Origin of the sequence: Spirosoma validum (assembly GCF_014699035.1) — a bacterium.
In the GTDB taxonomy this organism is placed as follows: Bacteria; Bacteroidota; Bacteroidia; order Cytophagales; family Spirosomataceae; genus Spirosoma; species Spirosoma validum.
On sequence record NZ_JACXAA010000003.1, the window covers coordinates 115,344 to 173,014 of the forward strand.

A 57,671-nucleotide genomic window follows, 5' to 3' on the forward strand; every position below is an offset into this window, starting at 1 on the left:
AGCCGTAGCGGTAATCCCGAGGATGGCCAGCCGCCCACCAGTCGATAGTGCTGGAATAGCAATAGAGGTCTCAACAGATTCAGTCAATGCCTCTCGCTGGGTGAACCGTAGTACGCCATACGTAACAGCGATCGACACCAGCGACGGCAAGGTATATTGGGCTAACCAGGCCAGCAGGGGCGGCATATGGCTCCCATAAATAACCAGGTTCGCTGGGTTGGAAATAGGTAGGACAAACGAAGCGGCATTGGCAATGAACGCGCAGATAAACAGATAAGGCAGTGGATTTTTAACCTTGGCGGCTTTAACCGCAGCTGCCACGGCCGGGGTAAGCACCACTGCCGTAGCATCGTTGGATAAGAACGTAGTAACCACGACGCCTACCAAATAAATCAGTAGAAAAAGACGACTGGCTGACCCCTCAGCGCGCTTGGTGGCATGAGCCGCCAGCCAGTCGAACAGGCCTTCTTCCCGGGCAGTCTCAGCCAACAGCATCATGCCTGTCAGAAACAGGTACACATCGAGTCCCTTGGCAACACCCGCCAGCCCTTCGGAAAGGGATAAAAACTGAAAAAGCAGCAGTATAATCGCTCCGGAAACGGCCCAAACGACTTCCGGAATATTAAACGGTCGGATGATGACACCCGCAATAGATAAAAACGCAATAATCCAGATGAAAATAGGAGTCATGTAAGCTTGTTTACTCGTCGTTAAGAGAATGGTTTACCGTTTCGATTCGGCTCTAGTTGCGTACCAAAAATCCCGTTTTCGGGCCAGGCGCCAATGGAATCTGCGTCGCTGCCGTTTTTTATTCGTTCGGGTATTTTCTGGCCTGCCCGGGCCAGTTGTAAAGTGTGATGACCGGACCGACGGTAAGACAACAAAATTGAGGGTGGATTCGTATTTGGTTTCGATCTGGCTATGATGGGCGGGTAATCCACGTAACTCTGTCTCTTACCCTGAGTAATGTGTAAATCACTAATATGCGCAAAGAGAAGTAGGCTTTTTTCTGCTTTAATAGATTGATCAATTAATAGACTCATTAGGGTGTAGTTAAGCATGAACGATATTGGTAGACGTAGTATTACAGGCTGATTTAAGTGTAGCGGCAAAGAGCATCCATAACCCAATCGATACAAACGCAAAACTGCCTAGTGTCAGAAAGGTCGACGGATAACCGATTTGCTGAGCCATCCAGCCACCGATAGCGGGACTTAAGGAAGCGCCCAGCCCCTGCACGGTCATGACAGCCCCTTGTCCGATGTTTATCCGCCCCGTTCCATTCAGCAGGTGCGCCACGAGTCCCGGAACCGCCACGCTTTGGAGTCCAGCCCCAATGCCGTCCAGAATTTGTACGGGATACAGGCCGGTATGATCGATAAAGTGCGCAGCAATAAAACCACGTAGCGGCAAAGCCATAAAGGAAATGAGCATAACCAGCCAATAGCCACTTTTTTCAGCCATACGCATGGCCACGATGGAAACGACGATCATGGCCAGTTGGGCAATAATAATCGTCATCGCCACAAATTCAGTTGGATTGCCTACGTTTTTCGCGGCAGCAGCCAGCCCATAGAGAGGTAGCATCGCGCCGTTTCCCAGGTGAAAACAGGCCAGAGCAGCCGCCAGAATAAGCAGGGATTTATTTTTCAGTAGTACCTGAAATCCGTTGGCTTCGTTTTGCTGATTTTCTTTTTCTGCCAGACCGCGAGCAGCATTATCATCAATTTCCCTAGCGGGAATCAACAAGACTGAGATGATGGCTAATACCCCAAACAGGGCCGCCAGCACAAAAACGGCTGGCATACCATACTTCATGCCCAGGTAACCCGATAAAGCGGCACCGACTACGTTGCCGGCATGGTTATAGGCCTGATTATAGCCATTTTGCCGATTAAAGCCGCTTTGGCGCACGATCCCCAACGTAATACCAACTACGGCGGGGCCAATCGCAGAACCCGCAATGGCTGTGGCTATTTGTGATATACTGACGAGCCAGAAATTTTGGGAAATAAGAATGATTCCAGAAGCCAGGGTCGTAAACAAAGCTGCAACAACGACGTACATCCGTTTGCGTTTGGTAGCGTCAATGAGCGCCCCAGCGGGTGCAGTCATCAGCATACCGGCCACCCCGCCGATGGTCATCACGGAACCGATCAGCCCGCTTTTCCAACCATGTGCCAGCAGGAATATACCCAGAAAGGGACCTATGCCCGCCTGCATATCGGCCATAAAAAAATTCAGGGCCTGAAGCGGCCAGACAACGCGGTGTTGATCAGACGTATTGGCTCTAGGTTGATGCATATTGTCGATATTCAAAAAGTAATAACTTACCGGTCTTCAGGCACGGGCACTGCCCCTATGAGGAGACAAGAGAACAGGCTCGTATCAGACCGCGGTAAAGCAAATCTGGTTGGCTGAAGCTTCGATTAGATTAGTATTAATTTACCTTCATTTATGAAGCAGACTGATTCGTTTCTGTAGTCAGAGTACTCATACGAACCAGGTTGCTACATGTCTAAGCTGAAAAATCATGCCATTAACACGCTGTGATTGCCAAATACTTGGCTAGTAGTAATTTGTTGATCGGAGATGACTAATTTACTTTAACTGTTTGTGGGTATTTTTACTCAGTATTGTGGAAGGTGTGGGTTTACCACTTGTCGACATAACAGCCTTTTGGATTAAAAAAAGATTAAAAATATATGGTATAACTACTTAGTTTTGAGAAGTACAGAATATTGCCACCATTGCGTTAGTTAAGATAATCGTCATGGACGAATCATGTTAACCGGATTCGCTCAACACGCTTTCGAGGGAAAGACTCACTGCATCCTCTCAATTGTTTGCAACTCGCCGGTGGTCCCATTCATCAGAAGGATTGGTAGGAAATAAACAGACTTCTTTGCCCTTTTTCATTGCTCAATAATCCCCTGGTCAGGGAGTATATGCCTTCCAGGACTTCCCGACCCGTCTGGGCCAGTGGCACGTTACGGGAAGGAATATGGCTAATTGGTAAACACCTGTGAAACTTGGCTAGTTTTACTAGATATAATGCCTGCACTCAACGATGCTACATCCTGATTCTACCGAGGAAACCAATAGACTGGAGGCCTTAAGAAGTTATGATATCCTGGACACCTTACCCGAGGCAGACTATGATCATATTACGAGCCTGGCTGCTCAAATCTGCCAGACCCCCATTTCGCTAATTACGCTGGTGGATGAAAAAAGGCAATGGTTTAAGTCCAGTCAAGGGCTTGCTATTCAGGAAACACCTCGCCAATTTTCCTTTTGTGCCCACGCCATCTTCAATCCTAACCAGGCCTTACTTATTCCGGATACCCGACAGGATGAACGGTTCGCGAGCAATCCGTTCGTTACGGGGGAACCCCATATCGTTTTTTATGCAGGGATACCGCTGGTCGATACGGATGGATTTCCCTTAGGCTCTTTGTGTGTTATCGATGAAAAGCCCAGGCAATTGAGCGAGTCTCAACTAACGGCCTTGAAAACGCTAACTAACCAGGTGGTGAATTTATTAGCCTTACGAAAAGCCAACAAAGCCTTACAGCAGAGTGAGCAGCGCTATCAGATGTTGACGACTGAACTGGAACAGTTAGTTCAGTCACGTACCCAAGCACTCAAAATCGCGAATGATGAGCTTAATAAAGCCAATGAGTTATTAACACACGCCAATGATAACCTGCAACAATTTGCCGCTGTGGCCTCGCATGACTTACAGGAACCTCTGCGAAAAATTCAGTCATTTGGCAACCTGTTGCAAAGCCAGTATGCCGACCAGTTGGGTGAAGGTCGTACTTATCTGGAGCGAATGCAGTCGGCGGCTAGTCGTATGTCCGTGCTAATCCGGGACTTATTGAATTATTCGAGAATCTCCGCCCTCCATGACCGTCGACAACTAATCTCCCTCTCAGCCGTTATCCAGACTGTACTGATGGATTTAGACGTAGTGATTGCTGAAACGGGGGCTATTGTCCAGGTGGAGCCCTTACCTGAAATCTTAGGAGATTCTATTCAGTTAGGCCAACTCTTTCAGAATCTACTAAGCAATGCCCTGAAATTTAGTCGGGCGGGTACTTCTAAGGAGCCATTCATTCGAGTTCGTGTCCAAACACTCCTAGTCAAAGACTTACCAGCAGCGGTAAAGCCTTCTCTTTCGGCTCCGCTTTATTACCGGATCGATGTGACCGACAACGGCATTGGCTTTGAGCAGAAACATGCCGACCGAATCTTTCAGGTCTTTCAGCGGCTACACGGCAAGAGTGAGTTTTCAGGCACAGGCATTGGTCTGGCCATCTGCCAGAAAGTGGTTGCCAATCACGGGGGCGCGATCACGGCCACTAGTCGACCCGGTAAGGGGGCGACCTTTAGTGTTTATTTACCCAACTAGATAGGCCATCTGGCTAGGTTGTTCACAAGTCATGGCGACTCGTTAGCAAGCAGAGAAATAGAAATTGGCCCCATGAACTAACTGAGTGGGGAAAGCCATCCACATCACACGACGGCTACCTAACTCTTCGTGTTCAATGATCACTACAAGTTGGGTAATGTGTTCACGCAATTCGGGGTTATGAGAGGCAGCATGCGTTCATAACTGGTAAATTAGTCACTAGCTGTGGGGGACAGGCCACAAGATTGGGAAAAAAAGTCGCAGGTGTTTTTGTAATGTATCTATATATAGTTTGTTAAAAATCTGATTATTAGATGCTTAATCGCCTGCGGTTTAATTGGCACAATTTAGGTTCATAGAGAAACTGGACGGGTTCTTATCTTCAGTTGTTCGCTGCTTGTAATGCAGCTCTACCATAGATCGATCATCGTTTCACTCAACGTTACGGAAAACAGAAAAACTTCGAAAGCTCGGTATTGAACCGAGCTTTTATTTTAACATTACGTATTAAGCAGAGAGCCATGGACGAGCATCCTATCATTTTTATTGACGCCGATGACGATGATCACGAGATGTTCAAACAAGCCTTATTGGAATTGGCTCTTCCTCACCCAATTTTAGTTTTCGCCAACGGCCAAACCGCTTTGGACTATTTGACGACGACGACTGACATACCCTTTTTGATTATTTCTGAAATCAGTATGCCGGGTATGAATGGTCTGGAACTTCGCAAACAAATCGATCAAACTCCTGAACTCCGCAAAAAGTGTATCCCGTTCATTTTCATGACCAGTCCGGTGGTGGATCACTTGGTAGAGGAAGCTTATGAATTGACGATTCAAGGTATGTTTGAGAAAAAGGAAACCTTCGCTGCCTGGAAAGCGCAGTTAGCGGCTATCATTGCCTACTGGACCGAGTGTCATCATCCTAAGCGCTTTACCCGTTGAGATCTATTCTGAAAAACAGGACCAGCTACGTTTTGTGAACAGCAGAGTATAAAAGCATGGGTTAATATAGGCGGAACACGGCCTATCCACCTAACTCCGTAAGAAGACGTATAGTGGCCTCAAGACCGCTCCGATAGCCGTTTCCCGCACCAATAAATGACTACATTCTCCAACTTACCGGCTCGTCAATGAGCAGCTTATCAACGAGAGGATACCTCCTTATACAACCTGATGGGCTAAGCCCAAAACTTGATCCCATTCGTTATACGCTTCCAGAGATGACCGAACGTAGCGCAGAAACTGCTGAATCACACTTGGCACGGTAACCGCCCAGTCCGCCTTGGAGTCAATCAGGGTTTGAGCAATTCCAAAATGAGCTACCTACCATTTAGCCGCCTGTAAGATTTTAGGACGTATCGTCGATAAGGTTACATTCGCTTCAATGTCCAGCGGGTCTGGTTCGCACTAAGGCCCGAACCAGACCCGCCACCAAAACAGCTTCATCAATGGTTAGGCACATATTGGTTACCCGGAACTCCAGGGGTCAAAATGAGACGAGGGTCGTACGTCCCAATAAATTTTGGAGGCACCAGCAATGCTGTCCATGGTCCCACCTAACCAGCTTGCCGTTGCCACTATTGATAATAAGCCTGTCGGGTAAAACTAGCATGGTCAACATTTGTCTGGACAAGTCAGGCCCCTTTTTTACTTTTCTGGGTAAAGAGCCGGTGAAAATCCGCACTTTCGGTTTTCATCCACTTATCCCAAAACGTGAAATAGAGACCATAGTTATAACGGAATTGACTGTGGTGCAAACTATGATGCGTGGCTCCGATCAACCATCGGCCCAGCCAATGTCGATCGAAGGCGTGCGGATATATTTCCGTGTTTAAATGATTAATCGCTCCCGATAGGGTCATGATAATCAGAATGAGGCAAATGGCCGTACTGTGAATAGGCAATACGATGATTAAAACCGGAAGTAATATTGCCTGTAATGTACTTTCAAGGGGATGGAATGAAAAGGCTGTCCAGGGTGAAGTTGTCAGGCTATCGTGGTGGATTTTATGCACCCACCGGTAAACACCCGGCCGGTGCATCCAGCGATGGAGCCAGTAGTAATAGGTTTCCTGAATAAACAGGACCAGACCTATGCTCATGGGATACCAAAGTAATCCATAGGCATGAAAGTCCGTATAAATCTTCGTATGGCCAGTCTGATACGCTACCATGACGCCTAGCCCAATGGCCGTAAAAATAATTGAGGTTAGTACCGACCACCCTATTTCCCGCCATTGCTGCCCCGGTTTTCTTAGCCGGTCCTGAATTAATCGACGGGTCGACTGATCCCTGACTGAGCGAGCGAAGAGCCACCCGAATGCCAGCGAGAAGAAAATATATCGACCAAATATGGCTATAAAGAGCAGCAGTGCCGTAAGGCCCATAGTAGCAAGAGAAGTAATCGGAATCATAGTACGTTGAGTAATCAGACCCTGTAACAAGAGTAAACTCCTTAAAGTTAGCCAGGGCGGTATATGAAGTTAGTTAGATGCAGCATAACCCACTAGAAATGCCTTTCTAAATGCACTTGCAGGTTTTCGACCGGCCAGATGTATTCACAAAGAGAGTAGAAAAATGAAGCCAGATCGACTAGTTTATTTTCCTGCTTTTAAGCTGAACGCTACTTAAATAATAGCCGGTTTCTACCTGATATCAAGACAGTTTACACAAAGACAAAAATAGTTGACTATAGGGTCAGTCAACGTTTATCTTCTGATAGTAAGTGTCAAATCTACTTTTAGAAAAATCTCTGAAAGGCCACTGCCTCACTCCCCGAAATTTATTTAAAGCAAGGGGGATATAGCCCCTGTTCTCTTGTTAGTCAAAGCTTACAAACGGGCTTGACGATATACGTTATGGAAACAATGAATGATTTTTTTGAGCACACAGTCCAGGACCTGTACTCAGCCGAAACACAAGCGTTACTAGCAATGCCTAAGATTGTGCAGCGCGTGCAGAATGAGCAGCTTCGGCAAGCGTTGCAAGTACACCAACGGGAATCGGAAAGCCAGGTTATCCGGCTGGAGCAGATTGCCAAACAATTAGGAATCGACCCAGATGGTGAGACATGTCTGGCTATGCAGGGACTGATCGAAGAAGCCCAGGATTTACTGGATCAACTGGAAGATGGTCCTTTAGCCGACGCAGCTATCATTGGTGCTGCTCAGAAAATGGAGCATTATGAAATTGCCAGCTACGGTACAGCTCGCACCCTGGCGCAGCAAACTGGTCTGGGTCAGATCGCGAATCTGCTGGAAACGACACTTCGGGAAGAGAAAGCCGCTGATGCCAAGCTGACTACGATTGCGACCAGTACCGTTAATGAGCAAGCGGCTCTCGTCTAAGAAAACTAGGCCAATTGGCCAATTCACTGAGTCAGGCAAAGGCTCGGCAAACCATTACCCTAAAAAATAGAAAAAACGTTATGAACATCAAATCAATTACATTGAGCCTATTACTGGTTTCGTGCGTGACAGGCGCTTCATTTGCCCAACAGAACAGTGGCACCATGAGTGCAGGAGCCGCCAGTAAGGTTGGTAAAGAAAGTAAGGCGGAATTTGATCGCCAGAATCAAAAAGGAGCCGCGGCCGTAGGAGCCGTTTCAGCTACCCCAGCTAAACTCTCTTCGTCAGACCAGAATCTGATGATGCAGGTTGCCAAGGGCGGTATGATGCAACTGGAAGTTAGTAAAGTTGCTGTGCAAAAGGCTACGAATCCAGAAGTTCGTCAACTGGCTCAGGCCGAAGTGGATGAGCAAACAGGTCTCTCGGCAAAATTAACCGAAATTGCTTCCGCTAAAGGAATCACGTTACCTTCGGCACCTGATGCTGAAACTCAGGCGATGGTGGCCAAACTGCAAGGCATGTCGGGTGCTGCCCTGGATAAAATGTATGTAAGCGAAAGTGGCGTAAAAGGCCATCAGAAACTGGATACCGTTATGTCAACGGTTGAATCGTCGGCTAAAGATCCTAGTTTGTTGGGCGTTGCCAAAGCGGCTCACCCACTAGTGAAAACGCACTTGAAAGTGGCTACACAAATTTTGAATAAGATGTAAGTCGCTAAAGATTCTAATGCAAAAGGGTAACAGCTGACCAGGTTGTTACCCTCTTTGCGTTTTTAGTATGACCGGGACCGTTACCTCTTCAGCAACGTATCAATTTCAACTATCTCTGACAGGGTCAGTTGAGTCTGGAATAAACGTTTCCAGCTTGTTAAACAAACCCTACGATTATGATCTTAAAAATGGATCGGCTTCCTATTGAGTTGCCAACCCCCAAAAATCCTTCTGCCAATGATGCTGCGGCTATTCAGGAACTACTGGGTGGAAAATTCGGTGAGATGTCAACGCTGATGAATTACACCTTTCAGTCGTTCAACTTTCGGGGTCGCAAGAAAATTCGCCCGTTCTACGACGTGATCGCCAGTATCGCCGGTGAAGAGTACGGTCATATCGAGGTAGTCTCCTACGCCATTAATCTATTATTGACGGGGGTAACTAAACGAGGGTTCGACCCGGTTGCTGCTCCATTAGCTGATGCCGTCAATGCCCGCAATACGTATCATTACATTGCCAGTGGCCAGGGTTCGCTGCCTGTCGATTCGATGGGTAATTTCTGGACGGGTCAGAACGTATTCAGCAGTGGTAATCTGAAACTGGATTTGCTGCATAATTTCTTTCTGGAATGTGGCGCTCGGGGCAACAAGATGCGTGCCTATGAAATGGTGTCTGATCCAACCGCTCGCACGATGGTTGGGTATCTGCTGGTACGTGGCGGACTCCACATTGTGGCCTACGCCAAAGCGCTGGAGAAACTGACGGGTGTTGAGGTAACGAAACTGTTACCTATTCCGGACTTAAGCAATAACGCCTTTCCGGAAGCCCGCAAATTCATGGACCAGAAGCTTCATTTGTCGCTCTACACTTTTAGTGAGCATGATTATAAGCAGGCAGGTTTAATCTGGAATGGTCCTCATCCGGATGATGGTCAGGAATGCTACGTGGTAGAAGGCGGAATGCCAGGTTATCCGGTTCCCGATCTGGAAGAAGAACCCCAACTTAATGCGCCAGGCGCTGATGATTTCGACCCGCAGGTATTCGCTGATATGGCGAAGAAAATGGGGATCAAATACGAGTATTAGTAACGTAACGGATCAGCGGGCTTCCCTTTTCTGAATTCATCCATAATGATGATGGGATAAGTTGAGGAAGTAGTTATTACGTTATTAGGATAAACAATTGGGGGTGAGCTAACACAAGTTTAGCTTACCCCCAATTGTTTAGGCGACACTCCCGGATTTGTTACTTTTTATCCGTTTTATCATGCCCTTCCAGCTTGACCAGCTTATTATACAGGCCCAGCAACAGGAATGGAGCCGGCCATTGGCCTACAAATAAGCTCCGGTCACGGTCGCCTTTTGCCTGTAGGTATAAGGAAACGCCTATAGCCCCCAAGGCTGCCCATAAAAATAAATCGGAGGGAAGTTTCGCGGTTTGTTCTTCAATGGCCGTGGCCACAGGTCCTTCTTTGTGTTCTGGATTATCTGACGGATTCATAAAGTTGATTTGATTTTAAAATGAGTTATGCGTATTCACTAAAATGCTTGTTGAGCTACGTATCGCTTTCGCTTTTCTTGCTGGATAGGAGCGCGACGGCAGCTGAGGTAACCAGCACGCCAATCAGAATGGATTGTAATAGCCCTTTACGATTGTATTTCCAGGCCGCTTTCAATCCTTTTTCGGCAAAAATGTTCGGGATATGACCATGTTTAAGATCGTCCAGAATCCCTTCCACCATATTGACGCGGTCGGCGAGTAGTAAAGGTAACCAGTGGCCATATTCTGACTCGCTGGATTTGAACGCAAATCGGCGGATCTGTCCACTCAGTCCGGTTGGCGGAGCAGACGTTCCGAAAACAGCACTCACCGTTGGTCGTTCAATAGACTTGAGTACTTCGATGTCAACGGGTTGCTGCGTGGGTCGCTCCCAGTTAGAATCACTTGGCTCTGGCGCTTTGGTGGCGCGCTCGATCCGGTGCCGGTAAGGATAGGTCGGATCGTTCTTCGGGTCCGCATCAATTCCCCAGCCTGGTATATGCGAATAATCGTTGTTTTCCATGTTCGTTTGTGGTTACCCTTTGGCAGAAGGCGGAATGAGAACGGTTTTGATGCAATTATCGAGTTTATTGGAAAACATGTAGTAGGCGTCCGCAATGTCTTCCAACGGCACCCGATGCGTTATCAGCGCTTTTGGATTTAAAACCCCATTCTGGACATGCTCAATAAGCCGGGGCAGGAGTCGTTTCACGGAAGTCTGATTGGCCCGAATCGTAATGCCTTTATTCACTACGTTGCCAATCGGAACCAGATTATCAGTTGGACCGTACACGCCCACGACGGAAACAATGCCTCCTTTTTTAACAGAGTTAATAGCCCAGTGAAGCGCCGTAGCCGATCCCGCCTGTAGCAAAAGTTTTCGTCCGGTAATGGTCTGCAGAGCGCTGCCGGAAGCTTCGGCTCCGACCGCGTCGATACAAACATCCGCTCCCATCCAGTCGGTAATTTTCTTGATGAACACGACTGGATCATCCATCTCTTTGAAATTGTAAGCCTCGCAGGGAGCATAATTCCGAGCGAATTCCAGACGGTACTCGACCTCATCAAGCACGATAACTCGTCCTGCACCAAACAGCCATGCGCATCGGGCTGCCATAATCCCTACAGGACCAGCGCCAAATACCACGACCGTATCGCCCGGCTGGATACCGCCCATTTCGGCCGCCTGATAGCCCGTAGGCACTACGTCGGTCAGTAAAACCGCATCGTCGGGGTCCATACCCTCAGGAATAACCGTTGGTCCTACATTGGCATACGGTACACGGACGTATTCAGCCTGACCGCCATCGTAACCGCCCGCTGTGTGCGAGTATCCGAAAATGCCGCCTACCGCTGAAGCCTGAGTATTCGATTCGTGGCAGTTTCCAAAAAGGCCCTGCTGACAAAATACACATTTGCCACAGGCCACGTTGAAGGGCACCAGTACGTTATCGCCTACCTTCACTTTTTCTACTTCGGACCCAATGACTTCGACCACGCCAATAAATTCATGGCCAAAGGTCATGCCTACCCGCGTGTCGGGCACATTGCCGTTATATAAGTGCAGGTCAGATCCGCAGATACAGGAGCGGGTAACCCGAACAATGGCATCTTCAGGATGCTTGATTTCCGGGTAGGGTTTATGGTCGATTCGGACCCGACGTGGGCCCCGATAATTCATAGCTAGCATACGTGTCTTTTGATTTTGATTACGTACTGAAAAAAATACTGATCACTTATCAGATGTTACGATCGAATCATCACCAGTTTTGTGGTTCCGGTTTCGGCCAACATGTTTTGAAACGTAACGGGTGGAGTTAGCTTCACTTGACCCCGCTAAAGAGTCACTAGTTAAGAAACAGGGCAGGCCATGACTATATCGTTCGTTGGTCGAATTGAATCAGCGCCGTATCAGCTACGCTTGAGTTTAACTCGTCATACCCGCACAGTGGCATCAATATACTGATCGAAAGTAAGGCAACGGTACTAACGTAGCACATAGCGTGGTAATGGCTGGAGTCTGTTCCGAAGTAGATTGATGTTCAGGTAGTTTATTACAGACTGTGGACCAAACTGACTCTGTTTAAACGATTTACCCGAAAACAAGTACAGCTTCTACCTGGCTGACAGGAATTCGTATTGGCTCGCCACGCATAAAGCCTTTGCTGTAGCTACAGATCAGACATTCCAGATCATTTCGCAGAATGATCATGACAACTTCACCCGTACATACGCTTTTTTGTCCCACAGTATTTGTAATAGGCTGGCTACCATGTAGTGAGGTTACCTGAAATACAGGCTCCCTAAAAACTGAAAACCCCATTTGTTGCAGGCGCGTCTCCACCCATTGACAGACGAGTTGGGCCTGCTCCGGATCAGTAGTGAATGGAACGAAGAAGTTCATAATCGGTGGATATTTTTGGAGTGCTGGATAAAATGAACGTAATCAGGTGCTTATGTTCGGTAAGCTCATCCCTGCTACGTTGACGGATTGACCTATACTAGATAATCCCTATTTTTAACCGTTTAATGCCAGCCAGTCGCTTCCAGAGCCGAAGGAGAAGTGAGGAAAAGGCCCCACGCTTCGTTCGTTGATTTCTATGAACGAATGGACCATTCCCTCATAGGATGAGCCGTCAAAAAATCCTTTTACCTGTTTGGTACGTTAATCCTATTTATGCTAACCATTTTTACTATTTCGCTTCATGCAGTATGATTTTGCCATTGTTGGTGCCGGCTTTGCTGGTAGTGTATTAGCCGAACGCTTAGCCAGTCAGGCCGGAAAAACAGTCCTTCTCATTGACAAGCGGCCCCACATCGGTGGTAACGCCTATGATTGCCTCAACGAAGCAGGGATTCTAATTCACCAATACGGTCCCCATATCTTCCACACAAACTCGCCTGACGTATTCGCTTATCTATCGCAGTTTACCGAGTGGCGGCCTTACGAGCACCGCGTCCTGGCATCCGTCGATGGAAAATTGCTTCCCATTCCGATCAATCTGGATACCGTTAATAACCTATATGGCTATACGTTTACGTCTGAGGAACTGGCAGAGTACTTCAAAACCGTCGGTGAGTCTGTAGATGAGATTCGGACATCGGAGGACGTAGTGGTCAGCCAAGTGGGTCGCGATCTTTACGAAAAATTCTTCCGGGGCTATACCCGCAAGCAGTGGGGCGTCGACCCGTCGGAGCTGGACAAAATGGTGACGTCCCGGATTCCAACCCGCACCAATCAGGATGATCGCTATTTTACGGACGAGTTTCAGTATATGCCGCTTCACGGATATACGAAAATGTTTGAGAAGATGGTGGATCATCCCAATATTCACCAGATGCTGGATACCGACTTCAATCAGGTGAAAGATCAATTATCCTTTACAGAGTTGATTTATACCGGACCGGTCGATGAATATTTTGATTTCTGTTACGGTAAACTACCGTACCGGTCGCTCCGGTTTGATCACCAGACACTGGACGTAAACGATTATCAGCCCGTTTCAGTCGTTAATTATCCGAACGATCACGCCTATACGCGAATCACGGAATACAAGAAATTAACCGGGCAGGAACATCCCAAAACCAGCCTGACATTTGAGTATCCGCAGGACGAAGGTGACCCGTATTATCCGGTTCCACGGCCTGAAAACGCGGCTCTCTATCGGCAGTATAAACAACTGGCGGATGAGCAGGAAGGGGTTCACTTTGTAGGCCGACTGGGTACGTATCGGTATTACAACATGGATCAGGTGGTTGCCCAAGCTCTGACTTTATACAAGAAGTTAGTCGGTGCGGAATCGCTTCAGGAAGTAGCGAAAAGTGAGTAACTAATTGATACTAAAAAATGTTAGCAAGGCTGCGCCAATGGGTGCAGCCTTGTTTGCTTTTAGTTAAAAAATCAGACATGGATCTTCACGTAGGCACCTGTGGCTTTACGGATGCCAAGCCGGAGTATGCTCAGCTCTTCTCCTGCGTTGAGGTGCAGCAAACTTTTTACCAACCGCCCCGGCTGGCTACGCTTGAGCGATGGCGGAAGGAGGTGCCAGCCGATTTTGAATTTGCCCTTAAAGCCTGGCAACTAATCACGCATCCGGCCAAAAGCCCAACGTATAAGCGACTGAAACGGAAACTCTCAGAGCGGGAATACGCTGATGCCGGTTATTTCAGGCCAACCCCCATTGTTGAAGAAGCCTGGCAAGTTACGCTCGCCTGTGCGCAGGCGCTGAAGGCTAAAACCATATTGTTTCAGTGTCCAGCCAGTTTCACCCAGACGCCTGAACATATCGACAATCTGGTTCACTTTTTCTCCAGCATTGAGCGTAACGAACTGATTTGCTGTTGGGAACCCCGTGGTCCCTGGGACAAGCAAGTCATCAAAGACCTCTGTGAAGAGCTTAACCTATGGCACGTCGTTGATCCATTTTCCAATGCAACGATGACGCCTGATCAATGCTATTTTCGCTTACATGGGCGAAGTGGCTGGCGCTACCAATATGAGTCGGCTGAGTTAACCGATTTAGTCGATCTATTGCCAACGGATAAGCCTGCTTATGTGTTCTTTAACAATGTTCACATGCGACAGGATGCATTGGCTTTTAAGCGTATCCTTCAAACAACTATTGATGGCAGAGTCTGAGCGTCAGCTAACAGACTCTGATGTATAGGGTTTACTGATCGTTTCTGCTACGTATTGTTTTGAGCGCCCAGCGATGATACGTTGCATCTGTTGCCAGGTAGACTCCCAGGACTGTTCCTGCAGGAATACATCCAGGTCTGTCCGATTGGCAGATTGAGTCGTTTGAATAAACTGATTCATTTCCTTGGCAATCTCATCCGCAGAGTTGGCAATAAATACCTGTTCCCAGCCGCCATAAGTACGTAGTACATCGCGTATTGGGGTCGACACAACAGGCAATCCTGCAGCCAGGTATTCGGGAGTTTTGGTTGGACTGATATACCGGGTGGCTTCGTTGATGGCAAACGGCATAAGGGCCGCATCCCAATTGCTGAAATAAGCAGGTAGCTCCGTATAGTTTTTCATGCCCAGGTAATGCAGATTAGGCCCTTGTGGCAACGTTGCCGGGTCGATCTTCACAACTGGCCCCAACAGAATAAACTGCCAGTCGGGTAAACGTAACGATAAGTCGCTCAGTAAATCCAGATCGATACGTTCGTCAAGAACACCACTGTAGCCGATACGTGGTCCGGCCAGGTTTCGCTGATCAGCCGGATCGGGTAAGGGTTGTCGCGCTTTGACAAAGTGATCATAATCGATGCAACTAGGAAAAGCATAAACACATTCGTGCCGGGAGCGTTTCGCTTCATACAGGCTATAGCCACCTGTGAACACAATGTCCGCCTTTTTCAATAAACGTTGCTCCTGGTCAATCAGCTGAGGAGAAGCGCCCTTAAACGCCGATAACTCATCCATGCAATCATAAATGGTAACTTTAGGCGTCAGATGGTCACTAAATGCCAGTGCCATGGGTGTATAATACCACAGCGCATAGTTCTGGATGTGTTGTTCAGCCAAAAGTTGGTCGACCAAGACTTGTTGCTGACGGATAGCCTCCTGACCACTCGTAGAATGGACTAGATGGGGGATAACCACTGAAAGCTGCTGACCGATTGACTTTATCTCCAGGTAAGACGTATCGCTCCATTTGGGCTCTTCAATATACCAAACCCGGCATTGACGAGCTGCCCGATTAAGCAGGTGCTGAGGCCGCTGGTAAACAAAGTCCCAACGCAAGTGGGAAAAGCAGATTAGATCATCGAACTCATTAGTAAATAGTAACTGGCCGTCTTTAGCCGCTTTTTTCAACTGAGGTGATGTTTCATTGAACGGGAGTAAATCAGCAGGTACGACTTTACCTGGCAACATTGGAAATAGGTCTTGTCTATCAGCCATAATAATAAGCGTTGAATCTATTTACCAGTCGGTACTAAGGTTACAACAGAAGCGACTGGTTATATAGCCAACACGTTAATCAGGAAGAATAGCTCAGTCAACTAAACGGCAAGTGAGGAAACGGACCTTAAGTAAACGTACCAGAAGTAAAATTCATTCTGGTTAGAAGCGAAGCCCAAACACTGACCTTTTTAACCACGTATCTTTTGGCATAATTACTACGGCAGCCAGGAAATAAGCCTGCATCGTATTGTCGCCCGAAGCCGCTAACCAAATAATCGGGTTGCCCCAACTAAGAATGGTTGTTGAGGGCCTGCAAGCTTATACTACTATCATCACTCTCGCGTCGAGCGTCAATAATTAAATCCGGCCTGGTTTTCGGATCTTTCTGAGGTAAAACTGATGCCAGGACCTTACCCGATCTGTTGTGATGCAGAATACAGGGTAAGTTTAAATTACAAAGGCACTTCTGCGCCAAAAGCAGGAATAAAATAGTACGGCGTATAAGTGTTCCAGAAGGGCTTCGACACCTGGAAAAAATAGCACTGTATCCTGTGGTGAAAACCGAGCGAAAATAGGCTCTACTAATTGACAATAATCGACTGAGTGATCAACAACATAAATTAGTTGCTTATTCATTGATAGTGATTATTGGTCCGTGAATTAATCCGTAAAGAACTTATGAGCTTAATCTTTGACAAAGTTTAGAACCGCTCCGGCGGCCCGGTTTGTCAAAGGTGATCGTTGGATAGTTTGGTAGACTTTACAAACTTATTCACGGGTCAATAACAGAATCGGATATGTTGGTAATTAACATACCGGTGAAGCGCTCTGCGAATCAGTAGTCGCTAGCCTGGAAATTGACACTATCACGGGCTGGGGAACACGCTTTCGGGTAAGGATGCGTAAGCATACGAACTCTTAACTCTTCATCTGGTAAAGCCTCCTTAGAAGTTATTGGGCGATGCACATCGCTTCCAGTATTCCATAATAACCGAAATGGTTTTCTCCAGCTCATCCAGGGTGTTTTGTTTAATAAAAAAGCCCTGGACTGATAAGCTGTAGGCATCGATAACCATTTGCTGATTTACAGCCGTAGAGAAAAACAAATAGGGAATACATTTAACCTGGAGTTGTGCATCAATATGAATTTTGTGTCTTAAGGCAAATCCATCCAGTTTAGGCATATTGATATCGGACAGGATCAGAAACGGCATTTCATCTGTTTTATCTAAGAAATCAAGCGCTTTCTCACTGTCAAGGAAGTATATGATTTTATTCGAATAGGCTAGTTTCTGAAAAACCAGATTTAACATAAACTGATCATCCGTATCATCTTCAATTATAATTACAGGTCCATTTTTATTCATTAGTTAGCTTTGATTAAACAGAAATTTCCTGTCAATGTGGTAGCTTAAGCTGGAAGACAGACCTCCTGAAGTACTTGCCACCAGCCCTCACCAGCTGGTATCAATTCGTTTACCGGTCTACCGTGTGCCAATTGAGCAATCATCTCATCCAGTCCTGTCGGTATAACTCGACCGCTATGAACATTGAAAACGCCTGGTTCATATCGATTTTCCTGGCGGGTTAACAGACAATGCCAGTCGTAAAGGCCAAACAACGCCCAGACCGTAACGGCCCGCACATCTACTCCATCTTGTCTGGCCGCCTGGGCCTGCTGCCAAATTTCACCCAACCAACGTTTTTGTTCATCCACACAATCACCCAGATGGGCTTCCGTCACCACGATCGGGAGACCGTATCGTTCCCAGACCTGCTCTATCAATTTTCCGATACCCAACCGCTTTTCAGGCGCTGCCCGCACCACTTCGGTGTCTACATATCCCTGCCTTCCATTCGTGCTTTGCATCCAGCCTGGGTAGTCCGGGGTTTGTTCATCCAGGTAGCGCTCACTAGTAACGTAGTGATTCACGCCAATTAATGAAGGAGGACATGCGTGCTCAGCGATGGCCCAAAGTTCAGCTTCGGTTGCTCCAGACCGACGCAGGTAATCCCACAAAGCATGGTCGGACGTAACCCGCCCACAGAGTAAGTCCCAGGTCAGCCACCGTCGTTCATTCTCAAAATCCGCCTGATATTGTACGCCCGGTACACTGTGCACATAACTTAAATCGTCGGTCTGAATGAGCCGTGCCTTCGGTTGTACCGTCCTGATTTCAGCCATAGCTGCCATAGTAGCCTGAATCTGACGTAGTAGTAAGCGAACGAATTGCTGGTCTGACCGACCATGCGGATACCAGTGCCCATACAAACCCGCAAAGCGGGCCGTCGTTAGGGGTTCGTTCACGGGGGTATAGTCAACTAGCCAGGGATACCGTTCCGCTACGTGACGGGCATACTGAGCTAATCCAGGCACAAAAGCCGGGCTGTCGAACGTAGCATACCGGGGGCCGCAACCATGATGGACCAGGCCGGCAATCGGGCGAATGCCCAAATCGCGTAATTGCGTTATCCGATCGTCCGCCCATCGCCAGTCGAGTGAATCTGGATGGTCAGGGGCTGTGCGTTCCCACAAAACCGGGTAACGTAGCGTTCGAATTCCTAGTTCTGCGATATGATCAAGATCCTCCGGGCGATCATGGTGCCCACTTCGTTTAACCTGGTCCTGATAGACATCGCCCACCCGGTTTACGGTGCATTCGATGCCACCCCAGAGTTCGATTTTTATTTTTTTTGAAAGCATAATAACATCTCTTCTGTCAACTAAAGCTATCGTTTATTGATAACAGCTATAGTGACGTGTCTGTATCATTGACTACATCCTGTTCAGCCAATCGATTGCTGCTAGTTGCAATCAAATGAGGTAACGGTCACAATTAACGGTACGAAGATTACAGTCAACGTTTAGAGCGTATGTTGCTGACTGAGTTTGGCTTAGAGTACGTATCATAAGCGATTTGTAAAAGAATCCACTTTCGCGCGGAGGCTTTTGTATATCGCTATAAACTGGAGGAGATACATTTTGAGCTTATTATCTTTCAACTCATTGGCAGAACCAGGCGGCTGAGTTTGATCGCTTTTTAACTGATTTCGCTAATCTGTGTGATGGGTTTCTTTAATCAGTCGCTTTAAGAGGGAAATAGCAGACCACAGCCAGCATGACTATCACCATCAGCAGAAAACTCAGAGACACATCCAGTTTAAGGCACCATCCACCCGGCAAGGCTTGAAATAGCTCAATCAGATCGTCCCTATTCTTGACCCATTTAGAATTCTCAGTCCAGGCTCCTTTTAGCAACTACTACCCTGCGCCGGCCAGGCCACTAATTCGTAAAAAGCCCAAGAAAATTAGTCAACTCGTTTATATTCGGAATTTCATAATAACTCCTAGCGCTAACCACTCAACAACTTGTCCGGATCTCTTATTTACCTTTTCGCTAGCAGTCATTTGGCTTTGTGTACACCTGAACTTAGCGGCATCTGTGTCATGCCACTACCTGGGTAGGAAAGAGCTCGATTGTTATTAGCAATTTGTGGGCTTATGAGGATCAAACGAGACAAAAAAATTAATCCAGGTCAAGCGGGCCAGGCGGAAAACAGGTGGGGTCAATAGAACAATTAACGTTACTAAAATGATCAGGAAGTACGTCAGGTCCATATCGAGCAGAACCTCAAGCAAGATAAAGCAACCCACAATCAGCGCTACGTAGTAGGCGTAACTTACATACAGCGCACCCGTGTAATAGCCTGGTTCTTTGAGAAAGCGTTCCCCACAACAGGGGCACTGCTCATTCATTTGATCAAATCGTTTGAGGTTATATGGATTATTAACCGCAAAGAAATTGCCGGTTTGACAGCGGGGACATTTATTCAGAAAAATGCTGTAGAGTTTAGTCCCTTTGCCCATATGTTACGTACCACCTAAATTACCTCTTCGATAGACTAGCCACTGAAACGAGCGCTTCGTCTGATATCACTACTGAATAAAATAGCTTTTTGTTCAGCCTGTGGTTTATGGCTTTGAAGAGGGAATAAGAGTAAGTAGAGCATGGAGACGCTCATCTTTCAGGAACAGACTATGTCGTATGCAGCCGATTGTTGTTGACAGTTATTGATAAACGGCCGGATTATTTGAACCATGCTTGACTACAGCAGACTAACCCTTCAAACGAAATGGAGCTTTGTACTTGATACGCGGAGCATGCCCATCCACAGCCTACTTTTATGGCCTTTATGCGAGTAGCCAGCTACTTTGTTGTAGGCGAAGCCACTAGCCAGGTGCCAATTGATCAATGAATACGGCTGGAAATGTAGTTGAAAACTTATTGAATTTGGTTGACCAGTACCCGTATTCGCCCATTCAGGTGAATTGTGTCGCCTACGAGCTTTACCTCTTCTCCTATCTGTAAAACCCGATAAGATTGTTCCATGCGCACCCGGCTCACCAGAGCATCAAACTCGCTTCCATGTTCATCAAGTAGGTTGGCCGTGAAACCATCCTTGCCCGGCTCAATTTGTTGAACGACGCCTTTTATAGAAAAAGGCTTGGGTCTGGCACATGAATTGACAAAAATAAAGAATACTAGGATTTCTAAGATACGAAAAATAGGAACAGAAGCCGCTTTAATATGCATAAGTAAGTCTATTTTTAAGAAAGACCCCATGTGACGTAATAAAGTTGCTATATGGCAAAATTTCAACCCGGTTCAGATACTATTTAGACGATTTCGTAAGCGACTTCTTGTTGGTGATAGGATGGTGCCCTTTTTGAAAAGCAACGGATTTCAGTTCGCTGTACTGGACCTACTACAGCCACTAAGCCGCTCTTGCATCGGGTTGGATAGGGAAGACGGGTTGGCCGACCGTGCCGGTACGATCGGATGGGCGGATTAAAGCACAATCGATAGCAAATACAGGAGTAATGAAACAAGTAACATCACTGATCCAATTTCGGCAAAGGTTACTACAAATCTGTTTTTTCTCACATGGATTACTTAGACATGTTGGAAGTGCAAGTTTAGTTACGTACAATTTTTTCTTGATAGTGTCTAGAGATCTAAAGGGTGGACAAACCGTTCAGGGACATAAAAAAACGTTCAAAGAAGTGGACAAACCGTTCGATTTAGATTATTTCGACATTTTCTAGTCTCCTACTAATTAATATTGTTTCATAAAATGAGCAAACCGAATTCACTTAGTAAACAAACCCGATGAGAGTCGATGACAGTACGTATCCTATTGGTCTAAATCTTATGAAAAGAAATGGTGTTCATGTCAGCCGGTGGATCTGGTTCGCCTTGCTGATATGCCTGCAATTCCCATCGCTGTTGATGGCTCAGCAATCCGCCCCGGTTTCTGGGAAAGTAGTCAGTGCTAGTGGGGAAGTTGTTCCCGGAGCGAACGTCGTTGTGAAGGGTACAACAACCGGAACCTCCACTAATGCGCAGGGCAATTTTAGTCTGAACGCTCCGTCTGACGGTACGTTGGTTATTTCGTCGCTGGGCTTTGTTTCGCTGGAAATAGCTATCGGCGGTCGCAGCCAGCTAACGGTTAAGTTGGCCGAAGATCGGAAAGCGCTCGAAGAAGTGGTGGTGGTGGGGTACGGTACGCAGCGAAAAAGCGACGTAACGGGCTCTCTTTCGTCGGTGACGGCCAAAGAGATCAAATCCGTTCCGGTAACCGGCGTCGGGCAAGCCTTGCAGGGCCGGGCCGCCGGGGTGCAGGTGACGCAGGCATCCAACGCGCCGGGTGGTGGCGTAACGATCCGGATACGGGGTGGTAATTCCATCAACGCCGGGAATGAGCCGTTGTACGTGATCGACGGTTTTCCGGTTTACAACGAAAGTGGGGCCAACCTAAACCCGAACGACATCGAGTCGATGGAAATCCTGAAAGATGCGTCGGCCACGGCCATTTACGGATCTCGGGGGGCTAATGGGGTCGTGCTGATTACGACCAAACGCGGGAAGTCGGGTCAAAACCGCATCGAATTTGAGACGTATTACGGAATTCAGCAGGTGCGAAAAAAACTGCCGATGCTGAATGCTACGCAATACGCTACGCTGGTGAACGAAGCCAATACAAATGTGGGCCGCGCACCGGTTTTTACGGACGCACAAATCGCCGGTTTTGGCGAGGGAACCAACTGGCAGGATGAAATTTTCCGGGATGCACCCATTCAAAACTACCAGTTAACGGCTTCGGGCGGTTCAGATAAAACCCGGTATGCGGTTTCGGCCAACTACCTGAACCAGCAGGGAGTCATCATCAATTCGAACTATGACCGGGCTTCGTTTCGGTTCAATTTCGATCACAAAATCAACGATAAAGTCAACATCGGAACCAGTCTGAACGTCATCCGGAGCCGCAATAACGCCGTTCCAACGGATGCGGATGGGGGAACGAGCGGAACTGTGGTGTACAGCGCCCTGAATTTCTCGCCCACGCAGCCGGTTTATAACTCAGACGGTACGCTGGTGGTATTCAATACGCCCGGTCGGATTCAGATTGGTAGCCCGGTGGGCCAGGCGTTGGGGACGTATAACCTGACGGTTGGCACGCGGATGATCGGGAGTGTATTCGCCGATTACAAAATCATTCCTGGTCTGACATTCCGGACGAGTTTCGGGGCGGATGTGAATTACTCCAAACGTAGCTTGTATCTATCGCGGAATACCGCAACCGGTACGCAGCTAAGTGGTCAGGCGTCGATCATCAACAACCAATCGTCGACCTGGCTGAATGAAAATACGCTGACCTATAACAAAAGCTTCGCGAACGTGCATAACCTGACGTTCCTGGCGGGGTACACGATGCAGGGCAACCGGTTTGAAAGTGTCGAAGCCCGTTCGCAGGGATTTGCCAACGATATTCTGACGTACGAAAATCTGGGCTCGGCCTCAACGGCACTGGTTCCGGCGTCGTCGGCCAGCAACTGGCAGCTCAACTCGTACATTGGCCGGGCTAATTACGATTACGCCGGTAAATACTTACTGACCGCTACCGTGCGGGCCGATGGTTCGTCCCGGTTCGGAGCTAGCAATAAATGGGCGGTTTTCCCCTCAGCTTCGGTGGCCTGGCGGTTGTCGGAAGAGAGTTTTCTGAAAGGCAACGCCGTTATCAACGACCTGAAGTTGCGGGTTAGCTACGGGTTGAGCGGTAATCAGGAAATCACGCAATATCAATCATTGGCGACATTGGGGACCCAGAATGCCAATTTCAACAATACAGTGGTAATTGGAATCGGGCCATCGCGGGTGGCTAATCCGGATTTGCGCTGGGAAACCACGGCCCAGGCGGATATTGGTATCGATGTGGGGGTGCTGAATAACCGCATCACCCTGACGGCGGATTATTACAACAAGAAAACGACCGATCTGTTGCTCTCGGTGCCGCTGCCCTACGTTTCCGGCTATGCGTCGGCGCTGCAAAATCTGGGTAGTATCCGCAACCAGGGTTTCGAGCTGGGGATCAACTCGACCAACCTGAACGGCGCTTTCAAATGGACGACGGCGTTCAACATTGCCGCTAACCGCAACAAGGTGTTGAATCTGGGCGATCAGACGGAGTTTGCCGCGGGTGATGCCAGTGGACACCTTCAGTTACCAAATTCGGGTCTGGTACGGGTTGGTGAGCAGATTGGTTTGTTCTATGGGTATCAATCGAGCGGTATTTTTCAGAACCAGGGCGAAGTGGATGGCTCGGCGCAGAAAACCGCAAAACCCGGCGACCGCCGGTATGTCGACCAAAACGCCGACGGGGCGATCAATGCCAGCGACCGCGTCATTCTGGGATATGCCCAGCCGAAACTATACGGTGGTATCACCAACACGTTCTCGTACAAGGGCGTTGAACTGAGCGTTTTCATGCAGGGAACGTCTGGCAATAGCATTTTCAACATCAACCGGTTTGAACTGGAATCGCTGACGGGGGTAAGTAACCAATCGGCAGAAACCCTGAATCGCTGGACGCCAACCAACCCGAGCAACGAGATCCCACGCGCCAATGCCGTCGGAAATGCCTACGTACTGTCGAGTCGTCAGATTGAAGATGGTTCGTACCTGCGGGTAAAAAACATCAATCTGTCGTATACGTTACCGGCATCGCTGGTGAGCAAAGTCAAACTCTACAACGTGAAAGTGTACGTCAGCGCCCAAAACTGGGTTACGATCACCAAGTACAGCGGTTTTGATCCCGAAGTGAACCGGTTTGGACAAAGCACGTTGAGCCAGGGTAGTGACTACGGTAGCTATCCGGGTAATAAAATGATTCTGGCCGGACTGAACATCGCACTCTAACCTGCCTTCTTTTAGCTCTTTATGAAAACGAATCGAATCTTATTACTGGCCACGCTGGCGCTTGGGCTGGGGGCCTGTTCGCTGGAAGAAACGCCACCTTCGTCGCTTGCTCCGGTCAATTTTTATACAAATGCCAACGATGCTACGGCGGCTGTCAATGCCGTCTATGACGTCGCCAACCAGGTAGGTGACCAAAGCCGGAATTTTATCATCATGGGTGATTTGCCGTCGGATGACATGGACCCCCTGCTGAACAATGCTGACCGGGTGCAGCTCTGGAGTTTCCAGACTATTGCCACCAATAGTGTGGTCTTGCAAACCTGGCAGGTGATTTACCAGGGCATCAACCGCGCTAATACCGCTATCGACCGGATTCCGGGGATTCCGATGGACGAAACGCTGAAAAAGCGGCTGATCGGTGAAGCGAAATTCCTGCGGGCCTATTATTATTTCTACCTCGTGCGCTGGTATGGCGGGGTGCCGTTGATTTTGACCGAAACCCAGTCATTGAGTGTTGGAAAAGACGTGGCCCGTGCGAGCGCCGATGAAGTGTATACGCAGATTATCAAAGACCTGGCTGATGCCGAAACCTCTCTGCCGGACAAGTTTAGCGGTGCCGATCTGGGCCGGGTGACGGCCGGTGCAGCCAAGTCTATGCTGGCGCGGATTTATCTGACCCGCAAAGATTTCGCCAATGCCCGCGCCAAATCTAAAGAAGTGATCGACAATGCCGCCAAATACGGATACGGCCTGTTCGACAAATACATCGACGTCTTTGCCATTTCGAATAAAAACGGCAAAGAGTCGGTTTTCGAGATTCAGTTTGTGGGTGGAGGCAGTGGTCAGGGCAGCGGCATGGTGACGTATTTTGCGCCGGAAAACTCACCCATCACGGGCCGGGGTTTTGGGTCATTTATTCCGACGATGGATTTGTATAACAGCTTCAAGACTGGTGATAAACGCCGGGAACTGTTTATTAATTCGTACGTCGACGGTGCCGGAAAAACCGTCAATACGTTCCAGCACTTCAACAAATACGTTGATCCGTCGGCCAGAGCATTCGGTGATGCCAACAACAATTTTCCGATCATTCGGTACGCCGATGTATTGATGATGTTTGCCGAAGCTGATAACGAAATCAATGGTGCAACGGCTGCGGCTCTGGATGCCATCAATCCCATTCGTCGCCGGGCTTTTGGTTTTGCGTTAACCGGAGCCTCATCGGCCGATTTCACGACGGCTTTGACCAAAGACGCCTTCAGGCAGGCCATCTGGGACGAACGGCGCTGGGAATTCAACGCTGAAGGTCATCGCTGGTTTGATCTGGTACGTACCGATCGGCTGGTGCCACTTCTGAAAGCAAAGGGCAAAACCAGCATTACCGAAACGCATAAGCTGTACCCCATTCCGCAGCGCGAACGCGATCTGAACCCGACCCTGACGCAGAATCCGGGCTATTAATTACACCGTCATTAACCCTTGCAAAACCGTCAGGACGAGCCATATAGCTAGTTCCTGACGGTTTTTGCCTATAACGGGATTCCTGGCGGGGGGCAGATGATTCCGAGGTGTTTTAGCAACTCCGCCTGGCTTGTTTCGGGAATTGTCAGCAAGGTTCCGTTAGCCTAGCTTGTTGGATTTATCTACAGAAATGTACCGTAGCCGCGGACGTTTATGACTCCGTTGCAGTACACTTATTTCCTGAATAGGAATCAGTCAACTTGTTAAAATCAGATTTAGCTCATCAAACCGATTTGCGTTATGTTAATAATAACCTTTCTCGAGTAATTGACGATCAGTCGCAGGGTTTCTTTTAAGCTTGTTTTGACGAATCAACTTTAGCTTACCCAGCTGAATTAGTTTAAACGATGAAAGTATACACCCCAGCGCTCTAATGAAATAGGCTGTAGTTGAAGGTTTTTCTGAACGATTTTTATGTGTTTATTTTTTATGTGTTTATTGAAAAAAAGGAAAAGCCATATGCAAGTATATCATTGCCTAATCGTATTTATGAACTTTTTTGGCGTTAACAGCCGCAGAATTTCTCGGGCCTCCTTTAATGATCGGTTGTTCTCTTGCTTAAGTAAGGCCAGGGATTCTTTCACGTATACGAAGTATTTTCTCAAATAGGCTTTCTCCAAACTAGCTTCATCTTTCCTGAGATTGTACGTGTCGAAATTAGCGAGCTTGAAATCGATATACATTCGCTCGATATAAACCAGGTGAGGTAACCCTTCTTCGTAAAAGGCAATGATTTTATCCCCCAGTAATTCATTCTCAATCAGCCGAAGATGCCCCGCGCTTTTAAATCCTTCGTACCGGCCATGATTGGGCTCAAAAAGAGTCATTGCGTAGAGTAGTGGGCCATTGAGGGTTAAGAAGTTCTGCAAACTATCATCTGTAATACTATCACGATTAATCAGCGTGCTGCCTAAATCGACGCTCTTGTATTGTAGGGCCAGGTCGGCCGAATCATTCATCATTTCCGTTACGTCGGCGCTGATGTCATGATGAAGTCCGGCTAGAAAACGGCTCTCTATTTCTTTTTCATGCCGATGTTCCGCTAACTCATGAAACCAGATGCTTATCGTGACGGCAAAGACAATAATAAAAATTTCAAGGGCAAGCTCTTTTAGTTTATGCCACCAGGCGGGGGCAGGATCTCTCAAGATTTTGTATATCTTTTTGGTATGCTTGGCAACTTCTAATTCGGCCATTTGCGTATACTGTTAATTGATTGATAGAACATAGCCTTCGACCGGGTGACCAATCGTGTCAGTAGCTCTCCTGGGCTATCAAAACCGTACGGATAAGCCCACACCCACCAGATACTGCCGCTTCTCGTAAAAGCTTTCCCGCTTGCCATCGCCATTGATGTCAGCCGTTACGTTGGCCAGACCGATATTGTATTCTGCGAAAGCCCCTACGTGATGGCCAAACCAATAGCGCACACCCACTGGGGCGAATACGGTTAGTCCATTATACGAGTAGTGTTCGTTTACGATGGGCCCCGAGTTGAGTTGGGTCGTACCGGCAATGAAAATTTTGCCCGCACTCAAGCCCAGATACGGATCAAGTCGCTCAGTCAGGTTGGCAAAGAGGGTGTTGATATGAAAATCACCCCGCAGACCGATAAACGAAGCCGTTGCTTCTCCCGTAAGAACGTTGGCATTTACGGTTAATACATCCTTTTCCTGGATGGCATAGTACTGGGCTCCGACACTCAGACCCCTGGTCAAAAAGTACTGGCCGGCTGCGCCAAAGCCAGCATTTTCCTGACCAGTTATGATCCCGGCGTTCAGCAGAAATTTATTCTGTTGAGCCCGCGAGCTGGCCGATACAACAAGTAAGATACTGAGCAGACTGAGGGTGATGAACTCTTTCTTGATAGACATAATCATGGTATTTTTTGTTGGTTTGCTACTATTGGAAAGAATTGACTTTGTCGGCGTCAATGTTGTTATTGATTCGGGTCTCGCCGACCACTGGCTCGACTACCCCGCTGATGGTGAAGGTGCCCACCGAAGTCCCCGCCATCAGCATTCCACTGAGCCCCACGCTGAGCTTGCTCCCGGCGGCAAGAGGCTGGGTCGTGGTCAGCACGTAGTAGTTGGGGTTGTCCGTCGATAGGCGCCAATGGCTGTTGTCAACCTCGCGCCCACCAACGGCTGTTGCTGAGGCAGGCAGCGAGAGGTCCAGCGCTGTTTGTTTGGTGATGCGCAGGGTGATCGGTGTATTGGCACTGGCTCCGCCGATCTCAACGATGTCGACCACCACCGTTACGGGTTGGTTGTTGAAGACGGTGCTGGGTCTCGCATAAAGAATGGGTACCAGATCGGGAGCGGGCGGGCTAACCGAGAGGGAGTAAACAGGACTGATGATCATACACCCTTCATCATGCTTAACTTGTACGGCGAGGGTAAAGCTACCCGCCTGCGTGGGCGTTCCACTGAGAACGCCCGTTCTGGATAGGCTCAACGACGGGGGTAGGTCGCTGCTCAATACATTGAAACGATACGGGGCTGAACTCCCACTGATCGTAAAGGGCTGGCTAAAGGGTTGACCGGCCAACGCGGTATTCACGCTGGGCAGGGTGATGGCTATTTGCGTATACTGGAACTCAGAAGCCCCCATATCGATGGCCGTTCCAAAGATGCGGGGATTGCCAGCCAGGTCGGTAGTCGTAGTATTGGCTGCATTGTTACCCGCATTAATGGCGGATGAACAGGAATTAAGCCGGGCTTCAGTCGTCGAGACGAACGGGTTGAGACTGGTCAGTAAGTTGTTGCTGCCGGCATAGTTCGTTACCGACGGCTCAAGCAGACTGTTGGTGATGGTGACATCGCTTGCAACATTTTGGATGGTATTACCGGCGCCATTGCCAAACACTACGCCGTTGACGATCGTGTAACTGCTATAGCCACTGTGAACGGCTCCGCCCTGTCCGGCGGAATTAGTCAGGAAAGAGCAGTTGATCAACCTAACGTTCCGGGAATTATTGAAGTAGATGGCCCCGCCATCCTCCCTGGCTGTGTTACTGGTGAACGCACAGTTGATCAGGGTTGGAGCGCTCGCCAGGAAGTTCATGATCCCCCCACCACTGATGGCTGCATTATGGCTGAATAAACAGTTTCTGATGGTTGGATGAGCGCCATGATTCAACATTCCGCCCCCATATTTTTGGAAGTTATTGGTCTGGTCATCATCGGCATTTCCATAACTGATCGTAAACCCATCGAGAATGGCGGATCTATCGATAACCTGGCCGTTATTGATGACGTGGTAGCTGTTGTCAGCATTTACGTCTGGTAAGCCAATGTCGCCACTGAGCAGGGTGGTATAGCGGCCGGGCATCCGCTCCGCCAGCGTTGTGGAAGTGCCCGTTGGCGCGAAGCCGCCGTAGATAGTCACCTTGTTTTTCATCGAGAAGCTGATGGAGCGGTCAGTTGTCGTGGTAGGCTTGTAGGTACCCTGGGCTACCCAAACCTGATGGTCGCCCGGGACATTGATCATGGCCTGCAAATCGCCACTGGCCAGGGCCCAACTGCTTCCATCACCCGTTCCGCCCTGCCGAACGTAGCGAATGGGGGCGGTGGTGAGGGTGTAGACCCCACTCGTCGCTGTACACCCGGCGGTTTCCTGGGCCAGCACGGTGAGGGTATAGGTGCCTGCCTGGGTAAGCGCCCCGCTCAGTACGCCTGCCTCAGAAAGCGTAAAGGAGGCAGGTAGAGTGGTGTCAAGCACACCGAAACGATAGGGGGGCGTACCGCCACTCGCCGTAAACGATAGACTCAAGGGCTGATCTACCACCGCGGTCGTCACACTGGGCAGGGTTATCGTGAGGCCATTTTTGGAGGGAGTCTGTAACTCGTAAGCGCCCATGTCAATGGCGGCTCCAAAGATCCGGGGATTACCAGCCAGGTCGATGGGTGTGGTATTGGCCGCATTACTGCCCCCGTTAACGGCCGGCGAGCAGGGGTTGAGCTCGACATCGATCATCGTCGATAAGCGAAAGGGATTGGTTGTGGTGGTCAGGTTATTGGTGCCACTATAGCCAGTCACGCTTTCGTCAAACAATGTATACGTGGCTGTTACCCCGGTATACGTTTGCAACCCGCGACTGTCAAGCGTTTTCTTGCCTCCGTTTTCGAACAACACGCAGTTGGTCAGGCTGGTAGTACTTTCATCATTCCAGATTGCTCCACCGGATGTTGAGGCCGAGTTGCGCGAAAAGGTAACATTGATGAACATGGGGGCGCTATTGTAGTTCTCAATAGCGCCCCCGATTCCGGCTTTGTTGTCGATAAAAACGCAGTTGATCAACAGGGGACTACTCTTTTCATTTCCCATAGCCCCACCGGCAATTTTAGCCTCGTTGAAGTAGAATACACAGTTCCTTAGCGTTGGACTACTGTAGTTATTTAGCATGCCAGCTCCCCCATAATCTGGCCAGTTGCTATTGGCATACCCATTCGTGATGAGAAATCCGTCCAGGATTGCCGAATTGGTCAACCCGTAGCTGCGGATCACATGGTAACTATTGTCGGTTTTATCCAGTAACCGACCGATATCGCCATCGAGCACGGTCATAAAGTTGTTCGGGTTTCGTTCGCGGAGCGACGAGGGATTGCCCGATGAGGAAAAGCCGCCGTAAATAGCGACTCCTTCTTTCATTTTAAAGCTGATGGAACGGTCGGTCGTGGTGGTAGGCTTATAGTTACCCTGAGCGACCCAGACCTGCTGAGCGCCCGGGTCGTCGATCATGGCTTGTAAATCGCTACTGGCGTCGTCCCAGCTACGACCGTCACCCGTTCCGAATTCCCGCACGTAACGGATCGATTGGGCCTGGGCACCTAAACCCCAGAGCAGGCTGCTCAGGGTAATCAACAGGATGAATAGGATCTTGTCAAGTTGTAGACGATGCATCATAAACGAATGGGTACAGTAGGGTAACCTGGCCAATGACCAGGAAGCCTTTACCACGAAAACAAATCAGGTCTCATAGGGAAAATGCCAGTTCCGGTACTGGGGAAACTCGCCAGGCTTATTGAGTTATTCGTTGTGCCCGGACGGGTATGGCTGACAATATGGTGTTCACACTGTCCGCGGGGATAACTGAAGCCGTTGAGCTTCCAGTTGGGCCGATGTTTGGGCAGGAGGATGCGTTATTGGCTCGCGTGGTGGTACATTGAGCGAAAAGCTTATTGCCTGTTTTACTGGCGAAGTGCATGTATGTACTGCTGGCCTTTACGTAGACACTATCGCCATATTTGTAGGTGACAGCCAGCTCGAACGAAGTGTCCTTTAACATGACAGTCCTGACTTTCTGCGTTGAATCCAGGTACGATAAGGTTATGGGTTTGGCGCTACTCAGTGGCGAGTAGCGTAAGCTGTATTTAAAGGTATAGCGGCAGGAACTGTAATCGGCTGGCGTGGGAGTGGGCGTGGGAGTAGGGTCCGAAGAGGTGGACTGGCTACAGCTGATCGCCGTAATAACCAGCAGCAACAGGAGAATTGTGTTTGTTTTCATCGAATACATACGTAGTTCTTTTATCGGTCATGTTATAATGCAAACCTAGTGTAGGCTTTTTGGCGAAAACATACCTGCTACCAGGTAGAAACGTAACTTTTGTTCCTAAAAAATGAGTGAGTTTCCTCTTGCATATACCTGTTAGCAGGTATATGTTTATGTCTTAATGGGTGTGATCTTTACAGCACGATAGTGGCTTTGTAAAAGCGATCCTGTCGCGGACGTAAACGCATACATCCATCGAAACATACCCGATCTATAGCTTCATTCGCAACGCTCTGCTAGGGGCAACGTTGGTCTGCCTGGTCGGCACGAGCCCGCTTTGGGGACAGCTCAACCGGTTGCCGCGAGTTCACATGCCCAGGCCACTGATCGTGGATAGTCAATTTAGTACGACATCTGTGAACGATAAAGTACTGGTGTACAGGGGAGATATCTCTGGGGTACGTATTTTACAAACAGTTCGACCAACGATTCCCGACGGTTTTTTGCCCAATACCGATCCGAGGCAAGTGCTGGTTGGACCGGCTTACCAGCAGCCCCAGGCCTGGGTCTATCTGCCACTGGTCAATTCTTCCAATCGGAAACGCAACCTAGTTATTGAGCTGGATCACAACCGTTGTGATACGCTGGAAGCTTTTTTACTGACTGGCCGCCAGCAAGAGCAAGAGCCGATTTATCTGGGAAAATTGTTCCGCCGTTTGCCGCTCAGCCAGCGGGCGATTCCAGGTCGGACTTTCGCTTTACCCTTCGCACTGGCCCCCCAGGACAGCGTAGCGCTATTGTTACATAGCCACCGTACGACGGGTGTTCATGAACTTTCGATTGCCATCTCGACCCCAAATCAATATGCCATCCAGCATGAGCAGGATCAGCTTATCCGGCTGTCGGCTCTGTCGAGCGCGTTTTTCTTTGTTTTTACGGTATGCTCGCTGGGGCTGGTTTTTAAGCACTGGCTGTTGGTTTATTTCGGTTTGTATATGTTACCTGTCGCTCTTGGGCAACTCAATTACAATTACTTTTTTGATGATTTCCCCTTTCCGCCCTGGCTGGGTCTGAATGCCAATTCAATTGGTTTATTTATTATCTTCCTGGCCAACTGTCTGCTGCATCCCTTCGGCCTAACCTACCTTAAAAACCTCAACCTGTATGGGAACTGGCAACGATACGTGGTGGGGATTTTGGTGGGTTGTAACCTGCTGCCAATGGGCCTGCTGCTGTTACCACTTACTCCTTTCACCAATGCCGTCGTGACCAATGCCAGCCTCCTGTTAACGACGGTGAATATTGGCTGGCTGTTTTATATATCGATACTGGGTTTTATCCAGAAGCGGGAAAAGTATCTGCTACTAACGGCTATGCTGGTGTTTTTGCCGCTCCTCTACCGGACGTATGGCCAGCCTACGCCGACCTTAAACTATAGCTATTTTCAGCCGTTTTATCTCCTGCTTGTATTTGGGTTTTTAATTGTGGCCCTGTTCCGGCGGGAACTCATCAGTCGTCAAATGACTCAGCAGACCATCCAGCTGGTCCAAACAAAGCTGGAACAGCTACGCAAATCTGAGATCGAACAAATTGGCCGCAATCTTCACGATCAGTTGGGCAATACGCTGGCCTCAGCCCTGGGGTATCTGACCATGCAAACTCCCAGAGTAACCCTTGCCCGGGACATGATCCTGGAGGCTATTAACCAAACCCGGGTCATCAGCCATAATTTAGTCAAGGACGATGAGCGGCCCCTAGCCGAAAAGCTGGACGATCTGGCCGAGCGGTTCAATGATTTTTCCCCGATTCGCTTTACCTACGATGATTTTACGGAGTATAAACTCAATCAGTTGACACCCCTCAAACAGCAGGGTATCTACCTGATCGTTCAAGAGGTGCTTAACAATGTGATTAAGCATTCCCAGGCCCAGGAGGTCACCATTCAGACCTTCTTAAGCGAAGAGATAGTCCGGGTGAGTATCGACGATGACGGCGTTGGCTACTCGGCTAATACCCAGACCCATGGCATTGGTATTGATAATATGTATAAACGGGCGGAACTGGCCAGTTTGAGACTCGTCATTGATGGGGGACCTGGGGGGACCTCGGTAAGTATTGAAACGCCCTTGGCTGGGTAAGGTACAGTCAACATAGAAACACTATCTACTCGCATGAAAATAAGAACTGTTATCATTGACGACCACGCCTTGTTTAATGACGGGCTGGCGCTGATTTTGAAGGAATCGGAGTTGTTTGAGGTGGTGGGCCAGGTCTATGACAGTCGTCAGGCGATGTATATCTGTCAGGGGAAAGTTTTGGATTTGATTCTGGTTGATTACAACATGCCCCATGTGAATGGTTTAGAAGTAGTGGCTCAGTTGAAAACCCTGCTCAACAAACCCCGCATCGTCATTATCAGTATGTACGCCCAACGCAAAGAGCTAAACCTGTTTTCGGCGGCCGGTGTAGACGGATATCTGGCCAAGACCACCCCATCGGCCGAATTGATTGCCAGTTTACAAAAGATCATGGCAGGGGATCGCATCCTGAGTGTGAATCGTCAACCCAAGGAAAGTACGGTTAACGATTTTTTTGCCTTAAAACACCAGCTAACCAAACGTGAGTACGAGATTGTATTGGGCCTGAAAGAAGGAAAGACGACCGAGCAGATCGCTCAGGCGATGGGCTTGAGCTATTTAACGGTAGAAACCCACCGCAAGAATATCAACGCCAAATTGAAGCTGACCAGTCGGCAGGAGTTTTATGATTTTCTGCAGAGCCTATAGCCCGGAACGAGTCCGCGTTGGCTAATCTCTCCAGAAGAGCCTTCCACTATAAGGTAACGAACTTTAATCATCTGGATTCTTCGGGCCATTCAAGTGAATTGTGTTCAGTCAATTGAATGCTTAAGAAGTTTGGAGGACTTGTAAAACCGTTGGTTCCTAGTTGACAAGTGAATCCAGCTTCGCTAAACGATTTAATGATTGAACCAACATGTGAAATCGCTGGCCTACCTGTGCTTTTAGCCAATCAACCCCAAACTATTCATGAAAATGTTGCTTTTCGGGTAAATTACTGAGCCGTTTGTAAGCGGCTCTAGATTGAAGGAAAAGTACTATTGGTGTGAAGAGTAATCGTAGCTATTAAAAGTATATGATTCTCAATGATTACACTAGCTTACCAGCAGAGCCGTTTGCGATAGGGCATTGATTATTCACGTAAAACCGGTTTAATTAACTAATACGTATATCGGTATTCGTTAATTATAAGCTAATTCCGTGCAAGGTATCTCTGCCAAACTTGTATTTCCGAATTAACTATTGAACGACTGCCGCTACTGTAATGGTAAACGCTTTGTTTTGGCCTTAAACAGTTTGTTAAACGATTGCGGATAGTCAAAGCCAAGCCGGTAAACGGCTTCTGCCGTAGTCAGGTTGGCGCCTGGTTGCGAGCACTTTCCAGCCTCTTGACTGGAACAGTTTTGCTGTGGCTTTGCTCAGACCAGACTATGCGCCTGTGATGAAAATAGTTTGCATTGTCGTTAGTGTTGGTTCAATGCAAAGCTCACCATTACGTACCTGAGCTTTGTTTCCAGATTGGTAAATGATGTATCAAAGTCTGTTACGTTGCTGCGTCATCTTTGAAATTCATAATAGAAGCTGTGCTATTCGTACGAAGCCGCTCCCTTACTCGACCCAATTTTGCATCGTCGGAAAGGGATAAACAGAAAACACAGGTAGTATGGAAACCACACAAAAACAAGCTGCTCAGGCGCTGAACCAGGCCACTGAAAAAGCAAGGCAGATAGGGGTCAACGCGAACATTGCCATCCTGGATACGGCCGGGTATCTCAAAGGCTTTTTACGCATGGATAACGCCTTCCTCGGTTCCATCGACATTGCCCTGGGTAAAGCGAGAACCGCCATGCTCTTTCGCATGAACTCCGAGGCAGTGGGTGAATTTCTTCGTCCGGAAGCGCGTGCGTATGGCATGGTAAGCACCAGTGGTGGACTCGTTGGCTTCAAAGGGGGAATGTCCGTCAAAGCAGCCGGCGAAATCGTGGCTTACATCGGTGTATCAGGTGGTAGCCCCGACCAGGATTTCGACATCGCAACGGCCGGAAGTGTACTGTGACGCTGGTCGTCAACCACCTCTGATTCGTCAAGCAATCAATTAGTTAACTCATTCATAACTCCATTACACCCATGTCAACGTCAAAAACAATCTTAATTACTGGAGCAGGCTCTGGTTTTGGTGAAGGCACTGCGATTGGTCTCGCTAAATTGGGCCACAAAGTTATTGCTGGTGTACAAATCTCTCCACAGGTGACGGCCCTGCGCAAAAAAGTCGAAGAGTTTGGTTTGCAGCAAAATCTGCGGGTTGAAAAGCTGAACATTCTCGATACCTATGACGTAAAGAATGCGCTGAAATGGGATATTGACGTTCTGTTCAGCAATGCCGGGATCGGGGAAAGCGGGCCTGTTTTCGAAATACCGGTAGAACTGGTTCGGCGCAATTTTGAGACCAATGTGTTCGCCCCGCTGGAACTGGCTCAACAATACGTTGCTAAGTGGATCAGGGCCAATAAGCCTGGGAAAATCGTGTTCACCTCATCGATGGGCGGTCTATTTACGCCCTCAGGTTATGGTATCTACGTATCGACCAAGCATGCGCTGGAAGCCTTTGCCGAGGCCTTGTCAGACGAGCTGAAGCCATACAATATTAAAATTCAAACGGTTAACCCCGGTGCCTACCTGACCGGCTACAACGAAACGATGGCGGATAATGCCTTCCGCTGGCTCGACGACGACAAAAATTTTACGAAACGTGCCGATACGAAAGCCAATTTTGACTCCCTGCTCGGTACGCCCCAGGGTCGGCTTGACCCCAAAGAGATGATCGACGCGATGATCGAAATTGTTCCATCTGATACGGGTAAGTTCCGGAATGTGGTTCCGCAGTTTGTGGAAGATATGCTGAAAGAGCACCAGTTGAAAGCCTGGGAAAACACGATCTGATTACAGAGTTATTCGCACAGATTAAAGCAACAAGCACGGATACTGGGATAGCATCCGTGCTTGTTTTTATTAGTTTCGTATGAACGCCCGGAACCCGCTATGATCAAGACGACTTTAGACAGCAAAGTGATCGATACGCTACGTGATCTGCCGGACATGATCCCGGTTTTTCGTGAATACTATGAGGACTGGACAATCCGGGTATTTAACCGCGAGCAGCATGAATGCCGAAACTACCTGTCGCCGAACCGACGGGAATTTTTTAAAATCCTGCTGATCACCAAAGGGACTGGTGTGTTCACTATGGGGCTCAATACGTATTACATTGACGAACCGACGCTGCTGTTCATCCATCCAAACGACATTATTTCCTGGAAAAATTTATCGGAAGAGTCCGGCGGCTACTACGTTCTTTTCAAACGAGCCTTCATAAATAGTCATTTACAGCTCAAAGCGGTTATCGATAAATTCGCCCTGTTCACCGACAAACCGAAAAGTGTGATCCGTCTGAACGAGGACGAAGTACCCCGGATCAGTCAGTATTTTGACAGGATGCAGGAGGAAGAACTGAGTAATAGTCCTTTTAAAGACGATGCGATGCAGGCCTTTCTTCAGCTCCTGATGGTCGAAAGTATGAAAGTGGCACGTCATCCCAAACCGGATGAGGTTACCGCCGATTACACGCACATCCACCATTTTTTTGATCTGTTGGAAAAAGAAATTTCGAGTATTAATTACAACGCCCCCATCCGAATCAAAACTGCCAAGGAATTCGCCGGGAGCCTGCACATGCACCCCAATTACCTGAATCAGTTATTAAAGAAACATACGGGGCAAAATGCCAGTACACACATTCAGAACCGTATTCTGGATGAAGCCAAGGCCTTGCTGATACAAACCGACTGGAGTCTTCAGGATATCAGCCATAGCCTTGGCTTTGCCGAGCAGCCCAGCTTTACTGTATTTTTCAAAAAACACACTGGCTATACGCCAGCAGAGTTCAGGAGGAGCTTCTAAACTTTCCCCGAAATCAGAAAAAGCCCTCTGCTACGTAGCAGAGGGCTTTTTTGAGGCAAGATGGTATACGTTCACCTGGCTGGTGCTAAACTGGTCGGATTATAGCCAAAGTATTTTTTGAAGGCGAAGGAAAAATGGGAAAGGTCTTCAAACCCGACATCAAGATAAACTTCAGACGGGTTTCGCTTATGTTCAACGATCTGATAATGGGCTAATTCCAGCCGTTTTTGCGTCAACCAGCGGCCCGGCGTCATGTTAAACGCCCGGTTGAAATCCTTTTTAAAAGTAGTCAGGCTTCGGCCCGTCAGGTAGCCGAACTTCTCCAGCGGGAGTTTGAACATGTAATGCTGCTCCATAAAATCGACCAGATCCACCTTTCCAGGCTCGTCAAAATGGCCCAGTATCCCGTCTACATCCTGGTCAATGGCCCGGAGTACCCGAATCGCTTCTTCGACCTTATAAGCCGCAATATCGGCAGGCAGGGCGTCCGCCAGCTCAAAATAGGGCAATAAGGAATTGAACAGGCTTTCCAACAAAGGATGTTTCTGGAATTGTTTAGGTTGATGGACTGGCAGTGCGCTTAGGGTAGGCTGGTTTACGGTGTAAAAGTGCTGTAACTTTTCCTTCCGGAAGAGGACGGAGATGGCAATACAGGGTTGTCCATTCAGGGGTAGTTTGCTCATCCTGCCCAGCTGATTACGGGGAAGTAGCACCGTATCACCGGCAAAAAAGTGGTAGCTCCGCTCAGCCGCTACGATCCTGACTTCGCCAGAAACCACACGTAACAAGGCCGGTTGTTGCAGGATCAACTCCCGACTGTAGTGGGCCTCTTTCTTGCAGGCGATAAATACTTCAGCGATTTCCATCCAATAAAAATAAGCATTTATTGATCTAACAGATGAAGACGTATCAGGCTTTCGGCGGTTGCCAGTACGGCCTCCTGGGTAGAACGGGGCGACCAGTCCAACAGGTGGATCGCCTTGGCGCTGGTCACGTTCATCATTCGGCCCAATAAAGGAATCATCGATTTAACCATGGGGTCTTTCAGGGCGGCAATACGTAGCAGAGTATTAGGTAGTTCTCTGGCGTTAACCTTGCTGGCGGCCTGGCCCAGATGCGCTTTCAGTGTCTTAGCGATTTCGATTAACCAGACGCTTTCGCCTGCGGTGGCAATAAAACGTTCGCCTTTCGCGGCTGGATGCGTCATGGCTCGCAGGTGCAGGTCAGCAACATCCCGGACATCAACGAAACCGGAGTTAATCTTAGGGCATCCGGGCATTTTACCCGTCAGGAGATTTTTGATCAGGTGGATCGAATGCGAATAATCGGGTCCTAATACCGGACCCAGGACGGTTGCCGGATTGATCGCAGACAGTTCCAGTCCGTCGCCTTCCTGTTCGATAAAATCCCAGGCCGCCCGTTCAGCCAGCGTCTTTGATTTCTGATAGGCGGGCGCTTTACCGGCGACATTCGTCCAGGTCGTTTCGTCATAGGGGGCCGTCTGCTGGGGGTGGCCGTACACGATCGCACCGATGGCCGACGTTAAAACAACCCGTTTTACTCCCGCATCTCTTGACGCCTTAAGTACACGTAATACGCCCTCTCGTGCCGGGATGATCATTTCATCCTCATTTCTGTAGTTGAGAATAGGGGTAGGCGAAGCAACATGGACTACGTAGGTGCAACCGCTCACCGCTTCGTTCCACTGCGCATCGGCAGATAGATTCGCCTGGAAAAAGGTTAATTGCTTACCCGCATCGCTGCCGCCTTCTTTTAGCATGGCTCGCACTTCGGCTTCCCGGTTTAAGGACCGCAGGGTTGTCCGTACCTGGTAACCTGCCTGCAACAACTGGAGGATACAATGGACAGCAATAAAACCCGATCCACCGGTTACTAATACTACTTTGTCGGAAATTGAATTTGTGGTCATCTGCTTTGGTTTTGATGAGCCAAAATTCGGGTTAAACCGAACCTCCCGCTTTGTTCAAAAGACGCAATATGCTTTGTTTAAAAGGCGGGATGTTATTTGTAATCAATTGCCTCACCCCGGTCCTGTTCAGTAGATGCACCCAATAGAGATTAGTTGAATCTTTGAGATTCATAACACCTGTTTTGCAATTCGTAAGCCCCGGACCAGCCCTTGTGGCGAATTTTGATCTGTTCAATTAAGGGACAGAAATCATGAAAGAATCTCTGTTAATCGTTGGCGCAGGAATTGGACTGAGCCGCAGTAGCAGCGACTGCTCGGACACTCCTTGATACTAAAAAGATTATTCAGGCCGGTTTTGACCGATAGCTAAAGGCGAAGGCAGCTTTTTCGACCTGCTTACCGATGATGTACAATGGACCATCAATGGCAGCACGCCCTTATCGAAGACCTACCCGAATAAACAGCAATTTTTAGATGAGGTCATTGATCCGCTGAATCAGCGGCTTTCGCAAAAGATCATTCCGACGGTTCGTAGCTTATATGCCGAAGGCGATGTGGTTATCGCCTTAATCGACGGGAAAGCCACGGCAAAGGATGGTAAGCCTTACAATATGTCCTACGCCTGGTTCATGAAAATGAAGGCTGGCAAGATCATCCAGGTCGATGCTTTCCTGGACGGGATACAATTTGCTGATATAATGAAGCGGTTACCTGTCGGGAATTAACGGCCTGATTATGCCAGTAACGTTTCTTTGAAATTCATAATAAGGCCTTTGATTCTGATACATAACTCTGGTCAGTAAGAAGCCAATTTTGCTTCATTAATTCACGTAACCAACGTAGCAACATGGAAACTCCACAAGTCACGATTCAACTGCCCGCTCGGAATACCCAAAGCCCATTCAGCCACATGCGAGGAGCACACGTAGCGGTACGGGTGCCTGATTATGAAGCTAGTAAGCAATGGTATATGGAAAAGCTGGATTTTCGGCTCATTCATGAATGGCCCTTCGGTGATTTGCAACTGGCTTATTTAGCACCCGCCAATGACGACAATTTCTGGGTAGAGTTGCTGGCTGGTGGGCAACCGGAAGCCGGAGCCAACTACACGGATCTGGATGAAAGCCTTCACCCGGCGGGATATCACCACTTTTGTATTGATGTTCCGAGCGTCGATGATACGTTGCGTGAACTTAGCCAACGGGGAGTTACCCTGGTTGGGGAAGCCTTTAATTTATCGGCAATTGGCAAACGACTTGCTTTCATTGCCGATCCCTGGGGTAATTTGATCGAGTTTGCCGAACAATTAGCCTAAGGTTGTTTTATCGCTAACCGATCCATGCGTTATGTTTGGACTATGAAAGCGTTCAAACTCATTACCCTGAGCCTGGTCATCACCCTGAGCGGTGTTGTTCAGGCTCAACAAGTAAAACCGCAGGGTCAACCCGATTATCCGCTTGATTCCAGTTCGACCCTGGTCTCCAGAGTGCAACCCGCCACGACTACGGTGTTACAGATGTTTCGGGATGCGGGCATGTCGCCAATCGAACATCGCCTTACCGAAGACGAACAGAAAAAGATCGCTGCCGCTTTTAGCGCTTTACCGCCCCTGCATCAACGTATCCTCAAGGGCCGCTTACGTAGCATTAATTTTCTGGACAACATGCCTAACACCGCTTTGACCTCAACCGTCAATCCGAGTGGAACCCACAAGCTCTTCGATATTACCTTTCGAGCTGAAATTCTAAATCAGGATGTCTCTGAGTGGTTGACCTGGAAGGAGCTTACCTGCTTCGATACTACCGGGTCAACGCTTCGGGTATCGATTCAGGCCGGTCACCTAAGTGCGTTTCAATACGTATTACTGCATGAGGCAACTCATGTTGTTGATGGTACTCTGGACATCACACCAGATTATGCGCTTGCAACGGGTCAGCCTTTGCCTGGTTCGCTCGCAACAGATTTTATAGCAAACGTCTGGACCCAGCACACCGTGGTGGCGTCGGCATACAAGAGCACGTTGCTGGACGGAATCGTTTTTCGAAAAGGTGGCAAGCCGTTGCCCATCAGTCAGGCCAGTCAGATTTATCAAGCGCTTAAACAAACGCCTTTTGTCTCGCTCTATGGCAGAAGTAGCTGGCATGAAGATCTGGCCGAATACGTAACCGTCTACCACTTCACCCAAACCCTTGGACAGCCATTTACGATTACGGAAGGACAACCAACGGGTATTCTTCTACAACCCCATGCAGTCGGCCTTAGTCAGAAAGCGATTTAAGGACATGAACCGTTTCTATCAGGTCTGATTTTATAGGGTCATAAGCACAACGTGGGCTGGCATTTCTCGACACGTCATCTCACAGTCATTTGTAGATTCATAAAATACATCCAGCAAAGTCACTTGAGATTGGTGATCCTATCGCTATTTACATTAAAAGCCCAGTTATGGACATGATTTTCATGTCCATAACTGGGTAGGGGAAAAGACGCTGGTTATCTACTTTTATCCAAAGGCCGAAAGCGGAGTTTATGCCAAAGAAGCATGTGCTTGAATAAATTCGCCTACACTGGGTCCTACCTACCAAGCACTTCGTGATTATAGGTAGGACTTAACCAAAATCCCAGCTTAGCTTGCTTAACAAGGTCGTGATGCTATTTTTGTAGTTATTCCTCCGAATCAGTTATCGCTCACTTCATGCCTTGTCTCTTTTGAGATTCCTTTCACAACCCATACGCATCGTTATGTATCAATGTCGAGTTTGGTCTTTGTTATGGCTTCTATGGCTGCTGGGAGCCCGAGCCGATCAACCAGCCGACCGACTCATTGGCCGGTGGCAGTTCCCCTCTAAGGGGTCCAGCGTCGATATTTACCAACAAGGTGGTCTTTACTTCGCTCGGGTAGCCAAAGTTGACCAAGCCGGTGAGCGAAACTTCGGCTTGGTGAAAGATAGTATTCTGATTCGCAACCTTCGCTACGATGGAGAGGTTTGGTCTGGAGGGCGCTTAATTCATCCCAAAACAGGGATGTCCTTAAGCGCGGAGGTCGAAATGCCCAGGCCGGATGCCATCACCGTAACGATTTACAAAGGCATCAAGCTGCTTCATCGAAAATTCATCATGACTCGCCAAGCTAAGCAATAGCTTTTGGAATGAGCACCTTGATTAAAGAGTTATATAGGCCTCTAGTCAATTAGAGAAGGTTTTAATTAACTACCCGAATGGCCCAAAGTTCAGTAGTTTACCACTCGTTCTTGCGCTATTAACCAATAAAAAAAGTCTTCAAACGTAGCCCTGGGCCACATTTGAAGACTTTTGTACCTCTTTATATACACTATATTCGAGCCTCCTACGGGATTCGAACCTGCGACCTACGCATTACGAATGCGTCGCTCTACCAGCTGAGCTAAGGAGGCTTATTGAAGATTTTTAATTGGCGATGAATAATGTAGAAATCGACAATCAAAAATGCTGTTTGCGGCTGCAAATATAATTGTTTGGAATTTAAGAACGCAAGTAACCGTTCTATTTTTGGTAAATTTGCGTCCATGATTTCCATTACAAACCTCTCGTATTATCTCGGTAGCCGGGCTCTTTATGAAAATGCCTCGCTTCATATCAAGCCTAACCAGAAAATCGGTCTTATTGGCCTGAATGGTACTGGCAAATCAACGTTGCTACGTATCATTAATGGCGAATACCAGGCTGATGGCGGCACTATTTCCAAAGCTGGTGACGTAACGCTTGGCTTTTTGAATCAGGATTTGCTATCCTATCAGACCGACGATTCGATTTTGTCCGTTGCGATGCAGGCTTTTGAGCGGCAGAATCAATTGCAAAAGCAAATTGATGAGCTACTCCATGAGATGGAAACCAATTATCGTGACGAACTGGTCGATAAGCTCGGCAAAGTTCAGGAAGAGTTCGATGCGCTGGATGGCTATACGGTGCAGGCTCGGGCAGAAGAGATTCTGGAAGGACTAGGTTTCTCAACCGATGATCTGCAAAAGCCGTTACGAACATTTTCGGGAGGTTGGCGGATGCGCGTTATGCTGGCAAAATTGCTTCTTCAGAAACCATCTCTGCTGATGCTTGATGAGCCGACCAACCACTTGGACTTACCGTCGATTCAGTGGGTTGAAAAATACATTCAAACCTACGAAGGAGCCGTCATTGTGGTCTCGCACGACCGCGAGTTCCTGGATAATGTTATCGACGTAACGATTGAAGTGGCTGGTGCCAAACTGAACTACTACGGTGGCAATTATTCATTTTATCTGGAAGAGAAAGCGCTACGTAACGAAATCCAGAAGGGGGCTTATGAAAACCAGCAGGCTAAGATCCGGCAGACAGAACGGTTCATTGAGCGCTTCAAAGCTAAGGCCACCAAAGCAAAACAGGCGCAAAGCCGGGTGAAGCAATTGGCTCGCATGGAATTAGTCGACGCTGTAATTGATGAATCGGCGCGGGTAAATTTCAAGTTTCAGTTCTCTACTCAGCCCGGTCGTCATATTCTGCATCTTGACGATATTACTAAACATTACGGTCCTAAGCGAATTCTTACTCATGCCGATGTTCGGCTTGAACGGGGCGACAAGGTGGCCTTAATTGGGGCTAACGGTCGTGGGAAGTCGACGTTGCTACGTATCATTTCGGGGTCAGAGCCAGTGAACGATGGCAAGCGGCAGTTAGGCCATAACGTATCGTTTAGTTTCTATGCTCAGCACCAGTTGGAATCGTTAAGCGTGGATGATACATTGCTTGAGGAATTGAAACATGCCAATCCGAACAAGACCGAGGGTGAATTACGTGGGGTGCTGGGCTGCTTTTTGTTTTCCAACGATGAGGTATTCAAGAAGATAAAAGTCTTGTCTGGGGGAGAAAAATCGCGGGTGGCGTTAGCTAAGGTGTTGCTTTCACAGGCCAATTTCCTATTGCTTGACGAACCGACCAACCACCTGGATATGCAATCGGTGAATATCCTGATTCAGGCGCTTGAACAATATGAAGGCACCTATGTAGTGGTTTCGCACGATCGGTATTTCGTATCGCAGATTGCCAATAAAATCTGGTATATCGAAGACGAACAGATCAAAGAATATCCCGGTACGTATGATGAATACGAATGGTGGATGGAAGAACGGAAAGAGGGTAGAGCTACTGAACTTCCTAAAACACAACCCGTTGTTAGTTCTGCTCCGGCAACGAATGGCCAGTCGTTGAACGGCAATGGCCATAAGCCGTCGAACGGTCGGGCGTCGGATGAGGAACGAAAAGAATGGCAGAAAAACCACAGGAAACTGACTCAACAGGCTGAAGAAGCTGAAACGAAAATCGATCAGCTGGAAGATCGTAAAAAACGACTTGAAGCCGAGCTCGCCGATCCTGCTACGTATGGTGATGATAAACTGATGCAGGCTAAGAACGACGAATATCGGCGCATAACGGCTCAGATTAGTCAACTACAGAATGAGTGGGAAGCCGCCATGCTGGAAGCCGAGGAGTGGGAGAAAAAATTAGCCTAATCAGCAATTATAGTCATTTTTCATACAAAAGCCGGAATCGATCAGCGTTCCGGCTTTTGCTTTACCAGTGTATTGGCTACCTGCCGAATCGTATGTAGAGAAAAACAACGCTACCCGATAAAGCTACCCAACTGATCAGCGCGAGTAAGGTAGCGGCACTGGTTTTAACGTAGTCAACGGGTTTTTGGTAGTGTAAAAATTGGAAATAGGCAATTGACAGGTAAAGCAGTTGAAACAAAAGCAAGGTTCTGTTCAAAAAAGGGAGGTAATGTTTTAGCGCCAGACCCAGCAGTAAGGTTAGAAGAATAGTAAACAGCGAAAAAAAACTCGAAAAGAAAACCTGAGCCACTAAATGTTCTGCATAGTTAATATCGCTTCGCCGGAAGCATAGCCAGAAAATGAAGGCGAATAAAGGAATGGCTGCCAAACCAATGATGTTAATATTTTCTTCGATGAAAAACGTCGCCTGCCGCCGACGTTCAATATAAGGCAAGACGTCTTTCGGTACGGTTGGCGTTACGTGTTGAATTGTGTCTTTCTTCGTAGAAAATCGGGCTGTGTACGGCTTTATCAGGACATTGACCGATAGATTCAGGCCTAATACAAGCAGGAGAAACGAGAACGGATTGACGTATTTTTTACGCTTTTTTTCTAGTACGTATGCGCGGGCCGTGACACCAGGTTGAGTCGCTAAATTTCTGATCAAAAACAGGATGCCCCGATCAACGCTAAAAATAGCCTGGAAGAATTCATCAAGGATATGCCGGATTTTAAAGCGGGGTAGATCTGTTGTCTGACCGCAGCCTGGACAGTAAACAAAATGATTCTCTAACATAGTCGAGCAATTCGGACAGTTCTCCATAGACGACAAGTAGCTGGTAAGGTCCTGATTTCCTGCAATCTGGAATAAATTCATGAGTTAGTCAATCCATTGTGCTTATCTCCAATCAGAAAAATTTATTCGATTAGTAGCTGTTGAAAACTTGCCTTTGTCGTACAAGTAAAATATAATTGCATTTTACTTGTATATGTATGGGCAGCTATAAAAAAGGCAGAGGAGCACAATTCAATACAGCTAATTCATTTGCCGCTCATCGATACGAGCCAGCTGATGACCTTACAGTTGCCGATGATGATTTTCCTCCACCGACGCTGAGAACCCAGTTTTTCGAAGAAACGCCTAAACAAATTATTACCCATACCAAAAGCCCCGATGTAGGATTTTGGGCGTCGATCAACCCGTATCAGGGCTGTGAGCATGGCTGCATCTATTGTTACGCGCGTCCCTCACACGAATACTGGGGTTTTTCGGCAGGACTTGACTTCGAAAGCAAGATTATGGTGAAGAAAAACGCGCCCGTGTTGCTGGAGAAACAATTTCAGTCACGTTCGTACAAACCTGAGATCATCCATTTTTCAGGAAATACCGACTGCTATCAACCTGCCGAACGAACGTACCAGCTTACGCGACGGATGCTGGCGCTCTGTCTGCATTATCGGAATCCGGTTTCGATCATTACGAAAAATGCGCTTATTCTCCGCGATTTAGATATTCTGCAACCGATGGCACAGCTCAAGCTGGTGAGTGTTGCCATATCGATAACAACCTTAACCGAAAGTCTGCGATTATTGATGGAACCACGTACCGTAACGGCTACGCAACGGTTGAAAACGATGAATACCTTGCATCAGGCGGGCGTACCGGTAGGTGTTATGACGGCACCGATCATTCCCAGTCTGAACGATCATGAGATTCCCAATCTGGTTAAACAAGCGGCTGATCACGGTGCGTGCTGGTCGGCTTATACGATCGTACGGCTAAATGGGGCGCTTGGCCCTTTGTTTATGGATTGGCTCAAACAGACCTTTCCCGATCGTGCCGAGCGCGTTCTGAATCAGATTGCTGATTGCCACGGCGGACAACTGAACGATTCCCGCTTTAAAATCCGTATGTCAGGCGAAGGGCAGTACGCTCAGCAAATTGGACAGTTACACCGAATTGCCTGTCAGAAATATTTTGGAGATAATAAATTTCCTGCGCTTACAACAAATTTATTTCGGCCTGCTGGGCAAATTGGCTTGTTTGAATAACTTTAGACCACTTTCAGCAATACTACCGATCATACGTAAAGCCGGCTTTGGGGGTATCGATTCGGTCAGGCTGCTCCAGGGTAAGCGTATGGTCAAATGACTGCGTTACGGTCTTTTGAATGCCCTTGCAGATCGTATCGAGTGGGAGATCGTTGTCGTCGGTGCCAAACGGATTTTCAATTTCTTCCGCGATGATTTCCAGGCTAGCCAATACGTAGAAAACGAATATAACCAGCGGAATGACCAGGTAATGCAGGTTTGAAACGTACCCGAGTGGTAAAGTCAGGCAGTACATGGAAATGAATTTCTTGATGAACGAGCTGTATGAAAATGGAATAGGTGTGTTTTTAATCCGCTCGCAGGCTCCGCAAATGTCCATTAAGGATTGAACTTCGGCATTCAGAATAATCAAATGCTCTGGAATTAAAATTCGTTGACGCTGTAATTCATTGATTTTTCCGAAGATCGCCATCGCAATCTGCTGCGGTACGTGTTCATTCAAATGCAATTTTTGAAGATGAAAGGAAGACGTTTCTGCAAATTCAGGTTCGACGGGTTTCTGGCGCAGATGATTTTTTAACGCGTAAGCAAAATTGGGAATCATGGCACGAAAAAAATGGCGTGGTTCCCTTTGCTCAGGTTCTAGTAACTGGTCTAGTTTTAGGGCCAGATTTCGACTATTGTTCACGAGACCCCCCCATAGTTTTCGTCCTTCCCACCAGCGATCGTAGGCTGTATTGGTGCGAAAAACCAGCAGCATCGAAATCACAAAACTCAGCAGCGTGTGCATGAGCGAAAAGTTTTTAAGATGCGGGTTTTCAGCCAGGCCGAGTAACTCAATGACATGAACGATAATGAACGAGTAAACGCCGATTCCTACCAGAACGGGGAGCAATTTGCGAACGGTATCGGCCCGATTGAACGTAATGAGAAACCGGCCCCACTCTTTCGGATTGTAATTGACCATCGATACGTTTGGTTGAGTAGAGGATTAGACAATTTTGCCAAAGTTAATCAGGATTGAAAACCGATTACATTAGCAATTCGATATAATTGTGTCGACTCAGTAACGTTTACCTACTACGGACTGTCCGTTAAAATCAGTATTCATGCGCGTTTCCGCTACGTTGTTTACCCATTTATTGCTTTGGATGATTTCGGCTCCGTTACTAGCGCAGCAACCTCAGACAATTGACCACATTTACGACCCGAATGTACAGACGGTGCTGCTGTTTCCGCAGGTAAGCGCCAATCCGAACGATCCGGCGTTGACGTTAAATCCACCGGTTATTTCGCTCGATGAACAGGTCGCGCTGCAACTTGAATTTGATGATCTGACGGCCAATTACCGGTCGTTTCGGGCCCGGCTTGTTCACTGTAACGCTGATTGGCAACGCTCTATTCTGAATGATATTGAATTTACCTACGAATACAACGACAACCCGATCATTGAATACCAAACCTCGATCAACACGAAGATTCCGTATTTTCATTACCGCTTTACGCTTCCCCGTGTGAAGCTACCGGGTAATTACGTATTGGTTGTTTACGACGAACGCAACCGGAACAACATCATTTTCACCCGTCGGTTTAGTACGTATCAGAATCGCATAACGGTGGCAGCTGGTGTGCGATTCTCATCAGCACCAGATCGGCAATTCAGCGATCAGCAGATTGATTTGAGTATCAATTACAAAGGTTATCAGGTCATCTCACCACAAGACGATTTTAAAGTCGTTATCCGGCAGAATTACCGCGATGATCGCGAAATCCGGGGGCTTCGTCCGACGAATGTACAGGCCTTCGATCAGGTGCTGGATTACCAGTTGATTGATCTGAGCAATACCATGCCCGGCGGCAATGAATTCCGCTTTTTCGACACGCGAACGGTGTTATCCCGCGCTAACTACATTGATCGAATCGACCGACCCGCCGACCGGAATATCGCGTATGTGCAGGTAGATAAGCCGCGTAGTCAGGGAGCTTACATTCAGAGCGACGATTTTAATGGTCAGTACGTTATTGATCATCGCGAAACGGGTAACGGTGCCACCAACGCCGACTATATAGAAACGATCTTTACGCTCAAAATTCCTGAGGTACCGGGTGTCGATGTGTTTGTTAATGGCGCCTTCAATTTCTGGCAACTGAACGAGCGGAATAAAATGGCGTACGATGCCCTACTGGGCGCTTATCGAGGCTCGGTGCTACTCAAACAGGGTGTTTACAACTATGACTATGTAGTGAAAACGACTTCTGCACCACCAAAAGTAGATGAGAATTACATTGAAGGCAGTTACTCGTCTACCGAAAACGATTACGAAGTATTTGTGTACCATCGTCCGCCCGCATCCCGCGCTGATCAGCTAATTGGCTACAGACGAGTGGGAGTGAATAAGCGGAAGTAGAGCTGTGATCTTCTGAGTAAGTAGGTCCGTAGCGTGGGAGCGTGGTGTCAGGTTTTCGAACCTGACACCACGCTCCCACGCTACGGATTATACATATCCTGCTTAGTGGCTTAAGTAGATGCGTTATGCTACGTATATACCCCAACAGGTAGGCACCCGAAATTTCTGTTCCGTGTCATGAAATACCATCGTAGGAACCTCACTGGTAAACTCTTTGAAGTCCCGGATAAAGTGAGCCTGATCTGAATAGCCAAAGTTGTATGAGATATCCAGCCAACTGGGTGCCGTACGATTTTGGTAAAAATATTCATACGCGTTCCGGAAGCGAATGATACGTTGATACACCTTGGGCGTAGTGCCGTAATTGTCTTTGAAACTACGTTCCAATTGCCGCTTGCTAATGTATAAACGCTCACTAAGCGCTTCGATGGAGACGTTTCCTTTTGATTGGCGAATCAACCGGGCCGCTTCAAATACATAATTTCGTTCGGCGTTTAGATTCCGTAATTGTGCCAGCAGAAACGTTTCAACTGCTGCGATTACCGACGTAATATCCGGCTGGTCATAGACATTCTCAACCAGGCGGTTAATCTTCTTGCCAAATACGTTTTCGAGATCGGTGAAATCGTTGAACAGTGAAGCCGCTGGCACATTAAACAGCTGAAGCAAACTTTCTGGTTTAAGCTGAATCCCAAACTTACGGCCCGAACCTATGCACTTCCACTGTACAGCATCGCGGTAGAGGCCCACAAAGAACGCATGTGGAAGTTTCTGCCAATGGTTATTGTGCAATACATGGCAATGATTATCATCCAGTTGAATAATGATCTCCAGGACTCCGAACGGCAAACAGCGCTGAACGGGAGACTCCTGGTTACCGATGGCTTCGAAACTGTGAAGCCAATAATTATTAACGAAAGGCTGTAAAGCTGTGGATGGCTTAAACTCTTGATAATTGCTGGTCATTAGTTATCGATACGTAGTGAGGTGTGAATGATGTCGCAAAAGTAGATAGTCAATCTGGGTTGAGATTGAAAAAAAGCGACATCTTCGTAACCGGTTACGCAAGGGCTAAAGCCGTCTTTACTCTGGCCAGCCGTTCCGGCGAAAGTTCATCTTCGGCCATCTGAAGAAAGCTGGTAAAAACCTCCGCCGGAGCGCTCTGTTTCATACCCGATAACCAACCCGTCACTTCTTTATCGTTTATGGAGCGCATCATCCAGCGACTTTCAGCAAACAGCGTTTGGGGCGGAATGGATTGGATAATATTACCTTCCATCTGATGAATTTCCGCGTCGGTATAATGCTTCCAGAGCTGGTACATCAATACGTTCTCTTCCTTGTTCATGTGGTACAGATTAAAGGCAATGAACTCATTGAACGCAAAGAAGATTCGTTGGCCAATCAGTTCTTTCTGATCAGGCTGCGTAGCAACTTTCCATGCCTCAATGCTCTCGAAAAGGGTTTGTGTCAACCGATGATCGACGTCATGATCCTTCTCCAGTTCATCAACCAGTTGAGGATTGTGCTTTTTAATATGAGGCAGAATAAACCCATCCTCATGTTCGGCATGTGTATCAAAAAACAGTAGTACCTGCTCTAATTGCTGGATGGTAGCGTCGGCTTCGGGAGCGGCAAAATCAGTTTGCTGAATCTGGAGCGCTGTGTTGTACAGCATGCCCCGTAATCCTTTGTGAATTTGATTGAATACGTTGTAGCGTTGCATTTGTGTGGTTTGGTTAAAAGAGAGGAAAATTTTATTTGACAGCCGTGGCTTCGATTTCGACCATCAGTTCCGGAAAGGCTAGTGCGTTGACTTCGACCAACGTGCTGGCGGGTACGCAGCCCCCGGCACTTAGTCGACCAATGACCTGACCATAGGCTGCGAAGAACTGCGGGACAGAGGTCGTGTAAAAGTTAATCCGTACTACGTTCGCTAACGAATAACCGGCTTGTTGCAACACCGTTTCCAGGTTGTCGAGACAGGCGTCGATTTGTCCGCTCATATCGGCTGCGATCGGTCTGCCGTCGGCATCCATGGCCGCCTGGCCAGCGCAATAGAGTGTGTGGGTTGGTTGTATAACTTCTACGGCTTGTGCATAGCCCAACTGGTTCTGCCATTGCCAGGGGTTGATAATTGACTTTTGCATGTGGATAGTGTTTTAAAGTTCACTGCAAAAGTACCGGTGCTGAACCGCCTTGTATTGAATAAATGCGACATGATTAGCGAAAGCACGAAAAAAGTAAAAACGGATCATCTACATCATCCTCAAGGTAAACGATTGGCTCATCCGTTAGCGTTACTGTGAGTTGGAGTATAATAAGCTGGAGCGGTTAAATTGCTGTCAGAGCGGATAAGAAAAAAGCTGCCCATGGGCAGCTAAGGAAATGTTCATGATGGAAGTGAGTGAATACGTATGTAACTATGTCCGTTGCCTAACTGTTTTATTTTTTTGAAACACGTTTGCGTTCCACGGCAGAATCGCCATCGGCTAATTCGTTCGACGCGTTGGAATCCTGGCCAGCCCAAACCAGTATAAACGTATCTGCTCCGCTAAATCGACCAGATCCTGATGGTTAATGGGCTTGGTAATGAACGTATTCGCTCCTAATTCATACGATTGGTTTATATCACTTTCATTAGCGGAAGTAGTCAGGATGATCACCGGTACGTGTCGATATAGGGTTGAACTTTTAAGGTGCTTAAGCACGTCAAAGCCGTTCATAACAGGCATGTTCAGATCCAGCAAAATCAGATCAGGTAGAAACTGAGTATTCTCAATTTTTTCCAGTACGTCAGTTCCATCAGTAGCAAATCGAAGATTGAATTGGGAGGAGTTCTTCAGAAAGGCACTTTTAATCAGAAACTGATCGTCTTCATCATCATCGACGATCAGCACATTAAAGAAAGTTTTCATCAATTTACGGTAGGCCGAATAGAGTAGATATACCTATAGTTTTGTAAGGCTAAAATACGAAAAAATGCATTGGACGGATTGCCCTTAATCAGCGTTTAATGTATTCATTGATTGGCCAACGTAAGAAATACGTAACTGCCCAGGCTAGTCAACAAAAAAGCGGGTGGTCCATTTAAGCAACAGGCCACCCGCTTTACGTCTATGTAAATTTGCTTACGCTCCGTGTAAAAACTCCATAATGTCGCCGTCCTGTACGACGTATTCTTTCCCCTCGACGGCTAGCTTACCCGCTTCACGAACCCCCGCTTCGGTTTTAAACTGCGAAAAATCAGGGAGTTTCATGACTTGAGCCCGAATAAATTTCCGCTCAAAATCTGAATGAATTACACCCGCGGCCTGGGGAGCCTTCCAGCCCCGATGAATTGTCCAGGCGCGGACTTCCTTAACGCCAGCCGTGAAATACGTAATAAGCCCAAGCAATCTGTAAGACGCTTTGATGAGTTTGCTCAATCCTGATTCCGTCAGGCCATACTCGCTCAGGAACAGTTCTCGTTCGTCGGCATCTTCCATCTCGGCAATCTGCGCTTCGATACCGGCGCTGATCACAATCACTTCCGCTCCTTCGTCTTTAACGGCTTCCCGAAGTGCATCCGAGTACGCATTCCCGTTGGGCAGCGAAGATTCATCCACATTCGCTACGTAGATGACGGGTTTTACGGTCAACAGCGCAATATCGCCGATAGCCGTTTCCTGATCCTCGGGCGACACTTGCACGGTACGGGCACTCTTCCCGGCTTCAAGAGCCGATTTATACTGTTTCAGGATAGCTAACTCCGCTTTTGCTTTGGCATCGCCAACTTGGGCGGCTTTGGCAATGCGCTGAATCTTTTTATCGACAGACTCCAGATCTTTCAGTTGGAGTTCAGCATCGATAATTTCTTTGTCGGATACGGGATTGACTTTACCTTCAACGTGAACGATGTTGTCATCTTCAAAGCATCGAATCACGTGAACGATCGCGTCGACCTCGCGAATGTTGGCGAGAAATTTATTGCCCAGACCAGCGCCCTGACTGGCGCCTTTCACCAGACCCGCAATGTCGACGAACTCAATGATAGTTGGTACCACTTTTTGTGGTTTCACCAACCCTTCGAGCGTATCCAGACGTTCGTCGGGCACGGTTACTACCCCAACGTTTGGTTCTATTGTACAGAACGGATAGTTAGCTGCTTCAGCCTTGCCGCTCGAAATGGCATTAAATAGCGTCGATTTACCCACATTTGGCAAACCCACGATTCCACATTGTAAGCCCATAAGTATGAATGAGTGAATGAGCGAATGACCGGGCCGCCGGAGCGGTGATTGAGTGAATAGCTGACGCATGTCCGGTAATATTCACTCAATCTGTCATTCGCTCATTCACTGCTTGGTTTTTTTACAAAAATACAACCGCTACGGCGGACCGCAAAAAAAGCCTTCGGCGCTGGCACCGAGGGCTTAGGCATTTCACAGCTGATAAGTATAAGAAGAGAGTATAGTTAAAGCATAAATCGTATTGAGAGATAATCAATTCATTCATTCCCACTTGAGTTCACTGGCGAAATCGTCCTGCTCATTACGTTCACGCTGGGCAAATTGAGCAAAATCCACGTCGGGCAGGAGTTCGGTTTTAACGTGATCTACGGTTTCCTGTAGGGCTTCAACGAATTTGTCGAAGTCTTCTTTGTAGAGAAACATTTTATGCTTCTCATAAATAAATCCCTCGCCCTGCGGATGCCGACGACTCTCAGTAATGGTCAAATAATAATCGTTCGTGCGGGTTGATTTGACGTCAAAAAAATAAGTTCGTTTCCCCGCCCGAACTCGCTTTGAGTAGATTTTCTCCCGATCTCTTTCGTCCACAATCTAATAGGTTTAGTCAGTTCACAACCACTAAAGTACGGGCAATCAGGATAGAACAAAAAGAAAGCAGGTAAATATATTTTGTGGAGAAAGAACCCCGAAAACTACTACGTGTGTGGAGACCGTTCCACAGTTTTTTGTGTAATAGCTTGGTTGTTAAGCTGATATAAACTATCTTTGTTTTATAGGAATTGCACTTTTTGGGGACGGAGGTATGGGTAGAGTTTAACAACATACATTCCGTCTATTTTTTTCACCTAACCGATAACTGTATGAGTTTAATCATGTCCCTTATGTTGTTTTTTAGCAACATAAAATCGGCGGAGGTCCTTCCGGGCCTCATACAGAAAGGCAAAGCGTCTTTTTACTCCAAGAAGTTCAATGGTCGTAAGACTTATTACGGTGAGCGCGTTAGCGCAGGATCCCTGGAAGGTGCTCACCTAACCCTGCCGTTGAATACGTTGGTTGAGGTTACAAATCTAGATAACCAGCGATCCGTAATTGTACGAATCAATGATAGGGGTCCTTTTTCCAAAGGTCGTGTCATTGACCTAACCCATGCGGCTGCCCATGCCCTTGGCATGGTTTCGAAAGGAATCGCCAACGTATCGCTGCGGGTTGTCGGAAAAGGCCGTGCTATAGCTTCAGCCCCTTCAGTGTTTAGCACACCCATCGCTTACCAGCCCCTGTTAGAGCCAGTTTTGTAAGCTAGTCACGACCGACTACATGGCCCGAGCCGTTCGATATCTCCCTGTGCAATTCCTGCGGGCGATGTCGAACGGTTCTTTTTTTACGTTGTAGGTAGAGAAAGAAAGCGTAACGATGATCGAAAAAAGACCTATCTTTCCTCTAGCGTCTTACGTCTTTCTTCTGTCAACGGAAATAGTATGAAACAACCGCTTAATCTGGGTCAGGTACGTTCGTTCGGTAATGTCGAATTTCTGGCCCGCCAACTGGTCGAAGGCTTTATTACCGGCCTCCATAAATCACCTTTTCATGGTTTCTCTGTGGAGTTTGCGGAACACCGGCTCTACAACACCGGCGAAACGACCCGGCATATCGACTGGAAAGTATTTGGTAAGACCGAAAAACTGTTTGTCAAACGCTACGAAGAGGAAACGAACCTACGCTGTCATTTGCTGATCGATACGTCGTCGTCTATGTATTATCCCGAATCGAATTACGGGAAAATGACATTCAGCGTGATGGCCGCTGCCTGTTTAGCGTATATGCTTCAGCGTCAGAAAGATGCCGTCAGTCTAACAACTTTTGCTGATGCTATTGACCTACAGACGCCCACGAAGTCGACACCGTCGCATGTGCATAAACTGTTTACGCAACTGGATCAATTAATGCAGCAACCCAATCCGTTACGTAAAACCTCAGCTGCTGACGTGATTCATCAGGTCGCCGAGAAAATTAACAAGCGGTCATTGGTCGTAATTTTCAGTGATATGTTCGATAATAGCGAAAAGTCGGATGCGCTTTTTTCGGCATTGCAGCATTTACGGCACAATCTGCATGAAGTGCTGCTATTCCACGTAACGGACAAGAAAACCGAAGAGAATTTTGCCTTCGATGAACGCCCGTATGAATTTATTGACCTCGAAACGGGCGATAAAGTAAGACTGCAACCCGGACAGGTACGCGATACGTATCAGCAGGCGGTGCGGTCGTATTTTCAGGAGTTGAAAATGCGGTGCGGTCAGTACAAAATCGACTTCATTGAAGCTGACATCGCTCAGGGATTCGACCAGATCCTAACGTCCTATCTGGTGAAACGGACGAAAATGAAATAAGTAAGGTAGCGTGGGCTTTAGCCCGCGTAGCCGTAGGCTAAAAACACAGCTATAAATTAGCCTACGGCTACGCGGGCTAAAGCCCACGCTACCTTACTTCTTCACACTTGCTTTGGCGTTGGCAGGTGCTTTGGAAACAGGATGTTGCTTTTTGTAAAACAGCATAAAGTCTTCAATCTGCTCCACAGGAAGTTTTCGGCCAATGATTCGTTTGTCCTTATCAAGCATGTAAACCGTTGGCGTCGTCCAGACATCGTACTGCTTGGCGTAATTCGTACGATTGGCCATATCCATACCGTTAATGGCGTTACCGAGTTTAAACTCTTTGATGAATTTCTTCCATTCCTTTACGTCCTGATCAATGGCAATGGCCATCACCTCAACGCCTTTGCCTTTATAGTCATCGACAAATTTTTGCAGTTTAGGAGCGCTTTCCCGACAATGTCCGCAGGTTGGTGAATAAAAAAACACGATCGTATAGTCGGCTTTAATAGTCTGCATAATAATTGGTTTGCGGAGCGTATCCGTGATCACAGGAGCAACCAGTATCTTGCCAACGAGATTCGGTTTCATGCTGGCCACCCGTTCGCCTACATTTTTCAGCGTCGATGAATCCGAGACGGTCATAATGCCTGTAGCGTAATACTTCTCGAACATGTGCACAAATACGCCATCGGTACCCATCACTTTCGGCTGTTCGTATGGGCTGGTGATGTAATAGATCGTGTAATATCTAATCTCTTTATTTTTTCCGGCGATGGCCTTACTCACTACGTAGTCGGCCTCTTTAATGAGCGAGTCCGACACCTGAACGGTTAGTTCCTTGATGTACCGATCAATTTTTCGTTGCAGGAAAGGCGTCCGTACGAGTCGCTCGTCGGCGAAGTCAAAACCATCCCAGAAGTGACTCTTAAAATAATTGAAAACCCACACGGAGTCGGGACGGCCATTCGCGAGTTTAGGAGCCGGTGGAACTTCAGGTTCCGCGCTGGCTTTGAGCAAGGTAACCGTGAACGTTTTCGCATTATCAGTCAGAAATTGCCGACGAAAGTCGTTGGCCTGTTTCTGCAAAGCACTCATTTGTTTATCGACGGTGGCATCAGTGCGTCCTTTCAGCGCCTGTGCTTCCGTGAATAATTTGCTAAGTTGCTGCTGGTAGGAGTAGAACAGTTCATTCTCTTTTGAGCCAGTCACTTTCATGGACTGTACCGTATTGACTGTGTCGGTATCGAATGAAAATTCCTGGTCGTCGGTAATGAGAAGCTCAATGTACCGATTTTTGGGCGCTACAGCGAGGTATAAGCCTTGTGGCAGGCTTTTCTTCCCTTCAAAAATCAAGTTGCCAGCACCATCGACACGCGCTGTGTCCTTAGGAATATACTGAGTTGCGCCCAGGTAATGAGCTAGTATGCAGGTCGTATCTTTCAAGCCTTTAATATGGCCCGTGATCCTGAAACCGTCCGATGCGGTGTTGTTGGCTGATTGCGCCCAGGTGGCAGATAAGAAAAGCAAACCGAGGAGCGCCGTCAGAACGAGGTTTTTCATAAAAAGTGGTACGTATCTTCGCAGATTCAGAGTAGTACAAATTTACGTAAGAAGTTCAATTTTCGGTTCCAGGTTCCAACCAGGCCCTGGTAGCAGTTCACTACGTTGCCAGCAGAGGAGAACAGGAACCGTAAAGGGATAGAACGCCTTAGTTTACAGAACGTTTTTCTCGGCTTTTATAGTCTATGTTTTATTTCTTTTCCAAAACGATTACGTATCTGTTGACGCCCGCTGGCTGGCTGATTACGGCTTTACTGATCGCTTTTTTTACAAAAAATGCCCGACGGCGTCGCCAATTAATTGGTTTAGCGCTTAG

52 protein-coding genes and 1 tRNA gene (2 of these 53 cut by a window edge) are annotated in these 57,671 nt (G+C 47.8%); 24 read left to right on the forward strand and 29 right to left on the reverse strand.

The features are described 5' to 3' along the window. The 3 genes in view from IC230_RS09195 to IC230_RS09205 are tightly spaced (at most 20 nt apart) and all read right to left on the reverse strand, a layout consistent with a single transcriptional unit that may run on beyond the window. Positions 1 to 690, reverse strand: the 5' portion of a protein-coding gene (locus tag IC230_RS09195; RefSeq protein ID WP_191038701.1) for an arsenic transporter. The gene continues 570 nt to the left of window position 1, outside the view; the window shows 690 of its 1,260 coding nt (coding positions 1-690); it begins with the start codon at positions 688 to 690; the stop codon falls past the left edge of the window. 20 nt (positions 691 to 710) lie between these two features. Then, positions 711 to 1,043: a hypothetical protein gene (locus tag IC230_RS09200; RefSeq protein ID WP_191039333.1), complete on the reverse strand. Its 333-nt coding sequence runs from the start codon at positions 1,041 to 1,043 to the stop codon at positions 711 to 713. Positions 1,044 to 1,053: 10 nt separating this feature from the next. Then, a complete protein-coding gene (locus IC230_RS09205; RefSeq protein WP_191038702.1) occupies positions 1,054 to 2,304 on the reverse strand; it encodes an MFS transporter in 1,251 nt (416 codons plus the stop codon). Positions 2,305 to 3,070: 766 nt separating this feature from the next. Between IC230_RS09205 and IC230_RS09210 the strand changes: the two genes are divergently transcribed. Then, positions 3,071 to 4,414 carry a sensor histidine kinase gene (locus IC230_RS09210; RefSeq protein ID WP_191038703.1) on the forward strand — a complete coding sequence of 448 codons (1,344 nt, stop codon included), beginning with the start codon at positions 3,071 to 3,073 and terminating at the stop codon, positions 4,412 to 4,414. Between the two features lie 521 nt (positions 4,415 to 4,935). Beyond that, positions 4,936 to 5,361, forward strand: a complete 426-nt coding sequence (locus tag IC230_RS09215) for a response regulator (protein WP_191038704.1) — start codon at positions 4,936 to 4,938, stop codon at positions 5,359 to 5,361. Positions 5,362 to 6,053: 692 nt separating this feature from the next. Here the strand turns inward: IC230_RS09215 and IC230_RS09220 are convergent. Continuing rightward, the gene (locus IC230_RS09220) at positions 6,054 to 6,833 is read right to left on the reverse strand and encodes a sterol desaturase family protein (protein ID WP_191038705.1); all 780 of its coding nucleotides are present in this window, start codon (positions 6,831 to 6,833) and stop codon (positions 6,054 to 6,056) included. 444 nt (positions 6,834 to 7,277) lie between these two features. Between IC230_RS09220 and IC230_RS09225 the strand changes: the two genes are divergently transcribed. The 3 genes from IC230_RS09225 to IC230_RS09235 all read left to right on the forward strand — a co-directional run bounded on the left by IC230_RS09225 (position 7,278) and on the right by IC230_RS09235 (position 9,561). After that, positions 7,278 to 7,766, forward strand: coding sequence for a YciE/YciF ferroxidase family protein (locus tag IC230_RS09225; protein WP_223860533.1), 489 nt, complete (start codon positions 7,278 to 7,280; stop codon positions 7,764 to 7,766). Positions 7,767 to 7,846: 80 nt separating this feature from the next. Next, complete coding sequence (locus tag IC230_RS09230) at positions 7,847 to 8,476, forward strand: DUF4142 domain-containing protein (RefSeq protein ID WP_191038706.1); 630 nt, start codon at positions 7,847 to 7,849, stop codon at positions 8,474 to 8,476. A 176-nt stretch (positions 8,477 to 8,652) separates the two neighbouring features. Beyond that, on the forward strand, positions 8,653 to 9,561 hold the full coding sequence (locus IC230_RS09235) for a manganese catalase family protein (protein ID WP_191038707.1): 909 nt from the start codon (positions 8,653 to 8,655) through the stop codon (positions 9,559 to 9,561). Positions 9,562 to 9,721: 160 nt separating this feature from the next. On the opposite strand, the gene IC230_RS09240 is transcribed toward IC230_RS09235, so the two are convergent. From IC230_RS09240 to IC230_RS09255, 4 genes are all read right to left on the reverse strand, one after another. After that, a complete protein-coding gene (locus tag IC230_RS09240) occupies positions 9,722 to 9,976 on the reverse strand; it encodes a hypothetical protein (RefSeq protein ID WP_191038708.1) in 255 nt (84 codons plus the stop codon). A gap of 55 nt (positions 9,977 to 10,031) precedes the next feature. Continuing rightward, positions 10,032 to 10,538: a hypothetical protein gene (locus IC230_RS09245; protein ID WP_191038709.1), complete on the reverse strand. Its 507-nt coding sequence runs from the start codon at positions 10,536 to 10,538 to the stop codon at positions 10,032 to 10,034. A 12-nt stretch (positions 10,539 to 10,550) separates the two neighbouring features. Next, on the reverse strand, positions 10,551 to 11,705 hold the full coding sequence (locus tag IC230_RS09250; RefSeq protein ID WP_191038710.1) for a zinc-dependent alcohol dehydrogenase: 1,155 nt from the start codon (positions 11,703 to 11,705) through the stop codon (positions 10,551 to 10,553). Positions 11,706 to 12,107: 402 nt separating this feature from the next. Further along, entirely contained in the window at positions 12,108 to 12,419 is a 312-nt protein-coding gene (locus tag IC230_RS09255) for a hypothetical protein (RefSeq protein WP_191038711.1), read from the reverse strand. Positions 12,420 to 12,720: 301 nt separating this feature from the next. On the opposite strand from IC230_RS09255, the gene glf reads away from it, so the two are divergent. Next, entirely contained in the window at positions 12,721 to 13,845 is a 1,125-nt protein-coding gene (gene glf, locus IC230_RS09260) for a UDP-galactopyranose mutase (protein ID WP_191038712.1), read from the forward strand. Between the two features lie 77 nt (positions 13,846 to 13,922). Further along, positions 13,923 to 14,654: a DUF72 domain-containing protein gene (locus tag IC230_RS09265; protein ID WP_191038713.1), complete on the forward strand. Its 732-nt coding sequence runs from the start codon at positions 13,923 to 13,925 to the stop codon at positions 14,652 to 14,654. A 3-nt stretch (positions 14,655 to 14,657) separates the two neighbouring features. Here IC230_RS09265 and IC230_RS09270 read toward each other — a convergent pair whose 3' ends face one another. The 5 genes from IC230_RS09270 to IC230_RS09290 form a co-directional block, all read right to left on the reverse strand. Then, positions 14,658 to 15,929: a glycosyltransferase gene (locus IC230_RS09270; RefSeq protein ID WP_223860535.1), complete on the reverse strand. Its 1,272-nt coding sequence runs from the start codon at positions 15,927 to 15,929 to the stop codon at positions 14,658 to 14,660. A gap of 947 nt (positions 15,930 to 16,876) precedes the next feature. After that, the gene (locus IC230_RS09275) at positions 16,877 to 17,299 is read right to left on the reverse strand and encodes a response regulator (RefSeq protein WP_191038714.1); all 423 of its coding nucleotides are present in this window, start codon (positions 17,297 to 17,299) and stop codon (positions 16,877 to 16,879) included. A gap of 44 nt (positions 17,300 to 17,343) precedes the next feature. Next, positions 17,344 to 18,636 (reverse strand): family 1 glycosylhydrolase, encoded by a 1,293-nt coding sequence (locus tag IC230_RS09280; protein ID WP_191038715.1) that lies wholly within the window; start codon positions 18,634 to 18,636, stop codon positions 17,344 to 17,346. Between the two features lie 780 nt (positions 18,637 to 19,416). Further along, the gene (locus tag IC230_RS09285; RefSeq protein WP_191038716.1) at positions 19,417 to 19,800 is read right to left on the reverse strand and encodes a DUF983 domain-containing protein; all 384 of its coding nucleotides are present in this window, start codon (positions 19,798 to 19,800) and stop codon (positions 19,417 to 19,419) included. 415 nt (positions 19,801 to 20,215) lie between these two features. Further along, positions 20,216 to 20,527, reverse strand: a complete 312-nt coding sequence (locus IC230_RS09290) for a hypothetical protein (protein ID WP_191038717.1) — start codon at positions 20,525 to 20,527, stop codon at positions 20,216 to 20,218. A gap of 618 nt (positions 20,528 to 21,145) precedes the next feature. On the opposite strand from IC230_RS09290, the gene IC230_RS09295 reads away from it, so the two are divergent. Together IC230_RS09295 and IC230_RS09300 are read left to right on the forward strand one after the other, a co-directional pair. Further along, positions 21,146 to 24,190, forward strand: coding sequence for a SusC/RagA family TonB-linked outer membrane protein (locus IC230_RS09295; protein WP_223860536.1), 3,045 nt, complete (start codon positions 21,146 to 21,148; stop codon positions 24,188 to 24,190). Between the two features lie 21 nt (positions 24,191 to 24,211). Then, on the forward strand, positions 24,212 to 25,651 hold the full coding sequence (locus IC230_RS09300; protein WP_191038719.1) for a RagB/SusD family nutrient uptake outer membrane protein: 1,440 nt from the start codon (positions 24,212 to 24,214) through the stop codon (positions 25,649 to 25,651). Between the two features lie 530 nt (positions 25,652 to 26,181). Here IC230_RS09300 and IC230_RS09305 read toward each other — a convergent pair. The 4 genes from IC230_RS09305 to IC230_RS09320 form a co-directional block, all read right to left on the reverse strand. Continuing rightward, positions 26,182 to 26,907: a hypothetical protein gene (locus IC230_RS09305; RefSeq protein WP_191038720.1), complete on the reverse strand. Its 726-nt coding sequence runs from the start codon at positions 26,905 to 26,907 to the stop codon at positions 26,182 to 26,184. Positions 26,908 to 26,985: 78 nt separating this feature from the next. After that, positions 26,986 to 27,591, reverse strand: coding sequence for a hypothetical protein (locus IC230_RS09310; RefSeq protein ID WP_191038721.1), 606 nt, complete (start codon positions 27,589 to 27,591; stop codon positions 26,986 to 26,988). Between the two features lie 22 nt (positions 27,592 to 27,613). Then, positions 27,614 to 30,619 carry a right-handed parallel beta-helix repeat-containing protein gene (locus IC230_RS09315; RefSeq protein ID WP_191038722.1) on the reverse strand — a complete coding sequence of 1,002 codons (3,006 nt, stop codon included), beginning with the start codon at positions 30,617 to 30,619 and terminating at the stop codon, positions 27,614 to 27,616. A 115-nt stretch (positions 30,620 to 30,734) separates the two neighbouring features. Next, positions 30,735 to 31,220 (reverse strand): hypothetical protein, encoded by a 486-nt coding sequence (locus IC230_RS09320; RefSeq protein ID WP_191038723.1) that lies wholly within the window; start codon positions 31,218 to 31,220, stop codon positions 30,735 to 30,737. Between the two features lie 401 nt (positions 31,221 to 31,621). Here IC230_RS09320 and IC230_RS09325 point away from each other — a divergent pair, with 401 nt between their 5' ends. The 5 genes from IC230_RS09325 (at position 31,622) to IC230_RS09345 (ending at position 37,240) form a co-directional block, all read left to right on the forward strand. Beyond that, positions 31,622 to 33,343, forward strand: coding sequence for a 7TM-DISM domain-containing protein (locus IC230_RS09325; RefSeq protein ID WP_191038724.1), 1,722 nt, complete (start codon positions 31,622 to 31,624; stop codon positions 33,341 to 33,343). Between the two features lie 33 nt (positions 33,344 to 33,376). Continuing rightward, a complete protein-coding gene (locus tag IC230_RS09330; protein WP_191038725.1) occupies positions 33,377 to 33,991 on the forward strand; it encodes a response regulator in 615 nt (204 codons plus the stop codon). A 955-nt stretch (positions 33,992 to 34,946) separates the two neighbouring features. Then, positions 34,947 to 35,339 (forward strand): GlcG/HbpS family heme-binding protein, encoded by a 393-nt coding sequence (locus tag IC230_RS09335; protein ID WP_191038726.1) that lies wholly within the window; start codon positions 34,947 to 34,949, stop codon positions 35,337 to 35,339. Positions 35,340 to 35,410: 71 nt separating this feature from the next. Continuing rightward, a complete protein-coding gene (locus tag IC230_RS09340; RefSeq protein WP_191038727.1) occupies positions 35,411 to 36,223 on the forward strand; it encodes an SDR family oxidoreductase in 813 nt (270 codons plus the stop codon). A gap of 99 nt (positions 36,224 to 36,322) precedes the next feature. Continuing rightward, positions 36,323 to 37,240 carry an AraC family transcriptional regulator gene (locus tag IC230_RS09345; RefSeq protein WP_191038728.1) on the forward strand — a complete coding sequence of 306 codons (918 nt, stop codon included), beginning with the start codon at positions 36,323 to 36,325 and terminating at the stop codon, positions 37,238 to 37,240. 71 nt (positions 37,241 to 37,311) lie between these two features. On the opposite strand, the gene IC230_RS09350 is transcribed toward IC230_RS09345, so the two are convergent. Both IC230_RS09350 and IC230_RS09355 read right to left on the reverse strand, forming a co-directional pair. Beyond that, complete coding sequence (locus IC230_RS09350; protein ID WP_191038729.1) at positions 37,312 to 38,106, reverse strand: helix-turn-helix domain-containing protein; 795 nt, start codon at positions 38,104 to 38,106, stop codon at positions 37,312 to 37,314. A 17-nt stretch (positions 38,107 to 38,123) separates the two neighbouring features. Continuing rightward, entirely contained in the window at positions 38,124 to 39,170 is a 1,047-nt protein-coding gene (locus tag IC230_RS09355) for an SDR family oxidoreductase (protein WP_191038730.1), read from the reverse strand. Between the two features lie 554 nt (positions 39,171 to 39,724). Here IC230_RS09355 and IC230_RS33950 point away from each other — a divergent pair. The 4 genes from IC230_RS33950 (at position 39,725) to IC230_RS09375 (ending at position 42,311) form a co-directional block, all read left to right on the forward strand. Further along, positions 39,725 to 39,895 (forward strand): nuclear transport factor 2-like protein, encoded by a 171-nt coding sequence (locus IC230_RS33950; protein ID WP_223860540.1) that lies wholly within the window; start codon positions 39,725 to 39,727, stop codon positions 39,893 to 39,895. Positions 39,896 to 40,017: 122 nt separating this feature from the next. After that, complete coding sequence (locus IC230_RS09365; RefSeq protein ID WP_191038731.1) at positions 40,018 to 40,485, forward strand: VOC family protein; 468 nt, start codon at positions 40,018 to 40,020, stop codon at positions 40,483 to 40,485. Between the two features lie 42 nt (positions 40,486 to 40,527). Beyond that, a complete protein-coding gene (locus tag IC230_RS09370; protein ID WP_191038732.1) occupies positions 40,528 to 41,448 on the forward strand; it encodes a hypothetical protein in 921 nt (306 codons plus the stop codon). A 488-nt stretch (positions 41,449 to 41,936) separates the two neighbouring features. Continuing rightward, positions 41,937 to 42,311: a DUF2147 domain-containing protein gene (locus IC230_RS09375; RefSeq protein ID WP_223860542.1), complete on the forward strand. Its 375-nt coding sequence runs from the start codon at positions 41,937 to 41,939 to the stop codon at positions 42,309 to 42,311. 199 nt (positions 42,312 to 42,510) lie between these two features. Here the strand turns inward: IC230_RS09375 and IC230_RS09380 are convergent. Then, positions 42,511 to 42,583 (reverse strand) — tRNA-Thr (locus IC230_RS09380). 132 nt (positions 42,584 to 42,715) lie between these two features. Between IC230_RS09380 and IC230_RS09385 the strand changes: the two genes are divergently transcribed. Next, positions 42,716 to 44,692, forward strand: coding sequence for an ABC-F family ATP-binding cassette domain-containing protein (locus IC230_RS09385; RefSeq protein WP_191038733.1), 1,977 nt, complete (start codon positions 42,716 to 42,718; stop codon positions 44,690 to 44,692). A gap of 76 nt (positions 44,693 to 44,768) precedes the next feature. Here IC230_RS09385 and IC230_RS09390 read toward each other — a convergent pair whose 3' ends face one another. Beyond that, complete coding sequence (locus IC230_RS09390; RefSeq protein WP_223860551.1) at positions 44,769 to 45,527, reverse strand: DUF3667 domain-containing protein; 759 nt, start codon at positions 45,525 to 45,527, stop codon at positions 44,769 to 44,771. A gap of 197 nt (positions 45,528 to 45,724) precedes the next feature. Here IC230_RS09390 and IC230_RS09395 point away from each other — a divergent pair, with 197 nt between their 5' ends. Beyond that, positions 45,725 to 46,783, forward strand: a complete 1,059-nt coding sequence (locus IC230_RS09395) for a PA0069 family radical SAM protein (protein ID WP_191038735.1) — start codon at positions 45,725 to 45,727, stop codon at positions 46,781 to 46,783. A 22-nt stretch (positions 46,784 to 46,805) separates the two neighbouring features. Here the strand turns inward: IC230_RS09395 and IC230_RS09400 are convergent, their stop codons facing one another. Continuing rightward, on the reverse strand, positions 46,806 to 47,750 hold the full coding sequence (locus IC230_RS09400) for a bestrophin family protein (protein ID WP_191038736.1): 945 nt from the start codon (positions 47,748 to 47,750) through the stop codon (positions 46,806 to 46,808). A gap of 184 nt (positions 47,751 to 47,934) precedes the next feature. Here IC230_RS09400 and IC230_RS09405 point away from each other — a divergent pair, with 184 nt between their 5' ends. Then, on the forward strand, positions 47,935 to 49,191 hold the full coding sequence (locus IC230_RS09405; RefSeq protein WP_449451368.1) for a type IX secretion system plug protein: 1,257 nt from the start codon (positions 47,935 to 47,937) through the stop codon (positions 49,189 to 49,191). Positions 49,192 to 49,314: 123 nt separating this feature from the next. On the opposite strand, the gene IC230_RS09410 is transcribed toward IC230_RS09405, so the two are convergent. The 6 genes from IC230_RS09410 to IC230_RS09435 all read right to left on the reverse strand — a co-directional run bounded on the left by IC230_RS09410 (position 49,315) and on the right by IC230_RS09435 (position 54,011). After that, on the reverse strand, positions 49,315 to 50,157 hold the full coding sequence (locus tag IC230_RS09410) for a helix-turn-helix domain-containing protein (RefSeq protein ID WP_191038738.1): 843 nt from the start codon (positions 50,155 to 50,157) through the stop codon (positions 49,315 to 49,317). Positions 50,158 to 50,251: 94 nt separating this feature from the next. Further along, complete coding sequence (locus IC230_RS09415) at positions 50,252 to 50,917, reverse strand: hemerythrin domain-containing protein (protein WP_191038739.1); 666 nt, start codon at positions 50,915 to 50,917, stop codon at positions 50,252 to 50,254. Positions 50,918 to 50,948: 31 nt separating this feature from the next. Beyond that, positions 50,949 to 51,341 (reverse strand): RidA family protein, encoded by a 393-nt coding sequence (locus IC230_RS09420; RefSeq protein WP_191038740.1) that lies wholly within the window; start codon positions 51,339 to 51,341, stop codon positions 50,949 to 50,951. 342 nt (positions 51,342 to 51,683) lie between these two features. Further along, positions 51,684 to 52,109: a response regulator gene (locus tag IC230_RS09425; protein WP_191038741.1), complete on the reverse strand. Its 426-nt coding sequence runs from the start codon at positions 52,107 to 52,109 to the stop codon at positions 51,684 to 51,686. Positions 52,110 to 52,322: 213 nt separating this feature from the next. Continuing rightward, positions 52,323 to 53,423, reverse strand: a complete 1,101-nt coding sequence (ychF, locus tag IC230_RS09430; protein WP_191038742.1) for a redox-regulated ATPase YchF — start codon at positions 53,421 to 53,423, stop codon at positions 52,323 to 52,325. Positions 53,424 to 53,684: 261 nt separating this feature from the next. Continuing rightward, positions 53,685 to 54,011 (reverse strand): DUF3276 family protein, encoded by a 327-nt coding sequence (locus IC230_RS09435; protein WP_191038743.1) that lies wholly within the window; start codon positions 54,009 to 54,011, stop codon positions 53,685 to 53,687. A 272-nt stretch (positions 54,012 to 54,283) separates the two neighbouring features. On the opposite strand from IC230_RS09435, the gene IC230_RS09440 reads away from it, so the two are divergent. Both IC230_RS09440 and IC230_RS09445 read left to right on the forward strand, forming a co-directional pair. Beyond that, the gene (locus IC230_RS09440) at positions 54,284 to 54,718 is read left to right on the forward strand and encodes a septal ring lytic transglycosylase RlpA family protein (RefSeq protein ID WP_191038744.1); all 435 of its coding nucleotides are present in this window, start codon (positions 54,284 to 54,286) and stop codon (positions 54,716 to 54,718) included. Positions 54,719 to 54,898: 180 nt separating this feature from the next. After that, entirely contained in the window at positions 54,899 to 55,810 is a 912-nt protein-coding gene (locus IC230_RS09445; RefSeq protein WP_191038745.1) for a DUF58 domain-containing protein, read from the forward strand. 93 nt (positions 55,811 to 55,903) lie between these two features. Here the strand turns inward: IC230_RS09445 and IC230_RS09450 are convergent, their stop codons facing one another. Next, a complete protein-coding gene (locus IC230_RS09450; RefSeq protein ID WP_191038746.1) occupies positions 55,904 to 57,355 on the reverse strand; it encodes a TlpA family protein disulfide reductase in 1,452 nt (483 codons plus the stop codon). 185 nt (positions 57,356 to 57,540) lie between these two features. Between IC230_RS09450 and IC230_RS09455 the strand changes: the two genes are divergently transcribed. Further along, positions 57,541 to 57,671: the 5' end (the start) of a YdcF family protein gene (locus IC230_RS09455; RefSeq protein WP_191038747.1), read on the forward strand. 667 nt of this gene lie beyond the right edge of the window; only the first 131 of its 798 coding nucleotides appear in the window; its start codon is at positions 57,541 to 57,543; its stop codon lies off the right edge, out of view.

Bases quoted from the DNA above. Each gene is read 5' to 3' on its own strand.
- IC230_RS09200 (WP_191039333.1), bottom strand. From the start codon at position 1,043: ATGAGTCTATTAATTGATCAATCTATTAAAGCAGAAAAAAGCCTACTT.
- IC230_RS09205 (WP_191038702.1), bottom strand. From the start codon at position 2,304: ATGCATCAACCTAGAGCCAATACGTCTGATCAACACCGCGTTGTCTGG.
- IC230_RS09210 (WP_191038703.1), top strand. From the start codon at position 3,071: ATGCTACATCCTGATTCTACCGAGGAAACCAATAGACTGGAGGCCTTA.
- IC230_RS09215 (WP_191038704.1), top strand. From the start codon at position 4,936: ATGGACGAGCATCCTATCATTTTTATTGACGCCGATGACGATGATCAC.
- IC230_RS09220 (WP_191038705.1), bottom strand. From the start codon at position 6,833: ATGATTCCGATTACTTCTCTTGCTACTATGGGCCTTACGGCACTGCTG.
- IC230_RS09225 (WP_223860533.1), top strand. From the start codon at position 7,278: ATGGAAACAATGAATGATTTTTTTGAGCACACAGTCCAGGACCTGTAC.
- IC230_RS09230 (WP_191038706.1), top strand. From the start codon at position 7,847: ATGAACATCAAATCAATTACATTGAGCCTATTACTGGTTTCGTGCGTG.
- IC230_RS09235 (WP_191038707.1), top strand. From the start codon at position 8,653: ATGATCTTAAAAATGGATCGGCTTCCTATTGAGTTGCCAACCCCCAAA.
- IC230_RS09240 (WP_191038708.1), bottom strand. From the start codon at position 9,976: ATGAATCCGTCAGATAATCCAGAACACAAAGAAGGACCTGTGGCCACG.
- IC230_RS09245 (WP_191038709.1), bottom strand. From the start codon at position 10,538: ATGGAAAACAACGATTATTCGCATATACCAGGCTGGGGAATTGATGCG.
- IC230_RS09250 (WP_191038710.1), bottom strand. From the start codon at position 11,705: ATGCTAGCTATGAATTATCGGGGCCCACGTCGGGTCCGAATCGACCAT.
- IC230_RS09255 (WP_191038711.1), bottom strand. From the start codon at position 12,419: ATGAACTTCTTCGTTCCATTCACTACTGATCCGGAGCAGGCCCAACTC.
- glf (WP_191038712.1), top strand. From the start codon at position 12,721: ATGCAGTATGATTTTGCCATTGTTGGTGCCGGCTTTGCTGGTAGTGTA.
- IC230_RS09265 (WP_191038713.1), top strand. From the start codon at position 13,923: ATGGATCTTCACGTAGGCACCTGTGGCTTTACGGATGCCAAGCCGGAG.
- IC230_RS09270 (WP_223860535.1), bottom strand. From the start codon at position 15,929: ATGGCTGATAGACAAGACCTATTTCCAATGTTGCCAGGTAAAGTCGTA.
- IC230_RS09275 (WP_191038714.1), bottom strand. From the start codon at position 17,299: ATGAATAAAAATGGACCTGTAATTATAATTGAAGATGATACGGATGAT.
- IC230_RS09280 (WP_191038715.1), bottom strand. From the start codon at position 18,636: ATGCTTTCAAAAAAAATAAAAATCGAACTCTGGGGTGGCATCGAATGC.
- IC230_RS09285 (WP_191038716.1), bottom strand. From the start codon at position 19,800: ATGGGCAAAGGGACTAAACTCTACAGCATTTTTCTGAATAAATGTCCC.
- IC230_RS09290 (WP_191038717.1), bottom strand. From the start codon at position 20,527: ATGCATATTAAAGCGGCTTCTGTTCCTATTTTTCGTATCTTAGAAATC.
- IC230_RS09295 (WP_223860536.1), top strand. From the start codon at position 21,146: ATGAAAAGAAATGGTGTTCATGTCAGCCGGTGGATCTGGTTCGCCTTG.
- IC230_RS09300 (WP_191038719.1), top strand. From the start codon at position 24,212: ATGAAAACGAATCGAATCTTATTACTGGCCACGCTGGCGCTTGGGCTG.
- IC230_RS09305 (WP_191038720.1), bottom strand. From the start codon at position 26,907: ATGGCCGAATTAGAAGTTGCCAAGCATACCAAAAAGATATACAAAATC.
- IC230_RS09310 (WP_191038721.1), bottom strand. From the start codon at position 27,591: ATGATTATGTCTATCAAGAAAGAGTTCATCACCCTCAGTCTGCTCAGT.
- IC230_RS09315 (WP_191038722.1), bottom strand. From the start codon at position 30,619: ATGATGCATCGTCTACAACTTGACAAGATCCTATTCATCCTGTTGATT.
- IC230_RS09320 (WP_191038723.1), bottom strand. From the start codon at position 31,220: ATGAAAACAAACACAATTCTCCTGTTGCTGCTGGTTATTACGGCGATC.
- IC230_RS09330 (WP_191038725.1), top strand. From the start codon at position 33,377: ATGAAAATAAGAACTGTTATCATTGACGACCACGCCTTGTTTAATGAC.
- IC230_RS09335 (WP_191038726.1), top strand. From the start codon at position 34,947: ATGGAAACCACACAAAAACAAGCTGCTCAGGCGCTGAACCAGGCCACT.
- IC230_RS09340 (WP_191038727.1), top strand. From the start codon at position 35,411: ATGTCAACGTCAAAAACAATCTTAATTACTGGAGCAGGCTCTGGTTTT.
- IC230_RS09345 (WP_191038728.1), top strand. From the start codon at position 36,323: ATGATCAAGACGACTTTAGACAGCAAAGTGATCGATACGCTACGTGAT.
- IC230_RS09350 (WP_191038729.1), bottom strand. From the start codon at position 38,106: ATGGAAATCGCTGAAGTATTTATCGCCTGCAAGAAAGAGGCCCACTAC.
- IC230_RS09355 (WP_191038730.1), bottom strand. From the start codon at position 39,170: ATGACCACAAATTCAATTTCCGACAAAGTAGTATTAGTAACCGGTGGA.
- IC230_RS09365 (WP_191038731.1), top strand. From the start codon at position 40,018: ATGGAAACTCCACAAGTCACGATTCAACTGCCCGCTCGGAATACCCAA.
- IC230_RS09370 (WP_191038732.1), top strand. From the start codon at position 40,528: ATGAAAGCGTTCAAACTCATTACCCTGAGCCTGGTCATCACCCTGAGC.
- IC230_RS09385 (WP_191038733.1), top strand. From the start codon at position 42,716: ATGATTTCCATTACAAACCTCTCGTATTATCTCGGTAGCCGGGCTCTT.
- IC230_RS09390 (WP_223860551.1), bottom strand. From the start codon at position 45,527: ATGTTAGAGAATCATTTTGTTTACTGTCCAGGCTGCGGTCAGACAACA.
- IC230_RS09395 (WP_191038735.1), top strand. From the start codon at position 45,725: ATGGGCAGCTATAAAAAAGGCAGAGGAGCACAATTCAATACAGCTAAT.
- IC230_RS09400 (WP_191038736.1), bottom strand. From the start codon at position 47,750: ATGGTCAATTACAATCCGAAAGAGTGGGGCCGGTTTCTCATTACGTTC.
- IC230_RS09405 (WP_449451368.1), top strand. From the start codon at position 47,935: ATGATTTCGGCTCCGTTACTAGCGCAGCAACCTCAGACAATTGACCAC.
- IC230_RS09410 (WP_191038738.1), bottom strand. From the start codon at position 50,157: ATGACCAGCAATTATCAAGAGTTTAAGCCATCCACAGCTTTACAGCCT.
- IC230_RS09415 (WP_191038739.1), bottom strand. From the start codon at position 50,917: ATGCAACGCTACAACGTATTCAATCAAATTCACAAAGGATTACGGGGC.
- IC230_RS09420 (WP_191038740.1), bottom strand. From the start codon at position 51,341: ATGCAAAAGTCAATTATCAACCCCTGGCAATGGCAGAACCAGTTGGGC.
- IC230_RS09425 (WP_191038741.1), bottom strand. From the start codon at position 52,109: ATGAAAACTTTCTTTAATGTGCTGATCGTCGATGATGATGAAGACGAT.
- ychF (WP_191038742.1), bottom strand. From the start codon at position 53,423: ATGGGCTTACAATGTGGAATCGTGGGTTTGCCAAATGTGGGTAAATCG.
- IC230_RS09440 (WP_191038744.1), top strand. From the start codon at position 54,284: ATGAGTTTAATCATGTCCCTTATGTTGTTTTTTAGCAACATAAAATCG.
- IC230_RS09445 (WP_191038745.1), top strand. From the start codon at position 54,899: ATGAAACAACCGCTTAATCTGGGTCAGGTACGTTCGTTCGGTAATGTC.
- IC230_RS09450 (WP_191038746.1), bottom strand. From the start codon at position 57,355: ATGAAAAACCTCGTTCTGACGGCGCTCCTCGGTTTGCTTTTCTTATCT.